This is a genomic window from Croceitalea sp. W27 (assembly GCF_055693185.1).
The window spans coordinates 172625-230295 of sequence record NZ_CM146327.1 but is presented as its reverse complement, the minus strand read 5'-3'; the positions used below and the strand labels follow the sequence as shown (position 1 = coordinate 230295).

Here is a 57671-nt window from a genome sequence, read left to right as displayed (position 1 = left end):
AGAATCCAAATCCTTAGATAAGTACCTACAAGACATTAGTAAAATTGATTTAATAACTGCCCAAGAAGAAGTAGAATTAGCACAAAGAATACGCACTGGCGATCAAGTTGCCCTCGAAAAGTTAACCAATGCGAATTTACGATTTGTTGTTTCTGTTGCAAAGCAATACCAAAACCAAGGTTTAAAACTGCCTGATTTAATCAATGAAGGAAACGTTGGTTTGGTTAAAGCGGCAAAACGATTTGATGAGACCCGCGGGTTCAAATTTATATCTTATGCCGTTTGGTGGATACGCCAATCCATACTTCAAGCTTTGGCCGAACAATCAAGAGTTGTTCGTTTGCCATTGAATAAAATTGGTTCAATAAATAAAATCAAGAAGACATTTTCATATTTAGAGCAGGCCCATGAGCGACCACCTTCTGCGGAAGAAATCGCAAAAGAACTTGACATGACCGTTACCGAGGTTAAGCAGTCGCTTAAAAATTCTGGGCGTCACGTTTCTATGGACGCTCCTTTAAAGGAAGGTGAAACTTCTAATCTCTATGACGTCATGCGTGCAGGAGAGTCTCCAAAACCTGACCGGGAATTAATGCATCAGTCTTTGAACACAGAAATTAATAGAGCTTTAGATACGCTTTCACCGCGTGAAGCAGATGTGGTTCGTTTATACTATGGAATAGGACAACAACCTTCTATGACCCTAGAAGAAATTGGTAGTACGTTTGATTTAACAAGGGAACGTGTTAGGCAGATACGGGAAAAGGCAATTCGAAAATTGCGGCATAACTCAAAAAGCAAAATCCTAAAAACATATTTAGGGTAATAAAAAAAGCCGTCAAGATAGTTATCGAGACGGCTTTGTTATTGTAACACTAAGCGCTAAGAACAATTCATTTGGGAAATATTGTAATCTGTTAGAATTTCATTTAACTTATTGATGAAATTCATGTAGGCTGTATTTTCGTTATTTTGGTTTTCCATAGTTTAGGTTTTTGTGGGGCAAAAAAGGCTATAGGTAATCCAATTCAGCTAATTCGTTCAAACTTAAAATTTCGTTTAGTTCTTGTAAAAATGCAAGGTATTCCTCACCGTAGGTATCGTATAACATTTTAGATTAGGTTTTAAATTTGGGTCATTTTATTAACACTGTAAACTTATCTCAAAGTTCATAAGGTGACAATAAAATGTGGTGAACTATCGTGAAAATGTTGTGAATTGATCGATTTACTAAAAACTTGTTAAAACAATGGTTTTTGTGTAGTCTGTATCTTACAGAAAAATGATTTTCTAAGGTTTATCATTTCTATATCAAGAAATAAGATGCTAAAATCATCACCTAGATAGGCTCTTATATACTGCGGCATTTACGTATGTTGTGAAATCGCAATAAGGAGCATTTATCAACGTTTATCCTATACTATAGTTGCTTTTAACATATTATTTTCCACCATGAAAACGTCCATTATATCTTCAATAAAAATATTACTATTACTCATCTTGTTAATTTCAGTCCCAACTCTTAGGGCCAACAATTCGAATACTATAATTGAGCAATCCGAGGAAAAGGGATTGCTTAAAGTGCAGAGCCACAGTTTTACTACTAAGAAAAAGAGTGCATTTTCATTGAATGGATTAACGGAACAAGTAGAAAGAGGTTTGACTATTGTTCATTTTCAAACAAATGAAAAATTGGAGTACCGTACTTATGATACACATGGCAGTGAAGACGAAGCCTTGGCAATGACTGAAGTTTTAAAAGAATTGTTTACCAATAAAGCCTCTTTTCTAATGCTAGCACATGATTCTGCAGCAAAGGGTTTAGCGGGAAATACTTCAGAACTAAATAAACTTGGGCTCTCGAAATTAAGCATGATAAAAAGTAGACAAGCTTATATTATGCACAATCTTAACGGGAAAATTGTTGAAGAAATAAATGACAGCTCCATTGACTTAAGAATCCAATTATCAAATACGATAAAGGATAGTAAAATCTACTTTCCTAGAGAGGTATATATCTTTGAGCCTAAGATTGACAGATACATTGCGCATGCCGGTGGTGAAGTGAACGGTATTAAATCTACAAACACCAAAGACGCCCTTGATGAGAGTTATGCCAAAGGCTTTCGCCTTTTTGAACTTGATATTATTGAAACTTCAGATGGTAAACTTGTAGCTGCCCATGATTGGGGCATGTGGTCTAGATTTACCGATTTTACCGGAGAACTACCTCCAACACATGAAGAGTTCATGAAACATAAGATCTATGGAGATTACACTACCCTGGATTTACAAGGGATCAATGATTGGTTTTCAGCGCACCCAGATGCTACATTGGTAACAGATAAATTGAACGACCCTATAGCTTTTGCAGAATCTTTTGTAGATAAGGATAGGCTAATTATGGAATTGTTTAGTGTGATGGCCACAGAAGAAGCGGCAGGCCATGGACTGAATGCCATGATTTCACAAATACCTTTTATGAGTATTAAAGGAGATAAACTAGATTTTCTAAAGATTAATAATGTCAAGTACATTGCCCTATCTAGAAGAATGATAAAGAGAGAGAAGAAATTACTATTACAGCTGCGTGATGCAGGTATAAAAGTATATGTCTACCATGTAAATTTTGACGCTGGCAAAGATGAAAAGTATGTATATGATAACGAGATAGGTCTCGTTTATGGAATGTATGCCGATAAATGGGCATTCGGCAAAGAATAAATACAATTGAAATTTATCTCGGTTAGACTTTTAAATCTTAATATTATAGGTAAGTCCTGCGGTAATGCCCCAAAAGAAATTACCAGAATCAAATGCAAGTTCTTGCCTTCGTACCTCAAGTCTAGTTCTGTATATATTTTGATTGTTCTTACTGGTAAATTGATACTCAAGCCCTAATCTTTGTGATTCAATAAATAACAGGGTTTCAGCAAGTAATACATCACCTGCAATAGTTTGTCTAAGTTCCGGTGAATACCCCACTCCAAAACTAAATCCGTAATAGTTCTCTGCATCCTTAAGATATTTTCGTGTTAATATATTCGCAGATATGCGGGTAAGGTTATTTGGTCTTGGTGTTATAAACGAGCGTAAAGAAAAATAATAGTTACCACGATAATGACCAATAGAATTGGTAATCGCGGTTACATTTCTTGTTTGTGTTACAATATATCTACCACCTGCCGAAAACTCAATGGCACCAGGTAAGTTTACATAAATATCTCCACCAGCCTTATGTGATGGGTAAATTTCGTCGTTTGAATACCCATAATTTAAATAGGCATAAAAGCGCTTTAAAAATTTTGGGTAGAGGTCGATTTCATATTGAAGACCGTTTCTACCAGATCTGCTTATATAGTTTATTCTTGGAATTATACTTCCGATTTCTGTTCTGTGGTTATATGATATATTAGAAAAAAATATTGGTTCGTAGCGTTCATTGAACATGGTGTAGGCATTATCAACCCCTAACCTACTCTCAGTTACCCATTCTCTTTTAATCTCAGATGTGGCTATTCCCTCTTTACTATCTTCTTGTTTGTGGATTTTTGACTTTTTATACCTGTTGTGGATTTTTTGATCGGTGTTATGCCAACCTAAATCTGGATAATCTCTATTTTGAATACGATTGCTGGCCAGTTGCTTTAAACGGAGGATTTCATTATTGTCGATTCCTTGGAAAATGGCTTTGTTCGCAAGGCCTAAGGCAATCATGTTTTCACCTGCGTATAGTTCATTTTTTATCGCAGAAATCCAATACTGGGAGTTATTTCGTTCTTGAACCAGTAATCCATTAAATATTTTTCTAGCTTCTTTATATTCTCTGCTCCAAGTATAGGTTTTGGCCAGTAATGCTTTCGCTTGAATGTTCTTAGGTTCCTTATTGGCTATTTTAACAAGAATAACCTTAGCCGATTCATGTTTTCCATCATAAGCCAATTGATAGGCTTTTGGATAAGATATATCTGTTTCACTGCTAGAAACATCTTGACACCATCCGACAAATGATATCATCACAAAGCCTAGGTACAATATGTTTCGTAAACTAATCATTATCTAAGGCAGCAACTATTTTATCGTTTTCGGGTTTTTTGAATATTTTTACGCCCGCTTTTCTGGCTTCTCGTTTTGCTCTCGCTATTTTATCGGAAATCATATGGGCACTAGAACTGTTCTGATTTACTATGTTGATTAATTCTAATGCATCCCTGTGTCTTCCTTCCCAAAAATAAACATCAAAAAGTGCTGCATAAGAATCTATATAATTTGGGTTAACCTTGATACAGGATTTAAAAATTTCTATAGCTTTCTCCCGATCTCGCTTCCATGCGTGTACTCGTCCGCTTAGTATTTTAGTATCTATATGACTTGGCGATTCAGACAGTACATAACGGCAAAGTAGAAGTGATTTTTGATAGTCTTTTTCAAAGGCTAAATCTCTAGCTATCATATAATATCTATCATAATTTTGTCCATTATACAGACTATTGATCCAAACCATTTCACTCTCTGTGAATTTTTCCTTTTTAATACTAAAAATGGCCAGACTGTCAGGAATTATTTTATTGTTCGTGGTCACATAGGCATTCATTGACTTGAAAGCCTTTAGTTTGGCTTTTATATCTCCGCCCCCAAAAGAAGAACTAAGATCCATATTGGTATCTATTTTATATACAGCGCCATCGGAATATAGTTTGTCACCGCTTACATATTCTTTAAGCTCATTTTTGTTTCGCATTAAAGGAATATTCTTTTTTGATCTAAACTTTTCGTTTGTATCTAAAGCACTACCCATCCAAGCAACTTTTTTCGGCATTTTTAACTCATAATGTCCTTCAAGTAAACTCAACAAACTTGGGGTTACATCAAAATGTGAAGAGATGGCACTTATCTTTCTGGTCTTTTTCAAAAGAGGACTGTACATAATCAAAGGCACATGAAACCTACTTAAGTTATTCCGCTGCGGTATCGGTATCAATCTGTGGTCACCGGTAACAATGAATATGGTGTTGTTATAACCCGGCTGTTTTTTATATGATTCTAAGACAAATTTTAAAGCATCATCGGTATAAAGTAATGTTGCAAAAACATTGTCATTTTTTCTGATGACCTTCATCTTTTTGGCATCATGCTTAAGACCTGGCATTATTTTAGCCACTTCTTTCTCGTAATGTTCTTGATTCGGGGGTATAAAGGGCTCATGATTACTTATGGTCATATAGGCTTCAACTCTCGGACTATTGCCATCTCGCTTTAAACTCATACTCTTCTTGAACAGTTCCTCATCAGGATATCCCCAAGAAGAACCCGCGGCATCTTCTTCTTGCATGGTATAGTTAGCACCAAAACCTGACTTATCCAATACAAAGTCTACATTCTCACTTAGCAAAAACTTATCCACACCATCAAATGAGCTATTGGTGCCTTGATAAAAGGCCGTTTGATAGCCGTTATTTTTTAAAATACTGAATAGGGTAAGCTTATTAGGGTATTTTTCAAGCTCCATAAAACCGCTCTTGCCAAAAGGCAATGACCCTAGTAGTGAGGGTAACACTCCAAAAGTTCTACCAGTATTGCTAAGACAGTTCTCCCAATACAGTGATTTTTGGCTTAAAGAATCTAAAAACGGAGTAAACCCACCATATTCTGCACCTTCACCGACAAAATCTCTTCCTAGCCCTTCTACGATAATAAAAACAATATTTGGCTTTTCTTCTTTAAGGTTAAAGAATTCACCCAATGGGTTTTCTGCTGGTTGCGGCTTAATTAAAGGATACTCAATGTCTGCGTTATATGAGGTGTCCTCTGTTGAACTATTGTAGATATTAAGTGCAAGGTATTGACTTTTATTTTGATTTATTGGCTTTCCATCTAAGTACAGGGTCGAAATGAAAAAACTGAATAGGATAATTGTAAAAGGATACATTCTACCAATGTAATGGTAGTATTTTGAGGTTACTTTATATAATCCGAAGTATATAGCGATGATAACGATAACACCGATAAATGGCAGGATAGAGACCCCACCAGAGTTAGAAATCGTCATTTTGATATCTGAAAAACTGTATCCTAATATATCGGAACCTAAAGGAACCAAAACTGTACAGTAATAACTTATTAATCCAGCTTCGATTATCAGTAAAAAAGCAATAATCACAAAAACTAGATTGAACCCATATCTCGGCCGAAAGCTCTCCCAAAAGTTAAAAGGAAATACGAGTATCAAACCTATTATGGATGCATAACCCAATTGGTGTGCAACTGCAATAAAAAAACTACCACTAAATATGGTGTCTACGACCCCCTTAAAATAAAGCGTTGCATATTGATATATGGATAGTAGCAATAAGGTACCAAAGAAAGAGATGATCAATCTTGTGTATTGCTTTAAGGTATATCTATCTATCGTACTTGTATTCATAACTTAAATTATGCAGCTTTAGCAAAACCTTTACGCACCTGTGAACCCCAGCCAGAATTTACTCTAAACAGCTTTTTGTAATTACCCCGAACTGCCGAAAAAACCAATATTGGGTGAAATGTTACGGGCTCTACTATTGCGCAGAACAGTAATATTAAAATATCTTTCGTCTTTTTATACTCGTTATAGGTAAAGACATCCCATAGTACAGCATAAAAAGAAAAGGTTATCGAAAAAACATAAATAGCAGCGGTCAAGGCAATGAAGAAATCCCAATTTATAATACCCAAATACCAGAAATAAATAATGGTAAAAAAACCAAAGAATTCTAATAACGGAGCTAACCACTCATAAAAAAACCAGTAGGGATAACTTATTAAACCTAATCTACCAAACCTTGAATTAAAAAGCATATCTTTATGCTTATACAGGGTTTCCAGATTACCTCTTGCCCAACGGTCGCGTTGGTTAACCAAAATCTTCAAGTCTTCAGGCACTTCGGTCCAACAGAGTGAATCGGGAATATATTCTATGGTATAAGGTTCTTTACGCTCATGCATATATCTTCGCATTCTAAAAACCATTTCCATATCCTCTCCAACGGTACCCGTATCATACCCACCAATAGCCAGGGCGATTTCACGATCAAAAAAACCAAAAGCGCCAGATATTATTAATAGGCTGTCTATGCGGCCCCAGGCCATACGACCTATTAAAAATGAGCGTGTATATTCCAAAAGCTGAAAGCGTGCCAACCAACTTTTTGGGAGTCTTATTTCTTCTAAAGTACCACCTGATATTTTACATGAGTTTGCAACACGAATTACACCGCCAACAGCAATCACGCGCTTTTTAGTACGTTGCGAAAAAGCTTTTACTACATGTAATAGTGCATCTGGGCGCAGTAGACAATCTACATCGATACAGCCCACATACCTGCTTTCCGAAAGAAAAACACCCGTGTTTATAGCATCTGATTTCCCCCCATTTTCTTTATCTATTATTGTAAGCTTAGAAAAGGAAAGTTGTGTGGATTTATATATTCCTCGTATTGGTTTTGACTTCCAATTGGGATCAATCTCTTTTTCTATCTTCACCAGATCATAGGCCTCTATCATTTTTTGAAGCGTATCGTCTTTACTACCGTCATTAACGACCATAACTTCATAATTAACGTATTTAAGCGATAGTAAAGACCTTATATTTTCAACAATTGTTAGACTTTCATTGTAGGCAGGAGCAATAATGGTTATACTCGGGGCAATTGGGGACGCCATTACTTTTGACAAGTCACCAAAGCTATTTTTATTCTTATAATGAATAGAACTTCTAGTCGAGAAATAACCCATGAATACAAAAAGGCAGAACAGTATCGAACTGAACAGCAAGAAAATGAGGTCGATGTACTCTAGTACGATGTCAAATAAACTAGTGCTCATTTTCCTCTTTCTTATCTAGGTTTAAAAAGAATTCTTCGGAAAGTTCAAAATCGAACAGGCTTTCTTCTTCTTTTTCTTCATTCTTTGGGGCATTTATACCAAACTCATCATACAAAAAACACAACTCTAGCGGTAGTTTATTATCGTCATTTAGAATAGTTTGTTGCTCTTCAATAATTGCGCTAGCTTCATCATTTAATTGGGTTGTAGGTTCAATTAAAGTTGATTCTTTATTATCCGATGTCATGGGGACTTCTTCATTTTTTAGAACCGGAATAACATCTACATACTCAGAATTATCAGAAATCCTGTTTTCAATAACAACAATCGCTTTTTTAGCAGATTTACTAATCTTTAATTCATTGGAATCTATTAAAGTTCTTAAAAAGAAGACCTCTTTTTCATCTCCAAGTGATTCCATTTCTTTAATAAGGATAAGCTTAGAGTTTAAATCCCAAGCTTTTTGGTAGAGCGGTAAAAAAACACTGGGTAACTCTATATCTTTTTCTAAAACTTTTGACTCAAGAACATTTTCTTCCAAGACAGTTACATCTTCTTCGGTATCGTTACTTTCTGAATATTCGTTCTCAAGTATTTTAACAACTGGGAAGTTTGTTTTTAAAAGTTGGAGCTTTTTAAATGCTTTAAAGCGGAGTTCAGATTCGTCTTCCTTCTCCATAATCTCCTCCAATAACCCTATTTGCTTGACATCTGTAAGAGACTCAATGGTATCGATAAAAGTGTTTTTTTGTTCGAAAGTCATCAAGGCATACTCCTCTTCAAGCTCATCTGAATTAGAGGTGATATTTGCCAAATCATCGTCCTTTGATGATAAAAGACCTAGTTCGTTGTTCAATGATGCGTCCGTTTCTTGGTCCATAGAACCGAATTCGAAGGCGTCTTCTAGTTCTCCAGTATTTAGTTCATCGTTTTCTTCTGACTGAACAATTACTTCGTTTTCAGGTAAAATATCTTTATTCTCGTTTGCTTGTTCAACCTTCAAATCATGTACAATAGTTTCAGCAATTTCAATGTTCTCTATTGATTTTTCATGTTTAGGCGAATCATCAACTTCATAAACATCGGTTTCCTCTTCGGTTTCTATTTCCAAATAATCTTCAGAAAGTGAAACGGTAGTTGTTTCATCTGAATGAATAATAGTAGGTTGTACTTTTTCTAAATCTACTTCAAGTTCTAAATCAGAAGGTTTGGTATTCTTAATATCTTTTGTAGGTAGAACAGTATCGGGTGAAATAGTATTGATGGCACTTCTTGCCTTGCTGCAAACCAAAAAGTTGGTCTCTTTAATGCTGACTCCGTTTAAAAAAGGAATGTCCGATGCATCACCGAACAATGCAACAGCACTAAGTATTTGAATTTTAACTTCATCGGTACAGTCAAGAAAAACAGCCCTTAGAGTACTTTTAGCTTCCTTAAAATTAAAGTCTTTTATACACTGAATTGCTGCAAGCTTTATATGGTTGTTTTTGTGTTTAACCAATTCTATAATAGACGCAGCAGCGTCATTTTGATTGTAGTGTTTTATTAGCCTTAATGCAAATAGAACAACATCGGTATTCTCTGATATCAACCAAGATTTGAATCTAGGGGGTGAATAGTCTTTAAGGCCAGATAAGGCTTCTATCATCTTAAGCTGTTGCCATTCACTTATGGTATAGGTAGTAGAATCTAGAATAAATTCGATACCCTCATCACGAAGTTTTATGGTGGCAATCTCAGCTTGTTTTCTGATAGGGCCTCTCCTATCGTTAATAAACTTGGTTATTAGCTGATACGATTCACCTACCTGCATCTGGGTGAGCTCTAAAATGCCTTGTGAAATTACTTGCCATCGCCAGCTTTTGAGCTTTGCGAAAGCATCATGGTGCAAGCCAAGTTCCCGATATAATTTAAACAGTCTTTCCTCTGTAGTACCCGCAACATCTTTTTGAAGATCAAAAAGTATTTCCGCCAATATCTTTCTAAAAGTTTTATTACGAAGGTATTCTCTAATCTCGATTTTTAGATTGATATATTCCTTTTGATCGTCTTTTGAGTCTTGAGCAGAATGGAATAGAAAATTACTGATAATTGGTGCCAATTCAGCTCTTGTACTAGCTGTTTTCAAGGCTATTTTAGATAGTTTCGACTTGAAGAAAAAGATGAAACCAAAGTAAAGCACACCAAGGCCTATAAATAGAAAGGTGAAATTCCAAAGTATGCTTGTATCGACCGTGGGGGAACTAACAAGAAAAAGATTGTAATATGTAGATAATTCTATATTCAATTCACTCTACTTATTTCTCTAGATACCCTTACTAACAATTCCGAAGGGCTAACGGGTTTTGAAATAAAATCATTTGCGCCCATTTCAAAGGCACTCAATACGTTCTCTTCGTTGGAAGCTGATGATATCAGGATTATTGGAATTGTAGATTTTAAATCATTTCTGATATAATCTACCAATTCGATACCTGAAAAATAGGGCATCATGATATCGCTGACTATAATATCGGGCAAAGACTGGTTCAACCAATCTTTTACTTCTTTACCATCATTCTTAAGTACTACCTCATATCCGCCCTTTTCGAGGCGATAGTTCAATAGTGATGCAAGCATAGCATCATCTTCTGCTAGTAGGATTTGTTTTTTCAATGGGACCGGGGGATTTATTTATTATTTTGATTTTATTCGTTCTATTTCCAACTCAATTAAGGGTTCTATATGTTCGTATTCTTTTAAAAATTCTTCGTACAAAAAATTTAAATGCTTAATATCTCTATTCGATTTACAGACCAAGCTCATCTGCTCGCATATTTCAATGAGACCATTCAGCTTTAACATACGTAAACCACTTTTGATTTTATGGGAAGTAAAGCCCACACCATCGAAATCATCATTTAATAGATGGATTTTGGTTTTACCGATAAATTCTATAATATTTCTTTTGAAAAGAACTACCAACTCATCCAACAACGCTATTTGACCCATACAATCTTCTAAAACAGCATCTAAGTTGAGTTCTTGGGTCAGTAGATCGGTCTTGTTAATTGGCTCCATGATTTCGATTTTAGTTTCTCGTTCCGTCATCTTTTTGTTTTTGCTGTTAATAATTTTTTCGAGTAAGTTATCGGGTCTGAATGGTTTCAGAATGAAATCGTTTATTCCTAATAGTTCAAATTGTTCTTTATCCGATTTGCTGAAATCTGCAGATAAAGCAATTATGGGTATATTCTTTACGTCCTTTTTGTTAGTATTTCGAATAGCCTTCGTAATATCGAAACCGCTCATTCCCGGCATTCTTAGATCCATAAGTACAACATCTACTTTATGATTGTTTAGAATTTTTAATCCATAAAGGCCATTGTCGGTAACCACAGTTTTGCAACCCCAGTTTTCTAAACGGCTGGCAATAAGTTTTTGGTTCAGTAGATTGTCTTCAAAAACCAAAATTGTCATTCCGTCTAAAGTCTTATTTTTTTCTAGTTTCGACTTTTTAGTTACAGAAGGCTTAAGTTGTTTTTTTCGTGCTACTTGATAGGGAATTTCCAACTTAAATGTCGTACCTGCCCCAACCGTACTAGAAACAGCAATCGTACCTTTGAGTTGCTCTACAATCTCTTTTACGATGCTCAAGCCGAGTCCTGAGCCACCATATTTGATATGGGTATCTTGTTCGGCCTGTTGGTATGAATCGAAAATCTTTTCAAGTTTTTCTTTTGCAATACCGATACCAGTATCAGAAATTTCAAAACCTAAACGAACCTCATTTTCCTTAGCAGATTTTAAACTTATATTGAAATCTATTGCTCCTTTTTCAACAAATTTTATGGCGTTGCCCAGTAAATTCAATAGTACCTGAGAAAGTTTTGACGGATCACCAATTATAACTTCAGGCACATTTTTATCAATATCAAGATTGAATTTTATCTTTTTGTTTACAATCAGGGTTTGAGAAAGATAGCTCAGCTCATTGAGCAGATTTTTTAAATTAAATTCAATGGAAGCAAAATTCTCTTTACCGGCCGAGAGTTTAGAATATTCGAGCAACTCGTTGATAATGGTCAATAAATTATTAGAGGCCAAGCCAAGGGCATTAACCAGTTCCTGTTGCTTTTTGGTCAGCTTGGTCTCTTGTAAAAGGTCAACAAAACCAACGATGCCATTTAATGGGGTTCTTATCTCATGGCTAACATTTGCAATGAGGGAGCTTTCGGTTACAGCCTTTACTTTTTTTGGTAGTTTATTTGTGTCAACTATAACTGTTTCGGTTTTACTCTCACCAAAAACCTTGTTCTCTAAGCCATTTTTGAAAGTCTCAAAAGATTTTTTAAGGTCCGAGGCCTCCGAAGCACTCAGTTCAGCGAAGGAAAACTGATTAAGGCCGTCTTCAATTTCAGAAAGTTGGGTTAGTAATTTTCTTGTTTTCACAATGGTTTTTTTGGTCAACTCTAAGCGAGGTTACCCGAAAAAATGGGTAATACTCTGGTTTTTATAATTTTAAAGCTCCCCATTTCATGCACCCTAAGCAATTAATTGTTATCTAGGCTAGATATTCTGTTGTCAAAATGCTTTATTTGTAGGTATAAATTTTTGGAAATGAAAAAACTTGGAATTTTATTGGGCGTATTCTTACTATTTGCTTGTGCTGAAGGAGAAAAAACCAAAGCGGAAACTATGACTGAAAAAGCTCAAAGAATACATGAAAAAGTAATCACAATTGACACTCATGATGACATCAACGTAAAGAACTTTACAGATTCAATAAACTACGCACAACGCCTTGATAATCAGGTGAATTTACCCAAGATGAAAGAAGGTGGTCTTGATGTAGCTTGGTTTATTGTTTATACCGGACAAGATTCTCTAAATGCCGAAGGGTATGCAAAGGCCTCAGCAAATGCAATCTCAAAATTTGATGCAATTCACAGACTTTGTACCGATTACGCCCCAAATGATATTGAGCTTGCCCTAACATCTGCTGATGTTCGCCGTATTCAAAAATCAGGTAAAAAAGTAGCAATGATTGGCGTTGAGAATGCCTACCCAATAGGTGAAGACTTATCAAAATTTGAAGAATATCATAAACGTGGTGCCAGATATATTTCATTATCGCACAATGGACACAGCCAATTTTGTGATTCCAATACGGGTGAAAAGGACAGTATTTGGCTACATAATGGTTTAAGTGAATTAGGGCAAAGTGCTGTAAAAGAAATGAATAGACTTGGAATAATGATAGATATTTCCCATCCCTCAAAAGAGTCTATGGAGCAAATGGTTGCACTTTCAAAAGCACCTATAATCGCTTCGCATTCATCGGCAAGAGCGCTTTGTGATCACAGTAGAAACCTCGATGATGAACAGCTAAAATTATTGAAAGAAAACGGAGGGGTGGTGCAAACGGTCGCCTTCAGCTCCTACCTAAATGCGGAAAAGCATGAAGCACGTGCTGCTTACATGAAAGAAGTCTATCAATCGGTAGCGGATTCTTTAAGATTGAATTGGTATGATAGATCTCAGTTTGCTTCGCTTTCCGATGCTGAAAAAGGAGAATTCATGGAAAACTACCCGAAAATCATGAAAATTGGTAAAGACCTGGTCAAAACGAAAACCGATGCTCCAGCCGCAGTAAACGTTGAAGATTTTGTAAACCATATTGATTACATGGTAGATTTGATAGGTATCGACCATGTAGGTATAAGTTCTGATTTTGATGGCGGCGGTGGCATTGATGGTTGGTCAGATGCCTCAGAGACGCTTAATGTCACAACCGAACTGGTAAAACGTGGTTATTCTGAGGAAGAAATAGATAAGCTTTGGGGAAGGAATTTATTGCGTGTACTTGATGAAGTGCAGGCCATAGCTAAAGAAATACAAGCCAACTAGGCGGCTTCTTTTTTTTAGCCAAACGGTCTTTTACAAATTCGATTTTGGTTTTACCATGTGGCTTTGGTTTGCCATCATCATCTAAATTGACCATGATAATGTTGTCGACGGTGACAATCGTTTCTTGTGTCATTTTATTGCGTACCTCACAGTTTAGGTTTAAGGAGCTTTTGCCAAATTTTACGGCCTCTACCCCTATTTCAATAATATCTCCCTTAACTGCCGTGCTCATAAAATTGATTTCTGACATGTATTTGGTGACCACCTTTTTGTTTTCAAGCTGAATGATACTATAAAGGGCAGCTTCCTCATCAATCCAAGCCAATACCCTTCCACCGAACAAGGTGCCATTGGCATTTAAGTCTTCGGGTTTTACCCATTTTCGTGAATGAAATCGCATATCATGATAGTTAGAATTCACTCACAAAATTAAGTAAGAAGTTGTGACTATAGTAGATTGATTTGCTCTCCACCTAAAGTTTTGGGGATAATCAAATTTGTTCCCAATTTTTTGTTCAAATTGTCAATAAAGTATGCAGATAAAAGTGGAGATTCCAATTCCATATTTTGGTGTACAAAGAAATGGACATTATTCAGGCCCATTTTTTTCCACTCCTCCAATTTACTTACCCAATCTATCAATCTTGGATAGTCACTCTCATGATTTGCGCCTACATAACGTATAAAGGCTTCGTTTGTAGTCAAGCGCATATGCATAATATCTCTTCTGCCGGCTGTGTCTACCAGAACATTGGCAATATTATTCTCTTGAAGCAAGTGAAACAGTTCATTGGCAACTTTTTCGTCATTGAACCAATCTGTATGCCTAAACTCCATGGCCAAGGGAAACTCTTTTGGCCAGTATTCTACAAAGCGTACTACCCTATCCCAGTTCTTGGGCCCAAAGTTGTTGTGCATTTGTAGAAAAATGGTACCCAGTTTTTCCTTTAACAAAGACGTAACTTCTAAATATCGATCGGCAATGGCATATACCTTATCGTTCATTCTTCGTAAATGACTCACTTCATTGGTCATTTTTGGAAAAAATTTGAATCCCGCTGGGGTTTTATCGTACCATTTTTGATAAGTTTCCGCTGGAAAAATTCTATAGAAAGTAGCATTCAATTCAATGGAATTGAATTGTGTAGAATAGTAGCTTAATTCATCTTTTGTGCCCCGAGGGTAGAAATTCTTCAAATCTTGTTTATTCCATTTGGCACAGCCAACAAAAACTTTAACCGGGTCATCGGTTCTTGATTTACCCAATAACACCTCGGTATCGGGGTGTGTTTTAGGCATTGAAAAGTCTATCAATTCAGGGGTTTCCGTTTTACCGAACTTCATAAGTGTAAGATATTTAAAGGACTCTAAAAATACATATTTTCATAGCTTATGGCCATATGCATCATGTTTATAAGAAAGTTAACAACTAAACAAATTGCTATACGGCTTTCAAAAGGCATATACTACCTTTATAAAAACTATCAATATGAGCGATAGGTCTAATGATTTACTGCATATCCGTCCCGATATTAAATCTACCCAAATACATCCAAACATGAGTCTCGGCGAACGTTTTCAAAACGAAACCCTGCGACCGATCTTAAAGTTTCAAAACAGCTTACTCATAGCATTATTCAAGAATTATATCAGAAAGCATAAGAATACGTTTTACGAACTATCTCTTGAGAAAAGACTGCAATACATTGAAAATGCCATCCAAAAAGATGTAAAGTTTAGAAACTCTTTAAAAGGCCTAATCATAGGGTTATTTACAGTCGATGAGTATAATACTTATATTCAAGATTCTTCCGCACTTAACAAACGGATGATGAATATGGTGGTAGAGCGTCTTAAAGACCAAGTACAATTATTAGATGACCCTGTGCTAAGCTATTAACGATTCCCCATTTAAATTTGTGGTCAAAATTGAACTCATCAAGTCAAAATACGGTCGAATCGCTTGAAAAGAATGGTCTACTTGATCTATAAAATCTTTAGAAAGTACTTCTTTATTCGTAAAAGTTTTGGTGAATATAAACTGCTTGTGACGAATCAGGTCAATATCCTTATGTTCTTTATCAAAGCCTTTGGGCGCTGTTTTTAGGGCATCGCCCTGAAGCATTCCCCAAACCTTTTTAAACTCGGAATCTTCCAGAATTGCCCTAAATTCTGACGCATCGAGTTCCAGTTCTTTTCTAATACGCATCAAATCTTCCTTATTCGGATCCCAAAACCCTACAGCCATAAAAGTTTCTCCTGGTTTTATCCGCAGATAATAACCACCTCTTCGTTCTAGTCCCATTCTCGAAAAAGAGCCTGCAAAGTGGGCCTTGTACGGGGTTTTGTCTTTAGAAAACCGGACATCCCTATAAATACGGAATATTTTTAATTTTTCTATCTGGTCATGCTGGTTCAATCGCTGCATAACCGCATTATAAAAAGCTTTCACATCAGCTTCATGAGCCTTAAAGGTTTCCTTATTGGCGGTAAACCACTCTCGATTATTATTCTTGGCCAATTTTTTTAAAAAGTCTAGTGAAGTTTTGTTAATTATTTCAACCGACATATCACAAACTGCTGTTATTTTATGCTAAAGTTAACCATTTCTAAGCTTGTCATTTTTTTAGAATGGCTAATTTTGACTGCTGTAGTACCTAATAAATTAAAATGGACAAACAACTAATTATTGATCAACTTAAGGCACATAAAAAACTACCCTACTTAGACTATAGATTAAAAAGAAACACAGAGACTTTTACCGATACACTTTTCTATACCCTATTTGATATCAATACCCATGTAGAAACGCATTTAGAAAAACTGGAAGAACAGTTCGATGCATTGGTAAACCTGGCCTGCTGGGAAACCGCGAAGCCTTGCCATAAAATTTGGGAAAACTATGTGGCTGAGCTACCAATCATTCTAAAAAAATTGAATTTGGACGCGGAAGCCATACTTAGCTGCGACCCAGCTTCACTTTCCATTCAAGAAGTGTATATGGCCTACCCAGGTTTTTATGCCATAGCAATCTACAGATTGGCGAATGTTTTGTACAATCAAGGTTTTCCATTGGTTCCGCGTTTAATGACCGAATATGCCCATAGGCAGACCGGAGTGGATATCAACCCAGGAGCTACGATTGGCGAATCATTTTTTATCGACCATGCCACAGGAGTTGTCATTGGTGAGACCGCGGTCATCAAGAATCACGTGAAAATTTACCAAGGGGTTACTTTGGGTGCTTTATTTGTGAACAAGTCACTGCAAAAAACAAAGCGCCACCCAACAATAGAATCTAATGTGACCATATATGCCAATGCTACTATACTTGGTGGAGAAACTGTGATAGGAGAAAATTCCATTATTGGCGGAAATGCATGGCTTACGGAATCCATACCGGCAAATTCTACTGTTTTTCATACCCCTGTGATTAAAATAAAGACCAAATAAAATGGCTAAAAACATTTTAGATTTAATAGGAAATACCCCTTTGGTAAAGTCAAGGGTTTTAAATACCAACCCGAATGTGGACCTCTACTTTAAGTTGGAAGGCCACAACCCAGGCGGAAGTGTAAAAGACCGCCCCGCCCTAAATATGATTAAAAACGGATTGGAACGGGGCGATTTCACCACGACATCTAAACTCATTGAAGCCACAAGCGGTAATACAGGTATCGGATTGGCCATGGTGGCCGGTGTTTACCGTTTAAACATTGAATTGGTGATGCCCGAAAACTCCACTGTTGAGCGTATACAAACCATGCGGGCCTATGGCGCCAAGGTTACCTTGACCCCCGCCGATATTGGTATTGAAGGCGCACGCGATTATGCTGAAAATAAAGTAGCAAATGAAGGGTATATCATGCTTAATCAATTTGGGAATTCGGACAATTGGAAAGCACATTATACTACCACAGGTCCAGAAATTTGGAGGGATACCGATAAAAAAATCACCCATTTTGTCTCCAGTATGGGTACGACGGGGACGATTACGGGCACCTCTACCTTTTTGAAAGCGCAAAATGCCGATGTTAAAATTATAGGTGTACAGCCTGAAGAAGGTTCTCGCATACCTGGCATACGAAAGTGGTCGCCTGATTATGTACCAAGTATATACGACCCTACAAAAGTGGATGATATTCTATACGTGAATCAAGAAGAAGCTGCCGCAATGGCAAAGCGATTGGCCAAAGAAGAAGGTATTTTTTCGGGTATGAGCAGTGGTGGCGCGGCTACAGTGGCGTTGCGAATGGCAAAACAAATAAAAGAAGGTACTATTGTTTCTATTGTCTGTGATCGTGGTGATCGGTACTTATCTTCTGACCTGTTTGATTAAGATACTGTTAAAAACTTCTCTAAAATACGGTTTACAAAGACTTGAAATAGCTTCTAAAAAAAACCGAACTTCGTTATCCATCACTAAATGGAATTGAAACTCCACTTAGTTAAACGTTGTGCTTCATTATCTGAAACCGCTAACCAATGATAAAATTCTTTAGAAAAATTAGGCAAAATCTACTCTCTGAAAATAAATTCAGTAAATATTTGATTTACGCACTTGGAGAAATTATACTTGTGGTTATCGGAATTTTGATAGCATTATCGATTAATAATTGGAATGAATCCAAGAAATCATCACGAATAGAGCTGGAGTTTTTGAAGAATTTAAACAGAGATTTAGAAATAGATTTAGTGAATTTTGAAAATAAGATAAGCATAGATTCCTCAATTATGTCGTCAAATAAAAAAATAATGCTGGCGATTCAGAACCATGATGAAGAGGCGTTGAATAAAAGTTATTTAGGAAACAGAAATGGGTTATCAGCGATTAACAGAGCTAGTATATTTTATCCTCAAAAATCTGCTTATGAAAGTTTAAAATCACAAGGTATTCACCTAATATCAAACGATTCCTTAAGGCAGAAAATAATAAATCTTTACGACTACAGATATCAAACTATATCAGACTTTTTAAAATTTCAATGGGACATGTTGAGTCAAACTAATCCTTACTTATTCGAAAATTTGGAAACTAATATTGATGGAGAAACTAAAAGACCGAATGATATAAATCAGCTATTTAAGGACAAACAATTCTATAATTTCGTATCGCACATGTATTCTGAAAATCTAATTGCCTTGGATTTTTACAGACCTTGCTTGGAGGATTTAAAATCTGTTAGTTCTGCACTCAAACAAGAAATACGAACTATCGAAAAATAACGAAAGCACAACAAAGAACTGAGGTAAAAAACAAGTCTTTCCTTCTTTAATTTAAGACATTATTATTCTAGGCTCATAGATTCCCTAACTGATTTTCCGTAACTAACCATACACCAACCGATAACGAAACCTCTATTCCAAAGCCCCATCAATATTGCCAGTATAGGCTTTAAAATTTATCAAATCATTATGCCCACCACCTTCGATGGTTATAAATTCTTTTTTACTAGTAGCAAGGCTAAATAATTTTTTACCAGATTCATATGGTACCACAGCGTCTTCTGTACCATGAAAGATGCTTATTGGGCAGTTTACCTTGGTAATGTATTTGTTTGATTCAAATTTGTATTTCAACAACCACGTTACCGGTAACACCGGAAAACGTTTTTTAGCTACCTCCAATAAATTATAAAACGGGGTTTCTAAAACCAACTTTGCAGGCTTGTTTTTAGATGCCGTATAGGTCGCTATAGAACAGCCGAGGGAACGCCCATAAACAATAAGCTTGTTTTCATTATAATTTTCCGAGGCATAATCATAAAAAAGTTGCGCGTCTTTGAATAAGGCCGCTTCACTTAGTTTGCCAGTGCTTTTGCCATAAGTTCTATAATCCATTACAATAACATCATACTCTTTTTGGGCAAAAAAGGTCGCTATTTCACCCCAACGCGATAAATCGCCTGCATTACCATGAAAATAAAGAATAACGCCTTTTGGGTTTTCACGTTTAAAATGGAGTCCGTTCAGTTTTGCGCCGTCATCCGCCGTTAAAAAGAACTCTTCGAAAGGTTCCGAAAAGCTATAGGCATAATCTTGGGGTAATTCTGAAGGTAGAAAAATAATTTTCTCTTGTAAAAAATAGAGCATAGCGGTCAATAAGAGATATAAGACTAGAAGAACGCACCCAACGCGTTTAAACTTTGGCATTTGTTGGTTTTGATGAGTGCTGAACGTGAATACTAGAACCCTCTAAATCTACTTTTTTAGGTCTTGAATTCACGATTTCCGTTAGCATTTGATGGTACGATTCAAATGTATTTAAATTCTTATGCCCGCCGCCGATAACCGTATGTAAGGTTGTGCTTTTAGGTTTGATTCGTGATAGTTTTACACTAGTCTTGTAAGGAATTAATTTGTCGTCCGTACCATGTATAATGTGAATAGGACAATTTACATATTTTAACCACTTGTACGTCGGCATGGGGAATTTAATCAATAAGGACAAGGGCATAAAAGGAATAAACTTTTTCGCCACCTTGCTCAAACTATAGTATGGAGCATCTAAAATGAGCATTCTAGGATTGTTCATAGAAGCCAGTTTGGTCGCAAAACCCGAACCTAAAGACCTGCCATATAAAATGATGTATTTTTCCGATACGTTATCCTTTAGTTTATTGTAAACGACCTGCATATCGCGTTTTACGGCCTTTTGGGTTCTACGGCCTGTACTTTTTCCGAAGCCTCGATAGTCGACCATGATAACATCATAACCATGCCGTGTAAAATCTACCGCAAACTTGCCCCAACCTTTGATACTTTTTGAATTTCCTTTTAAATAGAACACAACACCTTTTGGGTCCTTAGCCTTGAAACGAAGTCCATTGATGGTTGCACCATCCCTGGTTTCGATATTATATTCCTCTGTTTCTTGATTCTCGTAATAGAATTGAAAGTCTTTCGAAAGTTTCTCTGGTTTAAACAAAAAATAGTCCTGCAAAAAATATAACAGTATGCTGATAAGCACATAGACTATCAAAACAATACCTAGAATATAAGTTATCTGTTGCACGACTATAATTTTCTTGAAAATACAAAAAACTAGAGTATCGGTATTAACCATAAAAAAAGAGCGCAAATTGCGCTCTTTTTTTCTTATATCAAATGCCTTATTATTTGTCTGTGGCATCATCTATTTCATCTTCAACTTCTTCAACACCTTCTTCGATGTCGTCGCCTACCTCTTCAATAGCATCTTTTGCTTTTTCTTCAGTAGTCTGTTCTCTACAATTTATCAGTGTAAGTACTATAACAAATACCGATAAAATTTTTATTGCTGTATTTTTCATTTTTCTATTTTTTTAAATGAGTTCTTAATCAAGGTTAACATAAATAAAACTGTAAATATGATCGACAATATCTTGGCCCATGTCGCAGCTTTCCCTAAGATTTCTCCATACCCGAGTACACCTGCTAATATGGCGATTACTATAAACCGTATAGACCATCTAAACATATCATTAAATTTCAATTATTATTTCGAATCTTTTTGATTCATTTTTTCAAATGATTCTACCCTTAATTGAACCTTATTGCCATCATTTGTAGTAAAGACATAAGCCTTTTTTGAATTTATGGCTTCGTCCATACTAATGGTCATATTTTCTAAGATGGTGATGTTCTCGCCATCTTCTACGGCCAGCATTAAATCGTTTTTACTTGATACCAATGTGAAATCTGTCTTTTCATCTGTTGTATAGCTGAATTTTATGATTTCATCATAATATTCATCGGCATCATTATCGATTTTTACCGTCTTTACTACCGCGGTTGGTGGCAAAATTCTATCTTGATTTACCTTGTTCCTATCTTTTTTATCTAGCATTACGGCTTGATTTCTTGTAGTTTCTATCAACACTGAATTTTTAATCAATTCTCCGTTTTGATAAAGCTTATAGGTTTTTTTCGTGGTTTCCTTTGCGACCCCTGCCTGATTGTTCTCTTGGGCAATAATCGTTGTACCAGTTAATAATGCGATTGATAATATTGTTGTTTTAAAAATTTTCATTTCTTTTTGTGTTTTTAGGTTAATACTCTTTTCTCTTGTAGTTCTTATGAACTTACGGATGCTTTCAATTTTTCATTTTTATTTTTGCTCCAAGCATTTAGCATCCAACTACTTTTCTCCAATTCTCTAATATAGGCTCCTATCAAATCAATGGTGCCTTCGTCGGCAATATCGTTTGCTTTTTTAAGTACTTTACTCATTTGTTTCAGCAGTATACCATGTGCAAACAAGGTTTCTTCTACCATCTTTTGGTCATTAAGGTCTGTACTACTTTCGTTGATAGCAGACTTTTCAATATAATCGGTCAAATTACTCATTGGATGAAAACGTAAGGTTAATATACGTTCCGCTATTTCATCAATTTTTATTCTTGCATCGGAATATAAGGTTTCAAACTTTTCATGTAAATCAAAAAAGTTTTCTCCTGTTATATTCCAATGGAAATTTCTCAGTTTTTGATAATACATATGATAATCGGCTAATAGTGTATTTAACTCGCTTACTACGGGTAATACCTTTTCTTCTTCTAAATTCAAATAATTCATTCTTAGGTGTTTTGTAATTCTAGGATAATCCTAAAATCTGATTCATAAATGTGTTAATGTTGGTAGTGAAGAAAATTTAACGTCGCTATTGAACGACCACTTTTGGCGAATGCCTGTTTACCAAAACAGTAAACCAACACTCTTAATATAAGCGTATATCCAGATTTGTCAAGTGATTTAACAGGGTTTAACCCTTACACTTGTGTATTAACATAATACTATGTTAAAGCCAGTCTTTTTTCTTAAAGTAAATTAACAGACCAAGAAAGATGAGAATAAAAACGCCCCATAAATAGTAATATCCGTTTGCGGTATGCAGCTCGGGCATGTTGTCGAAATTCATTCCATAAATACCCGCAATAAAAGTTAGGGGAATAAAGATAGAAGCGATAACCGTCAACACTTTCATTACTTCGTTCATCTTATTGCTCATATTGGTCATGTACATTTCCATTAAACTGGTAGACATTTCTCGGTAGAGTACGATATCTTCATTAATTTCTAAACAATGGTCAAAGGTATCTTGTAAGAATAATTTGGTTTCTTTTGAAATCAATTCATGTTCTGTGTTCAGTAAGCGGTTTACGAGTTCCTTTACTGGAAAAATCCACTTTCGTATGCGAAGTATTTCTTTTTTCATGTACTGTATTTTTCGTGCTGATTCTTTTTGCGGATTGTTATATACTTCATCTTCAAGAATTTCTAGTTTATTCTTGATATCATCTAAAACGATAAAATAATTATCAACTATCGCATCTAAAAGGGCAAAAAACAGATAGTCTGCACCCCTACTCCGAATTCTTCCAAACTTATTTTCAATACGTTTGATTACTTCCCCAAATACATCATCGTCAGTTTCTTGAAAGACCACGACCGTATCTTTAAACAAGGTAAGTGCTACATGTTCAATGACCAACTCGGCATTTTCATTGATATAAAGCATTTTAAAAACACTAAAAACATAATCTTCGTACTCATCTATTTTTGGGCGTTGCAGGGTGTCGACCAAATCTTCCAGTAGCAGGTTGTTCAGGTTCAGCTTCGCACCAATTTGAGCTATGGTCGTCTCATCGGTCAGGCCTACAACATCGACAAAAGATGTTTGGTTGTTTTTTAGGGCCGATTCAATTTCAGCAATACTAATATTCTCTAAAACATAATCCTTCTCATCATAACTGATTTTACTAATGGTAGTTACCTGTTTTTTACGATTACCGATATAGGTAATTGCACCGGGTGCCTTACCTAATTTAGATTTTGAGCGGTTCGATTTTTTAAGTTTTACTACGGGTTTACTCTTTCGCATACGATGAACAACAATTATTCTTACCTTAGTTTAAAGATACATTTTAAAATCTTCAGTTTGCTAACACCAAGGTTTAGAGGATTTTAAGGTTATTAATCATCAATCAATCCAATTAATCATGACCGAAACCACAAACCAAACCCAGCCTGGCAGAATTGCCATTATTGACGCCTTAAGAGGTTTTGCCCTTGCAGGAATAGTAATTTGCCATGTTGTAGAGAACTACATTGGCGCACAGCCTCCAGGGCCATTTAACGAAGCTGTTCACCAAGGCCTTGCCGATGATATCGTAGATGGTTTTATAGGAATTTTTTTAAGAGGAAAGTTTATTGCCTTATTCTCATTTTTATTCGGACTTAGTTTCTTTATTCAAATGGATAATGCCAATAAAAAGGGGAGCTATTTCGGTGGTCGATTTTTGTGGCGTTTATTGCTATTACTGGCAATTGGCTTTGCACACAGTCTTTTTTACAGAGGGGATATTTTAACCGTTTATGCCGTTCTTGGTATATTTCTGATTCCTTTTTACAAAGTCCCCAATAAATGGGTATTAGGTATTTCTGCCATATTATTTTTTGGAGCAGCACGGTTTTTGATTTTTTATCTTACAGGAGGTGACCCACTTTTTAGCGAAATGGATATAAATCCTGATAATCCTAAAATCCTGAATTACTATGACACCTTAAAAAATGGCTCTCTATGGGAAGTTTTTGCTACTAATGCCACGGAAGGCCATATAGATAAAGCTGAATTTCAATATGGTCTTTTCGGAAGGGGTTATTTTACCTTTGCCTTTTTTCTAGTAGGCCTATTTGTTGGTCGTTCAGGATTTTTTAAAAGAATTCACGAAGAAAAAAAGCTTAACAAAAATATTCTGATTTATGCTTCCATCACATTAGTCTTATCGTTAATTGCAATGAGCGCTGCTTTTATGAGCATGGGACAAAATTTCAATATGAAAAGTTGGAATGCCATGTTAGGATTTACCGCGATGGATATCAGCAATGCTGCAATGACATTGATTTATATCGCCCTGTTTGTAATTATTTACCGAAAAACTAAAGGACAGAAATGGTTGAATAAATTTGTCCCCTACGGTAAAACGGCACTTACCAATTATGTAGCCCAGAGCATTGTCTTTACATTTATCCTGTTTGGTTGGGGTTTAGGCCTAATAGGAGAATTAAGACAGCTGTATACCTTTTTACTTGCCTTAGTTTTTATAGCCCTGCAGATGTGGCTAAGTAAAATATGGCTAAGGTATTTTTACTATGGGCCTTTAGAATGGTTATGGCGAAGCTTAACCTTCTTCAAAATTATGCCACTCAAAAGAAAAGATTAGCTATTATAAATCACTTATATAACTGCCATATAAATCTTTAAAACGTACACCATCGGAAAAGCGATACTTACTCAATTTTTTATGGGCCACTAGCCCCCACAACACGAGCTCCTTTATAAAATAAGTTTCGTTTTTATCTAAATCTGGGTGATATTCTTTTAGCAGGCTATCCAATGGTGCGATAGAATCTAACTTTTCATGGTAGACTTTATCATCATCCTCATCTAATAGTTCGAAGCCTCCTTGGTCAAAAAACCAAGCTGCGATTCCATCATATGGTGTCTCTGCATCTTTACGTTCCAATTTATTTATTTTTGGGAATAAAGTCGGAAACATAGTTTTAATGGCTTCTTCGATTAAAGTTTCTGCTACAAAGCCGGCACCTTCTTGTTCACCCTCATAAACCAATTCTATCTTACCGGTAATTGCCGGAACAACACCCATAAAATCACTTAAACGAACGGTCGTCTTTTTCTCACCTGACAACAATATTCTACGTTCGGCCGTACTCAATAGGTTTTCGAATGCCGTTATACTCATACGGGCACTTACCCCACTTTTGGCATCTACGTATTCGCTATCCCTTGCTTCAAAACTAATTTGTTCCAATAAATCCATGGCTAATTCTGGCACATGAACCAAATCGGACTGTCTAGCATCAAGTTTAGCCTCTTGCTTAGTGATTCTTTTTGCGATATCGATATCCTCAGGATAATGGGTCAATATCTGTGAACCAATCCTATCCTTCAAAGGCGTAACGATACTACCTCTATTGGTATAGTCTTCTGGGTTTGCCGTAAATATAAATTGCAAGTCTAAAGGCAGACGTAGTTTAAAACCTCTGATCTGGATGTCTCCTTCTTGTAGAATATTAAATAAAGAAACCTGTATTCTCGCCTGTAAATCGGGTAGCTCGTTAATGACAAAGATGCAGCGGTTAGCCCGCGGTATCATACCAAAATGTATAACGCGATCATCGGCATAGCTTAATTTTAAATTGGCAGCTTTTATGGGGTCGACATCACCGATTAAATCAGCAACTGTAACATCGGGCGTAGCCAGTTTCTCATAAAAACGTTCATCTCGATGTAACCATGAAATAGGGGTTTTATCCCCTTTTTCTTTTATCAGCTCAATGGCATATCTCGATAAAGGATTTGTGGGGTCATCATGAATTTCAGAACCTTCTACAATGGGAATATATTCATCTAAAAGGTTCACCATTAGTCTTGCAAGTCTTGTTTTTGCCTGACCACGCAACCCCAATAGATTGATGTTGTGACGCGAAAGTATAGCCCTTTCCAATTCAGGTATTACCGAGTTTTCATAACCCCAAACCCCTTTAAAAACATTTTCTTTTTTCTTTATTTTTTCAATGAGATTGTCACGCAACTCATCTTTAATACTTTTTGATTCGTAACCTGATTTCTTTAGTTCACCTAATGTCTTAATGTTTCCTGTTTTCAACGTCATATATTTTACACCCCTAAAGTCCCCTAAAGGGGACAATAATTTGATTAAACTTTTCTCGATAGATTCCTACTTGCGCAGGAATGAGAACTATACTATTTTATTCTTTTTCTTCTATTGTTTTCGTAATCTTCAAAAATCATCTCTCCCAAACCTTTTAGGCCAGTATAGAATGCTTTGCCCTTATTCGCTTGCGTAAATTCACGAATAAATTGCATGAGATACGGGTCTTCCGCAATCATAAAAGTGGTAATGGGAATATGTAATTTTCTGGCCTGAGAGGCCATTGCATAACATTTCTCTACAATATACTCATCAAGCCCAACGCTGTTCTTATAATACGTTCCATCAGGCATGCGAAGACAACTTGGCTTACCATCGGTAATCATAAAAATTTGTTTGTTGGTGTTACGTTTTCTTCTTAGCATATCCATCGCTAACTGCAGGCCTGCAACGGTATTGGTATGATAAGGCCCCACTTTTAAGTAGGGTAAATCTTTTATCGGAATGGGCCATGCATCGTTGCCAAAAACCAATATATCCAAGGTATCTTTAGGGTATCGGGTCGTAATTAATTCCGCCAAGGCCATGGCCACTTTTTTGGCCGGTGTTATCCGGTCTTCACCATATAAAATCATGCTGTGGCTGATGTCTATCATCAGCACCGTACTCATTTGGGCTTTGTACTGTGTATCTTCAACGATTAAATCTCCTTCATCGAGCATGAAATTTCCGATGCCATGATTTATTTGGGCATTTTTAAGACTTTCCGTCATTGAAATGTGGTCTAAACCGTCTCCATAGCGATACTCCCTAAACTCACCAGTATGCTCATCTCCTTTCCCTGATTTCCCTGTTTTATGATTTCCTGAACCGCTGCGTTTTATCTTCCCGAAAATTTGGTCCAATGCCCGCTGGCGAATCATTCGTTCCAATTTTGCCGTTATTGATATAGTACCTTTCCCAGCGCCTTCATCTCCTTCCTCACCTTCTTGGCCCATTTTTCCCCCTCCATCTTCGAATTCCTCACGTATATACCCTTTAGCTTTTAAGTCTTCAATAAAATCTTCAATGGTATACTCATCGGTAGTCAGGTCATATTCTTTATCCAATTCGCGCAACCAATCGATAGCCTCATCAAAATCCCCAGAAGTATGTGTGATGAGTTCTTGAAAAATCTCAAAAAGTTTTTCAAAGGGAGATATGTTTGGAGCCTCGTAAGGTGTAAAACGAAAGCCTTTTCTCATTTTCATAGCCATCATATAAAATTAAGACATTCTACATTCATGGCTTAGGCTTTAAAGAAAACTTAACGCTTCTGTTTATGTTTGTATGATGGAAAGAGAACTATGCTTTGGGTTTTATAACACTTCGCCCCTTTGGATCAAAGAACAATTTGGTGTTACACAGTTTGAATTTCCTGATATCACGATAAACAAACATTTAGCGCGGCCCATTCCAGAACGTTTACGCATAGGCCATAAAATGGAATATGTTTTTGAGCAATTACTATCCGGATCAAAAGATTGGCAAATTCTGGCAAAGAACCTATTGGTAGATAGAAATAAAGAACGCTTGGGAGAGTTAGATTTTATTGTACACAACAAGGTTGGTCAGAAGAATTACCATATAGAACTGGCATATAAATTCTATATTATCAATCCTGAAATCACAGAGCCTATTCACCGTTTAATGGGCCCTAATAAAAAAGATATGTTCTTTACTAAGTTGGATAAGCTAAAAAACAAACAATTTCCATTACTTTTTTCAAAAGAACTAACATCACAACTAAACGAACTACAGTTAATACCTGAAGAAGTAAAACAGGAAGTTTGTTTTAAGACCCAACTGTTCGCCCCTTATGAAAACAATACAACCTCAATACGTCCTTTAAACAAAGATTGTATTGTTGGAAATTGGATTCATTTTGATGATTTCAATACCGCAGCGTTTAAGCAATACGAATATTACATACCCTATAAACAAGAATGGGTTGTTAAGCCTACTTTGGAAAGGCAATATAGTTCTCATTATGAAACGCTATTGGAAATCAACTTGAGAATGCTTAAACAAAATGCACCAATGCTCTGGCTAAAAAAGGCGGATGAATCTATTGAGAAATTATTTGTCGTTTGGTGGTGAGGAGTTATAAATTACTTTTTTGATTTTTAAACCAGTGTTTTCATATTCAAATAGGAATAAATTTTTTGTTCTGAATTCAACAACAGGGGTTTTATTTTTAGGATGATAGCTTCCTACCACCTCACCTTGCATTATGACAATGTCATCATACTCCTCAAAGTCTACAATTTTATGTTGCATTTTCGATATGCCAAATTGGCGTTGTTTTTTTAAATAATCCCCTAGCCTAGCCTTTCCTCGAATAGTTTCTTGTCCAGGTGCCATATGTACAATATTTTCTGAGTATACTTGAAGCTGCTCTTCAACTGAAATTACATTATTATCCAATATGCCCATAATTTCTTTTATCCGGTTTTTCAACACTTCATTTACTTCTTTTTGCTTCCGAACAAAAGTACCCTGATAGAAAAGTCCTGTTGGCACATTCTCAGAATTGTATTGAACTGATTTCATGAAATACGCATCTTTTGACATCCATTTATACTTGTATATCCTATAAGTATTTTGGGGCTCACCTTCAAAAGTTATTTTCAGGGTGACATCGCCATTTTTGGAAACACTGCCCTCGCCAAAGCCAGCTCTTACCACACCGAAACTTGATAAGTGACCCACCTTTTTGGTTACAGGATTATAAGACCAAAAAATATGTCCGTTAGGTTCAGGGCCATCAATGATAGAAAGTATGCTGTTAGATGTATTGATTTGTTTTGAAATTGTATGATGATTAGGAATGGTAATAATTTCAGTTTTATCTCCCCAATTTTGAGTCCATTTATCGTTCTTTAAAGTCCATTCGCCAATAAATTTTTGAAACGGGTTTTTTGATGTGAGTACTTCTGTTTTTCCTTGGGACTCAAATTTGATTGAAGTCTTTTGCGCAAAACTTTTAGTAATTAAAAGTAAAAATATAAGTATTCTAATAGCTAGCATTGTTTTATTCTTTTGGTGTAGCGGGCATACTATGATTAATCATTTGCCTGTAGATTTTAATGCTATCATCTTCCATTCTTTTATATAAGGTCAAACCCTTTCCTTCAATATACGAAGGCTGACTTTCCCAGGTCCAGCCCACATAATATTCGCCAAACTTCAAGGCATAATCACCCATGTCAATAACCCTAACACTTTTGGTCATTAAAGAATCTCTAGAAACATCTGGATTGTAATGTGAGGTGAAATAATCCCTTATTTTTTCTTTTCCAATAAAGGGGTAATCGTAATAAGTCATATATGTTGCATCATCAGCATAAGATTTTAATTGTTCTTCCGCGTTACCATCCAGTACCGCTTGGTAAACCATTTTTCGTCGCTCCTCAATTCTCTTTTCCCATTTGGTTTTGGGTACTAGTGCAGAAATAGCTGTAGTTGGTATTTCTATAAAGTCTAGGTTCTGAGGCTCAAAATAATGTGATGCACCCCAAATATGAGCAATAATTATGGGCGTTATATTATTTTGAAACCTCCAATAGGTGGTATATTTTCCATTGTAATCAAAATTCTTACCAGAAGGCGTTTTGTATTGATGTTCAAATGTGCCCAATTCAATAAAATATTCCCCTAAGTCGATAATTTCAAAAGATTCTTTAGCAAATTTTGTGGTTTCGGTCTTTTCAAAAAACTGGCCATAGTACTCTTTAATTTTGGACTTATCCCGAAGGGATTTATGATACTCAGGTAATAAAGTTGCTTCATCACTGAATAGAGAAATTGTTTTTGATAAAGACTCCGCTTTTATGTAGCTCATTAATTGTTGACTTTGTCTTTTTATTAATTCAATTTTATCAGGCTTTTGAAATGAAAAAGTTTGTAATGACAGTAAGAGTAAGATAAGGGTACTTGTTATTTTTTTCATGACGCTATTTATGGGTTTAAATCATTATGTGAGCCTATTTTTCTGTACACCTTCAAGGAGTGGTCTGGTTGTCGTTTCCATAAGGTGATGCCCTTTCCTTTATTGGTCCCTGATGTTTCATTAAAACGCCAGTCTACTTCAAAAGTGGAGAACTGTAGTACATAGCAATCAAAATATTGGTAGGCAAAGGGCTGGCTTTTAATCAAATCAATTTGAATGTCATTTTGATGATACCCTATCAAGTAGGGTGCCAGCACATCAATACCTACTTTAGCAGTATCAGCAAAAGGATAAAAAATAGCATCGTCAGTGTACATTGGAATACGCAACTCTGGGTTCCACTCACGAATAGCTTTCTCTCCAAGAGCTGCATAGGCTTTCAACTCAATAGTACCCTTGTTTTCTGGTTCAATTCCTGTATCAATTACGACATATTCATTGCGAGAAAGCTCTTTATGATAGCCCTCTACATAGGAAAACAACAAGAATTCATCCTTCACTTTTTTCCAGATATACCAATACTTTCCTTCATGAGTAATTTCCATCTTGTCCGATTTTCGAATAAAATTCTTGTTGAAAGTTCCCATTTCAATAACATGATTCCCAAGTTCAATAGTTTCTAAAGTATTCCTTTCAAGTGATTTTATTTCTTGTTCTTTAAAAAGAGCTGTGTAATATTGTTGCAAATGCTCAGGGCCGCTTAAGGTGCGTTGGCCCTCTAGCAAAAAAAATGCGTCGGGAGTTGTTATTTTTTGAATGGGTTCTATTTGCCCTGCGATAAGGGCTTTATCAAATTTTTTACCTTTGCTCTTAAATTGTCCATAAGCTTTAAAAAGGAACAGAAAAAAAAGTACAGTAGTCGTGAGATGTCTCATTGGATTAGTTAAAAGGTTTTTCATAAGGTTGAATGATTTCATGAATGGTAGCCCAACCCGAAGGACTTTCATCATACCGTTGTAAAATCACCAAAGTTCTACCACGGAAAATGAATGATTTATCACCGTTTTTAGGAATAAGTCTGAGTCCAAAAAGCATTTGTTTTATCACCAAATCTCCTTTTTGTAGAAATAGCTCTTCATCACGCTCACCTATAAACTCTAAATCGAAGTTTGCCATGGTTTCCCTAAGTCCATCTAAAACAGCTTCACGGCCAATTCTAAGGTTGTTATATCCCAGTGCCTTTACAACATCTGGATGATGGTACAGCTTTATAGTTTCTATATCCCCTTTTTTAAAGGCCTCTCGAACGGCTAGCCCATTAACTTCAATTTGTTTTAGCACTTCATCATTTGGTATTTTATCTTGGGAATGGCAGAAGAAAAGACTCAAACCGAATAAAATAGTTTGGACCGTGATAATCGTAGAATTCATTTTCATAATAACTAGCATTAGTTTGCATCAAAGAAAACAGAAGAAAAAACGTTTTTAAAATGATATTGTCAATTGACCATAAATTATTGACGAGAAGATATTACCAGTCTACGAAGTACCTATTTGCAGTATTAAATTTGAAGATCGTATTTCATCATTTATTTCATACCTGCTGTCAATTCAAGTTGTTATGGAAATCATTAATGACACTATTTTGAGTATTTTTAATTGTAACGAAATACACTATGGTAAAGCCAATGGTATCATATATAGTCAAATACAAATTGTACCATTTAATATTCTGGTTTTTATATCATTATTTCTGGTGGTCTTTAACCAGTGGTAGTATTATTGAAGCGGCCCAAAATATTCTATTTTCTAATTACTCGATAAAGTTTCTTTTTTATGTGCTAATGCAGGCCTTTGGAGTATATTTTAATCTCTATTATTTAATTCCAAAATTTTTACAAAAGGGGAACTATTGGATCTATATACCGGCTTTATTGCTTACCGTATTATTAACTTCTGCCGGTATCATTGGTGGGTATTTTGTAAATTCAGCTGTAGTCGGTTTACCATTTGAAGAACTTTTTAAAATAGCTCCTACAGAATTTTTCCAACTTTTTAAAACCAACGCGCTACCTTCTACTCTAGCCAGTATGACTTTGGCAATGAGTATCAAATTAACCAAAAACTGGATTTCTTCAGAAAAGAGACGTAATGCCGCTGAAAAAGAAAATTTGACAACCGAGTTGAAATTTTTACGATCTCAATATAATCCACACTTCTTGTTCAATACTATTAATTCCATCTTCGTTTTGATTCATAAAAATCAAGATATGGCATCCGAATCATTGGCCAAATTTTCTGAATTATTGCGTTACCAATTGTATCAATGCAATGAACCTGAAATCGATTTGACCCAAGAAGTGAATTACCTCAAAAATTATATTGAATTGGAAACCTTGCGATTAGATTTATCGCATCTTGATTTGCAGGTAACCATTGATAATTCAAACACAAATGGATATAGAATAGCACCTTTCTTATTAATGCCATTCGTTGAAAACGCCTTTAAACATGTATCACATTCTACCGATTCACGAAATTGGATTAGCATTGAATTAAAGATTAGGGATAACAGATTAGTCTTAAATGTTTCCAATAGCAAACCAGGGCTTAGTATTTCTAATACGGCAGAATCTTCAGGAATTGGACTTGCGAATGTAAAACGTAGATTAGAGCTGTTGTATCCAAATCATCATAAACTTGAGGTTTTAAAATCTAATAAAGAGTTTGTTATTTCATTGGAAATATCAATGAAAGAAGGAACGCAAGAGCATATTAAAATAGTCTAATCGAAATGATAAATTGTGTTGTAATCGATGATGAACCTTTAGCCCGCGAGGGTATTAAAGCCTATCTTCAAAAAGTTGATTTTTTGAACTTTATCGGTGAAGGAGCGAACCCTACAGAAATTCATAAGATATCGGAAAAACAAACTATAGATCTTATTTTCTTAGATATTCAAATGCCATTAATGACAGGGCTTGATTATCTAAAAAACACTGCTAATAGACCCATGGTAATTTTAACAACCGCCTATCCGAGCTATGCTTTAGAAAGCTTTGAATTGGATGTGCTAGATTATTTGGTTAAGCCTATTACTTTTAGTAGATTCCACAAATCAGCCGTAAAAGCAAAAGACTATTTTCAACTTACCACCAAAGGAGATTTAACTTCACATAAGCAAATTGATAACACTTATTTCTTTATTAAATGCGATTATGTTTACGAAAAGATTAAAATAGAAGATTTGGAATATATTCAAGCACAGCAAAACTATGTTGTTTTTCACACTAGGGAACAAAAATATATGACATTGATGCCTTTGAAGCATATTTGGGTTATGCTACCAACTTCAAAGTTCATACAAGTCCATAAATCCTTCGTGGTCGCCATTGATAAAATCATGACACTAGAAAAAACAAGAATCAAGCTTACTTTGGCAACTATTCCTTTAAGTCGTAACTACAAAGAAAATGTTCATGAAGTAGTACTTAAAAGGTCGATATTTAAAAAATAATGATTTTAAATGTTACTATTCCATAGCTGTCTATCAGCTTCTGGACTCCAAAACCTTGACAATATCATAAAGTGTAAATCCTTTGGCTTGAAGTAAAATCAAATAATGAAACAACAAGTCAGCACTTTCATTTAAGAAAAGTTCGTCGTTATTATCTTTAGCTTCAATAACGGTTTCTACAGCTTCTTCGCCTACTTTTTGGGCAATTTTATTGATCCCTTTTCTGAAGAGTGAAGCGACATAACTTTTTTCGTCATCCTTATTTGCTTTTCGATTCGCAATGGTTTCTTCTAAAACAGATAAAAAACCAAAAGAGGCTGAATTTTTTTCTCCCCAACACGTATCCGTTCCAGTATGACAGGTAGGGCCAGAAGGATTCACCATAATTAACAAGGTGTCATTATCACAATCATTTTTGATATTGACTAGGTTCAAAAAATTTCCACTCTCCTCCCCTTTGGTCCATAAACGTTTTTTAGAGCGACTATAAAAGGTCACTTTTTGAGTTTCTTGTGTTTTATCAAAAGCCTCTTGGTTCATATAGCCAAGCATTAAAACTTTTCTTGTTTGAGCGTCTTGTATTATTGCTGGCACCAACCCATCACTATTTTTTGTGAAATCTATTTTCATAATTTATTTCTTATGTCAGTCTGAGCGTAGTCGAAAACCATTCGTGTTTCTAAAGATATCGACTGGGCTCAATGTGACACTCAGTTATATTCTTACTGGAATACCTTCCTTTTTTAATTCTTTCTTTAAATCTAAAATTTTAATTTCTTTAAAGTGAAAAACACTTGCTGCTAAAGCTGCGTCTGCTTTTCCATCTATAAAAGTATCCACAAAATGTTTAATACTACCTGCGCCCCCTGAAGCAATAATGGGAATATTCAATTCTTCAGACAAGCGAGCTAGAGCTTTATTGGCAAATCCATCTTTAGTACCGTCATTATCCATTGAAGTAAATAATATTTCCCCTGCGCCCCTTTGTGCCACTTCTTTTGCCCAAGCAAAAAGATTTAGCTCTGTGGGCACTTTACCCCCTACTAAATGGACTTTCCAGTCGCCGTCTATTTGTTTGGCATCGATAGCAACTACAATGCATTGCGAACCAAATTTGGCCACCAATTCATTTATTAAGTTTGGATTTTTAACCGCCGAAGAATTTATAGACACCTTATCCGCACCATTTTTTAGTAATATATCCACATCTTCTACCGAAGAAATTCCTCCGCCAACAGTAAAGGGAATATTTAGTTTCTCAGCTACCTTATATACCAATTCCGCCAAAGTTTTTCTTTTTTGCTCCGTTGCAGATATGTCTAGAAACACCAATTCATCTGCTCCCTCTTCTGCATAACGCTGTGCCAGTTCAATTGGGTCACCAGCATCTCTTAAGTCCACAAAGTTGACTCCTTTTACGGTACGCCCATCTTTAATATCTAGACAGGGTATGATTCTTTTTGTTAACATCACTCTTGGTTTTTGATATTTAAATCCATACCGTCATAAAAACCTAATTGTTTATTGTTAAGCTGTTTTACCCAAAAAGCTATTTGACCTGTATGGTATGAAAAATGCTCGACAGTATGAATTATATTACCAATACCACTGAATTCAAAGCCTTGTACATGTTGCTTGTCCAATAGTCTTATTGTTTCGATATTGTATATGGTTGATTTTACGGTATTCACGGTCTCAGAAAGTTGGGTAAGTAATTCTTGTTTGCTAAACCCTTCTGTAGTTGAAAATTCAAGCTCCCTATTTCTATTATCTTTTGTTTCTGCTAAAGACGTAATGCCGTATTGAGTTAAATTACCACATAAATGTAAAATCAAGTTCCCAATGCTATTTAGAGAACTATTTGGTTTTTTCCATAGTTCTTCCTCCGAAATATTCTTTAAAGCTATTCTAACCATTCGCATGCTTTCATCCAATCTAAAGCAAGTATTAGCCTTGAATTCTATTTGAAACTGCTCCAATTTATCCATAACTCAGAATAAAATTTTCCAATTGTTTTAAGTTAATTCGATTTTCATAGATAGCTTTCCCTATTATAGTGCCTTCACAACCAATAGCTTTTAGTCTTGGCAGTTCTTCAAAAGTGGATATGCCACCGGAGGCAATTAATTTGATATCTGGGATTTCTTTTAGAATCTTTTCATATAGGCTAAAAGAAGGACCTTCTAACATACCATCTTTTGAAATATCGGTGCAAATTACATACTGTATTCCTTTCTTTTGATAGTCATCAATGAAAGGGAGCAGTTCTTCTTTAGATTCCTCTTGCCAGCCAGAAATAGCCACTTTTTCGTCAAGGGCATCTGCCCCTAAAATAATTCTATCAGAACTATATTGAGTTATCCATCCGGTAAATAATTCTTTATCCTTCACCGCAATACTACCGCCAGTGATTTGCCCTGCACCACTGTCAAAGGCAATACGCAAATCATCATCAGATTTTAAACCACCTCCAAAATCAATTTTTAGATTGGTTTTACTCGCAATTTGTTCTAGAACCTTATAGTTTACAATGTGTTTGGCCTTCGCCCCATCCAAATCAACTAAGTGTAAATACTGGATTCCATGGTCTTGAAACTCCTTCGCTACTTCTACGGGGTTTTCATTATAAACTTTTTTGGTGTTGTAGTCTCCTTTCGATAGGCGAACACATTTACCTTCTATAATGTCAATGGCCGGTATAATTCTCATAACTTAAATATTCAAGAAATTCTGAAGAATTTTAGCCCCATATTCACCAGACTTTTCAGGGTGAAATTGGGTTCCATAAAAATTTTTATTTTGTAACGCAGCACTGTAATCAATCCCGTAATTACAAGTAGCTATTGTTGCTTTTGTGATTGGAGCATAGTAACTGTGTACCTGATAAATAAAATCATTGTCCAACTCTTCAAATAGTGCTGATTTGAGTTTCTCAACTTTATTCCATCCAATTTGTGGGACTTTCAAATTAGAGTTAAACTTTATCACATCTACATCAAAAATTCCTAATCCTTTAGTAGTGCCTTCTTCAGAGGAATTACACATCAATTGCATACCCAAGCAAATACCTAAAACCGGTTGCTCTAAATTTGGAATCAATTTATTTAACCCACTTTCATTCAGCTTTTTCATAGCACTACTTGCTTCTCCAACTCCTGGAAAAATAACTTTATCGGCTTCTTTAATCAGCGTTGAATTATTAGTCAAAACAGCATCAACACCAAGTCGTTGAAAGGCAAATTTGATACTTTGAATGTTACCAGCACCGTAATCTATAATTACTAAATTCATAAAACTCCTTTTGTAGATGGTAAAACCATTTTATCAACATCCCTTTTTACGGCGACCTTTATCGCCTTGGCAAAGGCTTTGAATATTGCCTCTATTTTATGGTGTTCATTGGTGCCTTCAGCTTTTATATTCAGATTTGCCTTAGCACCATCGGTAAATGATTTAAAAAAATGAAAGAACATTTCTGTTGGCATATCGCCCATCATTTCCCGTTTAAACTCAGCATCCCAAACAAGCCAGTTTCTACCTCCAAAGTCTATAGCTACTTGAGCTAAGCAGTCGTCCATAGGCAAACAAAAACCATATCTTTCAATACCCAGTTTATCACCCAAAGCATCATGAAAAACTTCACCCAGAGCTATTGCCGTGTCTTCTATGGTATGATGCTCATCAACCTCCAGATCACCGTCTACATGAATTTTTAAATCCATTTGACCGTGTCTTGCCAATTGATCTAACATATGATCAAAAAATGCCAATCCAGTTTTAATGGTTCCTTCTCCTGTTCCATCTAAATTGAGTTCAATCTTGATATCAGTTTCTTTCGTTTTTCTGTGGATTTTTCTGATGCGAGTTGAAAGTTTTAAAAAATCATAAATCTTGCCCCAATCATTGGTTTCCAGAGCAATATAGTCAGAAAGGTCAGTCTCAGAAATACTTAATTCGTCAGTTCCTAAATGTGCTTTATCGTTAATAAAGATACCTTTTGCGCCTAAATTTTTGGCAAGCTCCATATCTGTTAACCGATCCCCAATAACAAAAGAATTTGCCATATCATAATAGGCTGTCAAATAATGTGATAGTAATCCTATTTTTGGCTTTCTAGTATCAGCATTCTCATGAGGAAAAGTCTTATCGATAAGTACTTCATTAAAAACCACTCCCTCATTTTCAAAAGACTTTATAATTAAATTGTGAACTGGCCAAAAAGTGTTTTCAGGAAATGAAGCCGTACCCAAGCCATCTTGATTGGTAACCATTACCAATTCATAATCCATCTCTCTGGCGATTTTGCCTAAATAACCAAAGACTTTAGGGTAAAACTCTAGTTTTTCAAAACTATCCAATTGATAATCAATTGGCGGTTCTAGAGCCAAGGTTCCATCTCTATCTATAAATAATACTTTTTTACTCATAAATCCAGTTCTTTAAGTGCTTCCAATAGCTTTTTATTCTCTTCTCTCGTCCCTATGGTAAAACGCAAGGTGTTTTCACACATTGGCTGTGAACTTCTGTTTCTAACTACAATACCTTTATCTAACAATTGACTGTAGCGCATTTTGGCATCGTCAACTCTTACTAAAACAAAATTAGCATCACTCTTAAATACCTTTTGAACAAGGTTGAATTCTTTTAAAGTCTCTTTAAACTTGTTCCTCTCATTCAAAATTGCGCTTATCTGATCTGATACTTTTTTTTCATTGGCAATCCCGATTAAAGCACGCTCTTGTGTTAATTCGTTAACATTGTATGGAGGTTTTATTTTCTTAAGTATTGCTATGATTTCTTCAGAAGCAAAGCACATGCCCAATCGTATAGCCGCCATACCATAGGCCTTTGAAAGTGTTTGGGTAACTACTAAGTTCGGAAACTCATTTAATCTGCAAATCCAAGATTCAGTATTGGCAAAATCTACATATGCCTCATCAATGACAACCAAGCCTTGAAATTCATTAAGAATAGTTTCTATTTTTTCTGATTGAATAAGATTACCAGTAGGATTGTTCGGCGAGCATAAAAATAACAATTTGGTATGCGCATCAACTTTAGATAAAATGGCTTTCACATCAGGTTGAAAATCTTCATTAAGCAAAACTTCACGATTCTCAATCACATTTATATCTGACAATACTTTATACATGCCATATGTGGGCGGCAATGAAATTATATTGTCTTTACTTGGCTCGCATAAAGCCCTGAACAATAAATCTAAAATTTCATCACTTCCATTGCCTAGTACTATTTGCGATTCTTTTATGCCCTTTTGATTGGCCAATACCACTTTAAGACTTCTTTGATGCGGGTCGGGATACCGATTAACACCGTTAGCATTAGGATTCTCATTGGCATCTAAAAAAATCATATCCGCACCCAAGGCAACGAACTCATCACGTGCAGAAGAGTAAGGCTTTAAACCTCTGATATTTTCTCTTATTAATCTCTCTAATTTAAAATCCATCTTAATCTTTTAAGCTTTCTAATCTTAAGGTCACTGCATTTTTATGTGCTTGTAGCCCTTCTGCTTCTGCCATTAGTTCAATAGTCTTACCTAAATTTTGAATGCCTTGTTTGGTAATCTTTTGAAAGGTCATGCTCTTTAAAAAACTATCTAAATTGACTCCACTATACTGCTTTGCATAGCCATTGGTCGGTAAGGTGTGATTAGTTCCCGAAGCGTAATCTCCAGCACTTTCAGGGGTGTAATTACCAATAAATACAGAACCGGCGTTCATTGTGTTCTTAATATAGAAGTCTTCATTTTCCACACAAACGATATAATGTTCTGGACCATATGCATTAATAAGTTGCAAAGCTGTTTCATCGTCTTCGACATAAATCAATTTGCTATTTTCTATCGCTTTTTCAGCGATATCTTTTCGTTGAAGTGCTTTCAATTGTTTGATAACTTCATCCTCTACATTTGTAATCATCTCCTTTGAAGTAGAAACCAAGATTACTTGACTATCCACCCCATGTTCTGCTTGACTCAATAAATCAGATGCAACAAAAGCTGCATTGGCAGAATCATCTGCAACCACTAATAATTCACTGGGCCCAGCAGGCATATCTATAGCGACTCCGTATCTGGTAGCCCATTGTTTGGCAACCGTCACATATTGATTGCCAGGTCCGAATATTTTATACACTTGAGGAATACTCTTCGTACCAAAAGTCATTGCCGCAATAGCCTGAATACCACCGACCTTGAAAACTTTATCTACACCACATAATTTGGCAGCATATAAAATGGCAGGATTGAGATTGCCGTTATTATCTGGAGGACTACACAGAATTATTTCTTTACATCCTGCAATTTTAGCAGGAATAGCGAGCATCAATATTGTAGAAAATAAAGGTGCTGTGCCACCTGGAATGTATAAACCAACCTTTTCTATTGGTCGTTTTTCTTGCCAACAGGTCACTCCCGGCATAGTATCCAATTGTATTCTCTCTGACACCTGCGCCTTATGAAACACTTCGATATTTGATTTGGCCAAATTTATGGCATCTTTGAGTTCTTTAGCGAGCTGGTCTTCGGCATTACTGAACTCCATAGTAGCGACCAACATGTCTTTCAACTTTATACCATCGAATTTTTGAGTATATCTTTCGACAGCCGTATCGCCATTTTCATTTATCTCATTAAAAATACTGCTAACAATACCCTCAATATCCTCAAAAGATTGTGTTGGCCTTTTTAAAAGTGTTGACCACTCTTTTCTATTTGGATTGTAAATCTTATTCATTACAATACCATTTTTTCGATTGGACAAACCAAGATACCCTCTGCACCTGCCGCTTTTAACTCGTCTATGACTTCCCAAAAAGTATCTTTATCAATTACTGTATGTACTGAGCTCCAACCTTCTTCGGCAAGTGGCAGAACCGTTGGGCTACGCATACCGGGTAATAACGCCAAGATTTCATCAAGTTTGGGATTAGGCGCATTAAGTAATACATATTTCGATTGTCTTGCCCGTAAAACGGACTGTAATCGGAAACGTAATTTATTGAGAAATAACTCTCGTTCTTCGTTTATTTTAGGCGATACCGCAAGAACAGCCTCGCTTTTTAGAATTACCTCTACTTCCTTTAGATTATTCTTGAAAAGTGTACTTCCACTAGAAACTATATCACAAATACCATCGGCCAAACCAATATTTGGAGCAATTTCAACAGAACCATTAATAATATGCAAGTCAGCATTCACTCCCTTCTCTTTAAGATATTTTTTAACTGTATTTGGGTATGAAGTGGCTATTCGCTTTCCTTCAAAATCATTGACCGAATTGTAAGCCACCGTTTTAGGTATTGCCAAGGAGACTTTGCATTTTGAAAATTTTAAACGTTCAGAAATGGTAATACCTTCTCCCTTTTCAATTAAGACATTTTCTCCAATAATAGCTATGTCTACTACCCCATCCCTCAAATATTGAGGTATATCACCATTTCTTAAATAAAATACTTCTAATGGGAAATTACGGGCCGTAGCTTTTAATTGATCTTTACCGTTATCAATGGAAATGCCGGCTTCCTTTAAAATTTTAAGGGAATCTTCATTAAGCCTTCCACTTTTTTGAATAGCAATTCTAATCTTAGTCATTTCTAAATTTTAATATCCGAACAACCAAAAAGGTCAAAAAATAAAACCCGTTTGATTGCTCAAACGGGTTTTTACTATTTTGAAATACACAAAATATCGTTACCTCGCCTGAGCGTGTAATACGATATGATGATGTATATTGCTTGTCTTCATTATGCGGTAAAATTAAAACTTAATTTTAAGACAAAAAAGCAAATTTTAGTTATTTCCTAAAATTAGCGGTAAACCAGAATCTCCAGACCCTACAATGACCACTTTTGAATTTGGTGATTTTGAAAGTTCTAAAGTAGCATCTATACCTTTGTCTTGAAGAATTTTATCGGTTAATGAAGCACTTAAGATACGGTTAGCATCAGCTTTACCTTGGGCCTCAATCGTAACTTTTTCTGCCTCTTTTTTTGCGGTCACCAAGCGGAACTCATATTCTAAAGATTCTTGTTCTTGCCTTAATTTACGTTCAATAGCCTCTTTTATTGTATTCGGTAAGGTCACATCTCTAACTAAAACCTCATTCAGCTGAACATTTTGCTTATCTAAAATTTTCTTTGTTTCGGCAAAAATCTCATCTTGTATGGCATCTCGCTTACTTGAATACAATTGTTCTGGAGTGTAACGCCCCACAACGCTTCGTGCAGCACTTCGTATCGCAGGCTTAATTACTCGATCCAAATAATTTTCTCCTAAATTTTGATGTAAAAACCCTAACTCCTTATCAACCGGTTGATACCAGGCTGAGGCATCAATTTGAATTTCTAATCCGTTTGAAGAAAGCACCTTCATTTTCTCAAATAACTCTTGTTGTCTTACTTCGTAAACATACACCTTGTTCCAAGGTGCTACAATGTGAAATCCTTCTCCTAAAGGTGGTTTGTCAGTAACTACACCACCGCCAAAAGTTTTGTATAGTACTCCAGCTTCACCAGAGCCTATGGTGACCGCCGATTTAGAAATTAGAATAATTAATAAAATAATAATGAAAACCGCGGGTAAGGCAATTTTTGGTAATCTATCCATGTGTTCTTGTTTTTATAATAATCCGTTATACTTTCTTATCATCCATTCCGCTGCTAAGGCCAATACCATTAGTGCCAACAAGTAGCGAAAATCGATTAAAGATACTACATTTCGATTGCTTTTTTGGACAGGTTTAAATCTATTGTCTCTAGCTAAATCTTCTATAAGCGAACCAATTTGATCAGGGAAATACAATCGACCACCGGTTCGTTCAGCTAAGCGATCAAGTTTTTGATAATCAGCGGCTAAAAATTGATCTTCTAGATTAAAATCAAGAATTGTAAACTGTCCGGATTTTGATAAATTTTCTTCGGCGACGGAAACAGAGAATTGATAATTGCCCGATGTTAGACCATCTAAACTTACCTCATACTTATTGCCATTGAGCAACATTGGAAACTCCCTAGAAAAACCGGAATCTTTTTGGGTCAGTTTCAAATTGAGACTGGCGTTAGGGTCAAAAGTATAGGAGTTGTCGAAATAAGAGGCAGATATCTTTGCATTGGTACTACCATCATACAGATTTTCATAGCTGATAGACAATCTGCTTTTTTGTTTTACATCGGACAAGTAAAATATTAACTTCCCCATAAAATCGTCAAAGGTTTTAAAACTCCTATCATCTCTATAGGTCTGTACACGCCATTTCCAAATATTCTCTCCGAAAAGAACCGCTTCCCTAGCCTGATCTTCGCTGGTCACTAATAATAATGGGGAATTCAAATCAACTCCCTTAATACGTTGATTGGCTATGGCTTCGTAAGGCTTTGTAATAATTAAGTCGCCCAATTCACTGTCTAAAGGTGGATACGTATCAAATGCCAATTCAGAAATATCAAAAATGGAGAATGCAGCATTTTTTACAGGAAGTATTTCTTCTTTTTGATTATAACTATCTTTTGAAAAACTAGTTTGAATTTTGTTTAAAAAATTCCAATCGGTTTTACTACCTGTAATGGTAAATAAACCCGCCCCACGCTTTTCAATAAAATCATATACGGGCTTAAAACTTGAATTTGGTTGATATAGTACAAACACATCATTATTCTCGAGTAAATCGATACTGCTATTAGGTTTTATAACTTTTACTTCGCGTTGTTCATTGGCTTCAATAGCTTTTTTTAATGCCCCGATATCTGGATGTAAAATAGAACTTACCAAGGCAATTTTGGTTTTTTCATCGATAACTTCCAATGCAATTTCTTTGCTATTATTGATGGTGTTTTTTTCATTCTCCAATGCATCTACCCGTATATTTAAATTTTTCACACCAACACTGTTGGCCTCTAATAAGGTCTCTATTCTAGCACTAGTCTTGTTCTTATTAAAATTAAGTGGCTGTTTAAAAACTAGTTGTCCATTTAGATAAATTTTAGCATTGGAACTTACCGAACGACTACCTGAATATGAAATACTTGTTTCAATTGGGAATTTATTTTTTAGGAAAGCGTATTTATTGGCATTCACACGATCCACCTTCAAATCTTCATAGTTGGTTGTATCACCTACGACAATAGGAAAAACATGAATTCCCTCATCCAATTGAAGAAACTCATAGTCTAAACCTAAAGTCTGATTACCATCTGTCAATAACACTAGAGCACTGCTAGCGTCTCCATAAATCTCATTTAAACTGTTTAAAGTTTCTGAAATGTTAGTTGTTTTATCTTCAAAAGTCAGAGAGTCGCCTTCAATGGTCCGATTCCCTAATAAGTAAGAACTACTATTGAAATTGTTCAACGGAGCATCATTCGCCTTTAATTCGGTAATACTATTAAAAATAAGCTCAGTGCCTTCAAGAGTTTTTATTGAAGAAGAGTTATCTGCAACAACTATTAGGTTTGCTTTTTCAATACTGTACTCCTCTTTTATGAATTTAGGGTTAATTAGCAATAGAAAACCAGAGAATACAACCACAAAGCGCAATAAGCCAAGTACAATTTGAAGTTTTCCCTTTTTGTCTCGGTAGAAATATTGAAATAATACCAGACATAACGAGGCTATCGCGGCAAGTAAAATCAATAATACCGTAACAGTCTTCATTATTCAATCTTAAATTTGAAAAGTACCTTAGGTAAGCATACCGCCATCTACATTTAGAACTTGGCCTGTCACGTATGCCGACAAATCAGAAGCTAAAAATAGGCAGGCATTGGCCACGTCTTCTGGAGAACCGCCTCGTTTAAGTGGAATAGCATCGCGCCAACCTTGAACTGTTTTTTCATCTAGCTTATCGGTCATCTCCGTTTCGATAAACCCTGGAGCGATGGCATTGCAACGAATATTTCTTGAGCCAAGTTCTAAGGCCACTGATTTCGTGAAACCGATCATACCGGCTTTAGAAGCGGCATAGTTGGTCTGGCCAGCGTTGCCCTTTACCCCAACCACACTACTCATATTTATAATAGAACCTTTACGCTGTTTTAAAAGGGTACGTTGTACAGCCTTAGTCATGTTAAATACAGATTTTAAGTTGATTTCGATTACGGCATCAAAATCGTCTTCACCCATCCGCATCAGTAAATTATCTTTTGTAATTCCTGCATTATTGATCAGTACATCTATTCCGCCAAAATCTTCCAAAACATCAGCAACTAGCTTCTCTGAATCTTCAAAACTTGCCGCGTTACTTTTATATGCCTTGGCTTTAACCCCAGCACCGGAAAGCTCTTTTTCCAAGGCTAAAGCTGGGGCTTCACTTGAACTGTAGGTAAAGGCAACATTGGCTCCATGTTCTGCAAAGACTTTTGCAATTCCCATCCCAATTCCTCGGCTCGCACCAGTAATAATAACATTTTTGTCTTGTAAGAGTTTCATATACTAAGCTATTAGATAACAAATATAAAAATATAAGAACCCTGCGAAAAGCAGGGTTCTATTTATTTTAAACGATATTACAAATTAATCTTTAATGGGCATTGGAGTTTCATAGTTGAATAAATAATCTACATCCAATTCTTGTACCTCACCCAATTTGGCCAATGCTTTGACATCTACATCATTTTTATTGCCTACAACCATTACATCGTAAGTTCCATTCTTGATATTTTCATTAAAAAAGGTAGACAAATCTGCAAGTGTCATATTTTTAATACTGTTATATATCTCTTCCTTATTATTCTTGGTAATTCCTCTTTTCTTCATTCTTTCATAACTCCAAAAGATATTTGCTTTGTCCGTTCTTTCTGCAGCCAATTTCTTCAATGTAGCTTCTTTAGCCGAATTAAAATTATCTTCTGCTTCTGGCATATTGTTCATTAATTCCAACATTGATTCAACCGCTTGATTCAATTTATTGGCCTGTGTGCCAATATAGGCGTAAGTATAATTAGGGTCACCTGCTTTTGACGCATTACTATAACTGGCAAACGCAGAATAAGCCAAAGATTTTGATTCTCTCAACTCTTGAAAAACAATTGAAGAAAGACCACTGCCAAAATACGTATTAAACAAACGTGAGACAGCCATATGCTTGGGGTCAAAAGTATCTCCTTTGGATAAAAATAATAACTCGGCCTGTACCATATCGTAATTCACGAAATAGACGTTGTCACCTGTCTCTTTATGGACATATTCTTTTATTTTTGGATATGGTTTTATTTCGCCTACTTTATGATTATTGGCTATTGCAGATTTTGCCTGCGCCAAATCTTTACCGTAATAGAAAAAGCGATGTTTATAATTCTTTAAGTCTTTTACAATATTAACAAGCTCTTCAGGATTCATTGATTTTAACTCGGCGATAGTAAAAATATCTCTCAGACGAGAATTTTCTCCATAAACGCCATAACTATACAATCCATTCCAAAGTATTTGACCCTTATCCGCCTTTGTGTCCTCACGAGATTTTGCTATTGATAAGACATATTTATCATATGTTTCTTGATTAGACTTAGCATTGTCCCACAGGCCTTCAAGTAAAGATAAACCCTTGTCTAAATTTTCTCTAAGCCCTCTCAAATAAAGTATAGTCTGGTCATTTCTGGCAGTGACACCGTAATCAACCCCAAGCTTATAGAACTCTTGGCTAACTTCATCTGGAGTCATGGTATCTGTACCCAAATATTTTAGGTAGTTAACGGCTAAGCTTAATTTTTTATCATGATCACTGCCCATATCAAATATGATGTTCATCTCCATCAAATCGTTAAGCTTATTAGGAACATAGGCAAGCTCTTGCCCACCATCTAAATCAACGGTTTCAATAGCTTCTTGATAGTTTATAAAACTAGGCTTGAGCTCAGGAGTTTCCATTTTTTCAAAATTGGCAACAAAGGCTGATTTTTTATCCCTATTTAATTCAATAGGGGTAATACCAGGGTTTTCAACTTTAACCAAATCTTTCACCTCCCCTTGTCTTTTATAAACTGCAACGTAATTATCGGCGTAATATGAATTTGCGAAATCAACAAGCTCTTGCTTAGAAACTTTTTTCATCTTATCAAACATGCTAATTCTATCTTTCCAATCTTGAAAGTGAACAAAGGCATTAACATAATCATAGGCAACATTAGATGCATTTTCGTAATTACGCATTTGACTTAGCTTTAAATCATTTATCACCGCATCAATAAGCCATTCTTCAAAGTTTCCTTTTTTAATTTCATCTATTTGACCCAAGATTAGGTCTTTGACTTCTTCTAAGGTCTGGCCAGATTTTGGATTGCCATAAAAAATATGCATCCCATAGTCGTTCAAAAACTGTGTGTACGAGCCCGCGCCCTGAACTAATTGTTTTTTATTCAAGTTTAAATCGATAAGACCTGCCGTAGAATTATTGAGGATCATATCAATAAGATTTACTTTTATTTCATCCTCGCTTCCCATTGCTTTCCCTCTAAAAGCAATATTTACTCTTTCATTCTCAGGACCAAAAACTTCGCGTTCAACTACACCTTGCAGTGGGTCTTCCGTTGGGCGCTCTGGGTGGTTGACTTCTTTATATTCAAACTTGCCAAAAGTGTCATTTACCTTTTTTATAGTATCGTCAAAATCAATATCACCCACTAAAATAATAGCCATATTGTTAGGTACATAATACTTGTTGAAATAGTCATGAATGGCCACCATTGAAGGATTTTTTAGATGCTCTGAAACACCAATAGTTGTTTGCTGACCATAGGGGTGCTTTGGAAACAATGCGTCATTCATCGCATAAGCAGCTCTTCTAAAATCGCTGTCTTGACCTCTATTAAATTCCTCATATACCGCTTCTAGCTCGGTATGGAATATTCTTAAAACTAATTGACTAAAACGTTCACTTTCAACATGTAACCATTTGTCTAGGCCATTACTTGGAATTTTATTCACATACACGGTCTCTTCATGCCATGTCCAGGCATTAGTGCCTTCTGCCCCAAGAGAACTTACCATTTTATCATATTCATTGGCAATCGATAGTTTTGAGGCTGCATTAGAAACTTCATCGATTTGTTTGTATATAGCTTTCTTTTTATCAGAATCACTCTCTGCTTTATGCATTTCATACAAATTGGATATAGAATCTAATAACACCTTTTCTGATTCCCAATCTTGGGTACCTATCTCATCGGTACCTTTAAAGACCATGTGCTCCAAATAATGCGCAAGACCTGTGTTGTCAGCCGGATCATAAACAGACCCTGCCCTAACGGGAATAAAGGTTTGAATTTTTGGCTCCGCTTTATTTTGACTTAAATAAACCTTTAAACCATTTTCTAAAGTATAAAGTCGTAAGCCCGTTGGGTCATTTGAAACAGATTCATAGGTAAAGCCATTTTCATCTGTATTTGTAGTTACTTCAAATGTGTCTTCTGCAGTCGGTTTTTTGCAACCTGCTAACACTAACAGTAATAATGTAGTAAATAAGAATGTTTTTTTCATTTTCCGTTTTTTGATCAGTCATAAAAAAACCATCAATTGAAAACAACTAATGGTTCACTGTAACAAAATATGTAGACTTAGCGAATACTACAACTACATTACCACTTCTTTAACTTTTTTACCTATTTCAGCGGGCGAATCGACAACGTGAATACCGCATTCTGACATAATTTTTTTCTTGGCCTGAGCCGTATCATCACTGCCTCCGACTATAGCACCGGCATGACCCATAGTACGGCCCGCGGGAGCTGTTTCACCTGCAATAAAACCAACAACGGGTTTTTTACTGCCACTCTCTTTATACCAATGTGCGGCATCGGCCTCTAATTGACCTCCAATTTCACCAATCATAACAACACAGTCCGTTTCGGGATCATTGATTAGCATTTCAACAGCTTCTTTGGTCGTTGTACCTATTATTGGGTCTCCACCAATACCTATAGCCGTAGTAATTCCTAATCCCTGACGCACTACTTGATCGGCAGCTTCATACGTTAATGTACCCGATTTTGAAACGATACCGATATTTCCTTTTTTGAAAACAAAACCTGGCATGATACCTACTTTAGCCTCACCAGGAGTAATAACACCAGGACAGTTAGGACCTACCAAAGTACAATCCATATTTTTTATATAGTTATTTGCTTTCACCATATCAGCTACAGGAATACCTTCTGTGATGGTGATGATAACCTTAATTCCCGCATTAGCAGCTTCCATTATTGCATCAGCGGCGAATGCCGGAGGAACAAAAATAATAGAAGTATCTGCTCCAACTTTTTGCACAGCCTCTTCTACCGTATTGAATACAGGTTTATCTAAATGTGTTTGACCACCTTTGCCTGGCGTTACACCACCAACGATATTGGTACCATACTCTATCATTTGTTCAGCATGAAAAGTACCTTCGCTGCCTGTAAAACCTTGTACGATTATTTTTGAATCCTTATTTACTAAAACACTCATAGTTTTTTCTTTGTTAACGTTGACAAAAATAGTGGTTTGAAAAGCAAATGAAAAGTAATCATCAGCTATTTATTTTCTAATTTTTTAAGAATCGACGGCATATTTTTAATGGTGGCCAGTTCTTTCATTTTGGCTCTTGCCTCTACCGCAGGGCTCCCAAAATAGGTTTTGCCACCTTCAAGTGAGTTAGCAACACCAGATTGTGCATAAACTACGGCACCTTTACCAATGGTAATTCCGCTTATAACCCCTACTTGACCCCACAAGGTAACTTCATCTTCTACTACAACACAACCAGCAATACCGGTATGTGAAGCGATTAGGCATTTTTTGCCTATCACCGTATCGTGCCCGATTTGTATTTGATTGTCAAGTTTACTGCCTTCACCTATTGTTGTATCACCTGTGACTCCCCTGTCTATAGTACAACTAGAACCAATATCTACATTGTTTTCTACGACAACCTTACCTCCGGATACCAATTTATCAAAACCTTCTGGCCGCTTTTTGTAGTAAAAAGCATCAGCCCCTAAAATAGTTCCAGCATGAATGGTTACATTGTCACCAATAATACAGTCATCATAAATAGCCACATTGGAATGTATGAGACAATTATTGCCAATTTTTACATTGTTTCCAACGAAAGAATTTGGTTGAATTACAGTATTCTCACCAATTGTTGCCGTCTCGGAAATTGATGCATTAGAGGCTACAAATGGCTTAAAATGTTTAGTAAGTTTATTGAAATCCCTAAACGGATCATCAGAAATTAAAAGGGCTTTCCCTTTCGGACAATCAACCACCTTATTTATTAAAACAATCGTAGCAGGCGAATTTAGGGCTTTGTCGTAGTATTTGGGGTGGTCAACAAAAACAATGTCGCCTGGTTCGACCACATGAATCTCATTCATCCCTAAAACCTCAAAATCTGAAGCCCCAATAAACTCAGTATCTATTAAACTTGCAATTTCTTCTAAGGTATACGGTTTTGGAAACTTCATTCAGATTTATTCTTTTACCCGCTCTAAATAAGCTCCTTTTTCGGTGTCAATCTTAATTTTATCACCTTCGTTGATGAAAAGTGGTACATTAATTCGTGCTCCTGTTTCTACTACAGCTGGTTTGGTAGCATTTGTAGCTGTATTACCTTTTACACCAGGTTCTGATTGGGTTACCTCTAAAATAACACTTGCAGGCATTTCTACAGAAAGTGGCATGCTGTCTTCGGTATTGAACAAAACCTTGACCACTTCCCCTTCTTTCAATAAATCAGGTGCATCTAAAGTTTCTCTTTGAAGCGTTATTTGATTATAATCATCTGTATTCATGAAATGATAGGTATCACCCTCTGGATACAAATATTGGTAAGATCGCGTTTCAACGCGAACATCGTCGATTTTATGCCCTGCGGAAAAGGTGTTGTCAATAACCTTTCCAGTTGTAACACTTTTGAGCTTTGTTCGTACAAAAGCAGGTCCTTTACCAGGCTTCACATGTAAAAACTCAATAATTTTAAAAATATCATGATTGTATTTGATACACAACCCTTTTCTAATATCTGATGTACTTGCCATAATTAATTTGTGCTAAAATATCCTTTCATGATTCCACGTTGAGAATCTCTTATAAATTGTAGTATTTCGTCCCGTTCTGGAGTCGCTTCCATTTCGGCCTCGATAATTTCAGCCGCTTGGGAATTATTGTAATTTTTTTGATAGAGTATTCTATAAATATTCTGAATTTCCCTAATCTTGTCTGATTCAAATCCTCTTCTTCGTAATCCAACTGAGTTTATACCAACATACGAGAGCGGTTCACGTGCGGCCTTAACAAAGGGAGGAACATCTTTTCTAACCAAAGAACCTCCTGTGACAAAAGCATGCTTACCTATCGATACAAACTGATGCACAGCAACCATACCTGCCAAAACTACGTTCTGACCAATGGTTACATGCCCGGCCAATGTAGAATCGTTACTGAAAATGCAACCATCACCAACAAAGCAATCATGAGCGACATGGCAATACGCCATAATCAAACAGTTCTTGCCAATTACGGTTTTCATGCGGTCTGCGGTACCTTTATTTATTGTAGCACACTCTCGAATTGTAGTATTATTGCCAATTTCTACTGTTGTTTCTTCTCCTTGATATTTAAGATCCTGTGGCGGTGCGGAAATTACGGCTCCTGGAAAAATATTGCAATTCTTACCAATTCTAGCACCTTCCATGATGGTCACATTTGAACCGATCCAGGTTCCTTCGCCAATAGTGACATTATTATGAATGGTAGTAAAGGGCTCTATCACTACATTCTTTGCAATTTTTGCCCCAGGATGCACATAAGCAAGTGGCTGATTCATATTATTCGCCTTTTGTTTTAACTATTTGGGCCATAAGCTCGGCTTCTGATACCAATTTTCCATTTGCATATGCATATGCCTGCATATGGCAGATACCCCTTCTAATTGGGGAAATCAGGTCGCATTTAAAAATCAAGGTATCGCCAGGTACTACTTGCTGCTTAAATTTTACATTATCAATTTTCATGAAGAAGGTAAGATAATTTTCTGGGTCGGGTACTGTACTCAGCACTAAAATACCTCCCGTTTGCGCCATAGCTTCGACTTGTAATACACCCGGCATTACAGGAGCTCCAGGAAAATGACCTACAAAGAATGGTTCGTTCATTGTCACATTCTTTACACCTACCACGTGGGTATCGGACAACTCCAATATTTTATCTACGAGTAAAAATGGAGGGCGATGTGGAAGCATATCCATAATTTGATTGACATCCATTAAGGGTGTCTGATTCAAATCATAACTGGGGACCTTATTTCTTCTTTCTATCTTAATGATCTTGGCCAGTTTTTTTGCAAACTGCGTGTTTACATAATGCCCAGGTTTATTGGCTATTACCTTACCGCGAATACGGGTTCCGGTCAATGCCAAATCTCCTATTACATCCAATAGTTTATGACGAGCGGCCTCATTGGGTTGATGTAAGGTAAGGTTGTCTAAAATTCCATTGGGCTTAACGGAAAGCTTCTTTTTATTGAAAGCCTTTTCTAGCTTTTTCATGGTGGACTCAGAAATTTCTTTATCCACATAAACAATAGCATTGTTTAAATCACCACCTTTTATAAGTCCGTGTTCTAACAACATTTCAAGTTCATGTAAAAAACTAAAGGTCCTAGCATTGGATATTTCATCCTTAAAATCCGACATTTTCTCTAAAGTTGCATTTTGGGTACCTAACACTTTAGTCCCAAAATCAACCATTGTGGTCACCTGATATTCTTCGGATGGAATGATAGTAATTTCGCTACCCGTTGCTTCATCTTTATAGGAGATTACATCTTTTACAATGTACTCATCGCGCTCTTGTTCTTGATCAACGATTCCAGCCTCTTCGATAGCTTCCACAAAAAATTTGGAAGAACCATCCATAATCGGGGGTTCAGGCGCATCAAGCTCAATCAGCACATTGTCCACATCAAGACCTACCAGCGCCGCGAGAACATGCTCTGAAGTCTGTATTTTTACGCCATTCTTTTCCAAATTGGTTCCGCGCTGGGTATTGATTACATAGTTCGCGTCCGCTTCAATTATAGGCTCCCCTTCTAAATCAACACGCTTAAAGGCATAACCGTGATTTTCTTGCGCAGGAACAAACTTCATGGTGACGTTTTCACCCGTATGTAGCCCAACACCTTTTAATATAACTTCTTTGGCAATTGTACGTTGCTTCACATCAATCGTTTTTATTGTCAATTTTCTTTTCTAAATTATGTATTTGATTAACCAGTTTTGGAAGGTTCTTAAAATGCACGTAGGACTTATTATAATCCCCATAATTCAAAGCAGGTGAACCTTGCAATACTTCATCATCTTTTACATTTCTTCCAATTCCGGATTGGGCCTGAATTCGAACCCTATCCCCTATTGTTATATGGCCAACAATTCCCACTTGACCGCCAATAAGGCAGTGTTTTCCAATCTTAGTTGAACCGGCCACTCCTGTTTGAGCTGCTATAGCCGTGTGTTCTCCAATTTCTACATTATGTGCAATCTGTATTTGATTGTCAAGTTTTACACCTTTTCTGAGAATCGTTGAGCCTAAAGTTGCGCGGTCTATAGTAGTACCAGCACCAACATCAACATTATCTTCTAAAATTACGTTGCCAGTTTGCGGCACTTTACTGTATTCCCCTTTTTCATTTGGGGTAAATCCAAAACCATCAGCGCCAATTATGGCACCACTATGAATTACACAACCATTACCAATAATAGATTCTGAATATACTTTTGAACCGGCAAAAAGTTGAACATTATCACCTATGGTTACATTATCACCAATGTATACATTTGGATAGACTTTTACATCATCACCAATCTTAACATTCTCACCTAGATATGAAAAGGCCCCTAAATAAAATCCTTTACCGTAACTCGCACTTTCAGAAACAAAAGACGGACTTTCAATGCCTACCTTATTATTCTTTACTTGATTGTAATACTCTAAGAGTTTTGAAAAAGACTTGTAGGCATCTTCAACCTTTATCAACGTTGTAAAAAGAGCCTGCTCAGGTATAAAGTCTCTATTTACAATGGTTATTGAAGCCTTTGTGGAATAGATATAGGGGGTATATTTTGGATTCGCCAAAAAGGTCAGAGAACCTGATTCTCCCTCCTCAATTTTAGAAAGTTTATGAACGGCGGTCTCTGGATTACCTTCAACTTCTCCTTCTAAAATTCCGGCAATTTGGGTGGCAGTAAATTTCAAACGTTTAAAATTTTATACTTTGTAAAAACAAAATTCTCATAAAATTTAAGGACGTGTGTAACTACTTGCTTCACGCGTTCTCTCATTTAAAATAAATCCAGAATTAACGAAATGTTCTGGTTTTACTTTTTGAGTATCGTTTCATTTTGGCAAAAGTAAGAAAATTTGTCAAACGCTTTCCTTCGGATAGCAAACATAGTACTTCGTAACCGTATTTGACAATGCCTTTAAATTGAGATGGTCAGATGCTTTGGCCACATCTGTAAGCTTACCATTTTTTCTTAGAATGTTGATATTCTGATACTTCTCGTTATAAGCCCTATTACTAATTACTCCTGAAAAAACGAAATAAGACAATTCTTCTTCCTTGACCTTATAATTGGCCATCACCCACTCCTTTTTTGTAGAAATTCTATAATCTTCAATAGGCTTGTTTTTGATTTTTATGTGTAACAGATTCCTGTTTAACAACATTGAGGCTAATTTAGATAGCACAAAATCTGGATGCGACTGCCAAGATTTTAAGGCAGCTAAAACATCAACATCGTCAAGCAAAGCGAATATTTTTAATGCCTCATTATCAAAATCAAGAGAAGTATTTTGCTCTAAAAAAAATAACAAGGCCTTAGAAGCGGCTACTTCCTGCCCTTCTAAAATAAGTTGTCTCGCTCTTTTGATAACTTTTATTACCAATTGCTCGGCTACTAAACTGGTCTTATGTAAATAGACCTGCCAATACATAAATCTACGGGCCATTAAAAATTTTTCGACCGAATAGATGCCCTTTTCTTCAACTACAAGTTCATTATCATAGACATTAAGCATGGTTATCAACCGATCAGAACTGATATTTCCTTCTGCTACCCCAGTATAGAAGCTATCTCTTTTTAAATAATCCAAACGGTCCATATCCAATTGACTGGAAACCAATTGGTTTAAGAATTTCTTGGGATGTTCTCCTTTAAAAATAGAAATCGCGGTACTTAAAGCGCCATTGAACTCATTGTTCAAAGATTTCATAAAATATAAGGAGATCGCTTCATGATCCGTATCTAAAACCAAAGTATGCTCAAGCGCATGGGAAAAAGGACCATGACCTATATCATGCAATAAAATTGCTGCCAACAAACCAGTTTCTTCTTCTTCGGTAATTTCCACTTTTTTAAAACGTAGCACTCGAATCGCCTGGCGCATAAGGTGCATGCTACCTAATGCATGATGAAAACGCGTATGATGGGCACCCGGGTAGACCATAAAAGACAAGCCCATTTGCGAAATTCTACGAAGTCGTTGAAAAAAAGGATGCGCAATCAAGTTGAAAATAAGTTCACTGGGAGTGCCAATAAAACCGTAGATTGGATCGTTAAATATTTTAAGCTTATTGGTCTGTGCCAAGTTTAATGATTTTTGAACATTTGTTTTTCAAATTTATGCATTACTAGTGAGACCCTATAGTAAAGTTCAGGGTCGGTTCAACTATCATTTCTAAAAGCTTACTTTTAAAAACGAGTTTCACTGATATGAAGAAGATTTCCATTCTGTGGGTCGATGACGAGATAGACCTACTAAAACCACATATTATATTTCTTGAAAAGAAAAATTACCTAGTCACCACATGCCAAAGTGGGCAAGAAGCCATTGAAGAAATCGAAAAAACAACTTTTGATATTGTTTTTCTTGATGAAAACATGCCCGGAATTTCTGGGTTGGAAACGCTTACGGAAATCAAACAAATGGATGTCTCACTACCTGTGGTAATGATTACCAAAAGTGAAGAAGAATACCTTATGGATGAGGCTATCGGCAGTAAAATTGCCGACTATTTGATCAAACCCGTAAACCCAAATCAGATATTATTGAGTCTAAAGAAAAGCCTTGACAATTCTAGACTGGTATCTGAACGCACCACGGCCAATTACCAACAAGAATTTCGGAAAATTGCGATGGACCTTTCTATGGTCAACAGTTATGAAGAATGGGCCGAGTTATATAAAAAATTGATTTTTTGGGAGTTACAGTTGGAAGAAATAGAAGATTCTAGCATGTTCGAAATTCTAGAATCGCAAAAGGTTGAAGCAAACTCGCAGTTCAGCAAGTTTATAGACAAACGCTACACCGATTGGTTTGAAGATGAGGATGGCCCCATAATGTCTCACACCCTTTTTAGAAAGCTTATCAAACCCGAATTGAAAGATGAGAAAACGCTATTGGTGGTAGTTGATAATCTACGATACGATCAGTGGTTGGCTTTTGAAGAAACCCTCTCTACATTTTATAAAAAGAAAAAAGAAGTACCCTATTTCAGTATTTTACCTACTGCCACACAGTATGCCCGAAACGCCATATTCTCTGGGCTTACCCCTTTAGATATGGAAAAGAAGCACCCAAATTGGTGGAAGAACGATACCGATGAAGGCGGAAAAAATCTTTATGAAAAAGAATTTTTAGGAGCGCAATTAAAACGATTGGGGCTGGACCTGAAATGGGAATACCACAAAATAAGCAACCTTAAGCAAGGGAAGCAGCTGGCCCATAATTATAAAGCACAGAAAGATAATGATTTGACCGTTTTGGTGTACAATTTTGTGGATATGCTATCCCACTCCAAAACTGAGATGGAAGTGATTAAAGAGTTGGCAAGTAATGATAAGGCCTATCGCTCTTTGACGGTAAGCTGGTTTAAAAACTCTCCGCTTTTAGATATTATCCAACAAGCGCAAAGTTTAGGACAAAAGCTGATCATTACCACGGACCATGGCACTATAAATGTTAAGCATCCTTCTAAAGTCATCGGTGACCGGGAAACCAGTTTAAACCTACGCTATAAAACTGGGCGTAGCTTAACTTATGAAGATAAAGACGTTTTGGCGGCAACGGACCCTAAAAAAATCTACCTACCTAATATAAATGTGAGTAGCTCTTACATTTTTGCCAAGAACGATTTGTTCTTTGCCTACCCCAACAACTACAACCATTATGTAAGTTATTATAGAAACACCTATCAGCACGGAGGCGTAAGTTTAGAGGAAATGATTATTCCTTTTGTAGTTTTGGAGGCAAAATAATTCTAAATGGAGTTACGATTTACTATTGAGGAACTTAGCAAAGTTTCCAAAGAACTACTTTCCAAATTTGATCAAAACATTATCTGTCTCTATGGCCCAATGGGTGTTGGTAAAACCACACTTATTAAAACAATCATTAAAGAATTGGGGGTTGTAGATTCGGGTAACAGCCCAACCTTTGGTTTGGTAAATGAATACCACAATGCAAATGGAGAACTTGTAGCTTACCATTTTGACTTCTATCGCATAGAGAATGAAGAAGAAGCCTTAGATATGGGTATTGAAGACTATTTTAATTCTGATGCTTATATTTTTATTGAGTGGCCAGAAAAGATAGCCGGACTACTCCCAGAGGATAGTACAAAAATTCACCTACACCTAATCGATGAAAAGACCCGCCTAATCGAATATTAAATTTCTTAACGTATTGTTAATTGAAGTTTTTTTACTTTAAAACCACGAGAACGATTCATCTGCCCAAAAA

55 protein-coding genes (1 of these 55 cut by a window edge) are annotated in these 57671 nt (G+C 36.1%); 13 read left to right on the top strand and 42 right to left on the bottom strand.

What is annotated here, in order from left to right:
• On the top strand, nucleotides 1-826 hold the 3' portion of the coding sequence (locus ACZ1GR_RS01105; RefSeq protein ID WP_339334431.1) for a sigma-70 family RNA polymerase sigma factor. The gene continues 38 nt to the left of window position 1, outside the view; the window shows 826 of its 864 coding nt (coding positions 39-864); its start codon lies off the left edge, out of view; the stop codon is at nucleotides 824-826.
• Nucleotides 827-1452: 626 nt separating this feature from the next.
• On the top strand, nucleotides 1453-2724 hold the full coding sequence (locus ACZ1GR_RS01100; RefSeq protein ID WP_472610428.1) for a hypothetical protein: 1272 nt from the start codon (nucleotides 1453-1455) through the stop codon (nucleotides 2722-2724).
• Nucleotides 2725-2754: 30 nt separating this feature from the next.
• Here ACZ1GR_RS01100 and ACZ1GR_RS01095 read toward each other — a convergent pair whose 3' ends face one another.
• From ACZ1GR_RS01095 to ACZ1GR_RS01070, 6 genes are all read right to left on the bottom strand, one after another.
• The gene (locus ACZ1GR_RS01095) at nucleotides 2755-4017 is read right to left on the bottom strand and encodes a YaiO family outer membrane beta-barrel protein (RefSeq protein ID WP_472610427.1); all 1263 of its coding nucleotides are present in this window, start codon (nucleotides 4015-4017) and stop codon (nucleotides 2755-2757) included.
• Nucleotides 4018-4048: 31 nt separating this feature from the next.
• Nucleotides 4049-6424, bottom strand: coding sequence for a sulfatase-like hydrolase/transferase (locus ACZ1GR_RS01090; RefSeq protein ID WP_472610426.1), 2376 nt, complete (start codon nucleotides 6422-6424; stop codon nucleotides 4049-4051).
• Nucleotides 6425-6432: 8 nt separating this feature from the next.
• A complete protein-coding gene (locus ACZ1GR_RS01085) occupies nucleotides 6433-7863 on the bottom strand; it encodes a glycosyltransferase family 2 protein (RefSeq protein ID WP_472610425.1) in 1431 nt (476 codons plus the stop codon).
• Nucleotides 7853-9991, bottom strand: a complete 2139-nt coding sequence (locus ACZ1GR_RS01080) for a HEAT repeat domain-containing protein (protein ID WP_472610424.1) — start codon at nucleotides 9989-9991, stop codon at nucleotides 7853-7855. Before ACZ1GR_RS01080 ends, ACZ1GR_RS01085 begins: the two co-directional genes overlap by 11 nt.
• Before the next feature lie 155 nt (nucleotides 9992-10146).
• A complete protein-coding gene (locus tag ACZ1GR_RS01075; protein ID WP_472610423.1) occupies nucleotides 10147-10518 on the bottom strand; it encodes a response regulator transcription factor in 372 nt (123 codons plus the stop codon).
• A gap of 21 nt (nucleotides 10519-10539) precedes the next feature.
• Nucleotides 10540-12294 (bottom strand): ATP-binding protein, encoded by a 1755-nt coding sequence (locus ACZ1GR_RS01070; RefSeq protein WP_472610422.1) that lies wholly within the window; start codon nucleotides 12292-12294, stop codon nucleotides 10540-10542.
• Nucleotides 12295-12462: 168 nt separating this feature from the next.
• Here ACZ1GR_RS01070 and ACZ1GR_RS01065 point away from each other — a divergent pair, with 168 nt between their 5' ends.
• Nucleotides 12463-13752 (top strand): dipeptidase, encoded by a 1290-nt coding sequence (locus ACZ1GR_RS01065; RefSeq protein ID WP_472610421.1) that lies wholly within the window; start codon nucleotides 12463-12465, stop codon nucleotides 13750-13752.
• On the opposite strand, the gene ACZ1GR_RS01060 is transcribed toward ACZ1GR_RS01065, so the two are convergent.
• Nucleotides 13730-14152, bottom strand: coding sequence for an acyl-CoA thioesterase (locus ACZ1GR_RS01060; RefSeq protein ID WP_472610420.1), 423 nt, complete (start codon nucleotides 14150-14152; stop codon nucleotides 13730-13732). The genes ACZ1GR_RS01065 and ACZ1GR_RS01060 overlap by 23 nt on opposite strands.
• A gap of 47 nt (nucleotides 14153-14199) precedes the next feature.
• Nucleotides 14200-15096: a DUF72 domain-containing protein gene (locus ACZ1GR_RS01055; RefSeq protein ID WP_472610419.1), complete on the bottom strand. Its 897-nt coding sequence runs from the start codon at nucleotides 15094-15096 to the stop codon at nucleotides 14200-14202.
• Nucleotides 15097-15241: 145 nt separating this feature from the next.
• On the opposite strand from ACZ1GR_RS01055, the gene ACZ1GR_RS01050 reads away from it, so the two are divergent.
• On the top strand, nucleotides 15242-15652 hold the full coding sequence (locus ACZ1GR_RS01050) for a glyoxalase (RefSeq protein WP_472610418.1): 411 nt from the start codon (nucleotides 15242-15244) through the stop codon (nucleotides 15650-15652).
• Here ACZ1GR_RS01050 and ACZ1GR_RS01045 read toward each other — a convergent pair.
• Nucleotides 15641-16321: a DUF2461 domain-containing protein gene (locus tag ACZ1GR_RS01045; protein ID WP_472610417.1), complete on the bottom strand. Its 681-nt coding sequence runs from the start codon at nucleotides 16319-16321 to the stop codon at nucleotides 15641-15643. The two genes, ACZ1GR_RS01050 and ACZ1GR_RS01045, sit on opposite strands and share 12 nt — an antisense overlap.
• Nucleotides 16322-16422: 101 nt before the next feature.
• Here ACZ1GR_RS01045 and epsC point away from each other — a divergent pair, with 101 nt between their 5' ends.
• The 3 genes from epsC (at nucleotide 16423) to ACZ1GR_RS01030 (ending at nucleotide 18978) form a co-directional block, all read left to right on the top strand.
• Complete coding sequence (gene epsC, locus ACZ1GR_RS01040; protein WP_472610416.1) at nucleotides 16423-17205, top strand: serine O-acetyltransferase EpsC; 783 nt, start codon at nucleotides 16423-16425, stop codon at nucleotides 17203-17205.
• A 1-nt stretch (nucleotide 17206) separates the two neighbouring features.
• Entirely contained in the window at nucleotides 17207-18091 is an 885-nt protein-coding gene (cysM, locus tag ACZ1GR_RS01035; protein ID WP_472610415.1) for a cysteine synthase CysM, read from the top strand.
• Nucleotides 18092-18237: 146 nt separating this feature from the next.
• The gene (locus tag ACZ1GR_RS01030; protein WP_472610414.1) at nucleotides 18238-18978 is read left to right on the top strand and encodes a DUF6090 family protein; all 741 of its coding nucleotides are present in this window, start codon (nucleotides 18238-18240) and stop codon (nucleotides 18976-18978) included.
• A gap of 132 nt (nucleotides 18979-19110) precedes the next feature.
• On the opposite strand, the gene ACZ1GR_RS01025 is transcribed toward ACZ1GR_RS01030, so the two are convergent.
• From ACZ1GR_RS01025 to corA, 7 genes are all read right to left on the bottom strand, one after another.
• Nucleotides 19111-19905: an alpha/beta hydrolase gene (locus tag ACZ1GR_RS01025; RefSeq protein ID WP_472610413.1), complete on the bottom strand. Its 795-nt coding sequence runs from the start codon at nucleotides 19903-19905 to the stop codon at nucleotides 19111-19113.
• Complete coding sequence (locus ACZ1GR_RS01020; protein ID WP_472610412.1) at nucleotides 19892-20767, bottom strand: alpha/beta hydrolase; 876 nt, start codon at nucleotides 20765-20767, stop codon at nucleotides 19892-19894. The genes ACZ1GR_RS01025 and ACZ1GR_RS01020 overlap by 14 nt, the downstream gene beginning before the upstream one ends.
• Before the next feature lie 100 nt (nucleotides 20768-20867).
• Nucleotides 20868-21044, bottom strand: a complete 177-nt coding sequence (locus ACZ1GR_RS01015) for a hypothetical protein (RefSeq protein WP_472610411.1) — start codon at nucleotides 21042-21044, stop codon at nucleotides 20868-20870.
• Nucleotides 21041-21211, bottom strand: coding sequence for a DUF1328 domain-containing protein (locus ACZ1GR_RS01010; protein ID WP_472610410.1), 171 nt, complete (start codon nucleotides 21209-21211; stop codon nucleotides 21041-21043). The genes ACZ1GR_RS01015 and ACZ1GR_RS01010 overlap by 4 nt, the downstream gene beginning before the upstream one ends.
• Nucleotides 21212-21229: 18 nt before the next feature.
• Nucleotides 21230-21763 (bottom strand): hypothetical protein, encoded by a 534-nt coding sequence (locus ACZ1GR_RS01005; protein WP_472610409.1) that lies wholly within the window; start codon nucleotides 21761-21763, stop codon nucleotides 21230-21232.
• Nucleotides 21764-21807: 44 nt separating this feature from the next.
• Entirely contained in the window at nucleotides 21808-22308 is a 501-nt protein-coding gene (locus ACZ1GR_RS01000; RefSeq protein WP_472610408.1) for a Dps family protein, read from the bottom strand.
• Between the two features lie 223 nt (nucleotides 22309-22531).
• Nucleotides 22532-23614: a magnesium/cobalt transporter CorA gene (gene corA / locus ACZ1GR_RS00995; protein ID WP_472610407.1), complete on the bottom strand. Its 1083-nt coding sequence runs from the start codon at nucleotides 23612-23614 to the stop codon at nucleotides 22532-22534.
• Between the two features lie 118 nt (nucleotides 23615-23732).
• On the opposite strand from corA, the gene ACZ1GR_RS00990 reads away from it, so the two are divergent.
• Complete coding sequence (locus ACZ1GR_RS00990) at nucleotides 23733-24956, top strand: DUF418 domain-containing protein (protein WP_472610406.1); 1224 nt, start codon at nucleotides 23733-23735, stop codon at nucleotides 24954-24956.
• A 3-nt stretch (nucleotides 24957-24959) separates the two neighbouring features.
• On the opposite strand, the gene ACZ1GR_RS00985 is transcribed toward ACZ1GR_RS00990, so the two are convergent.
• The gene (locus tag ACZ1GR_RS00985; RefSeq protein WP_472610405.1) at nucleotides 24960-26429 is read right to left on the bottom strand and encodes a magnesium chelatase; all 1470 of its coding nucleotides are present in this window, start codon (nucleotides 26427-26429) and stop codon (nucleotides 24960-24962) included.
• Nucleotides 26430-26521: 92 nt separating this feature from the next.
• The gene (locus tag ACZ1GR_RS00980; protein WP_472611841.1) at nucleotides 26522-27685 is read right to left on the bottom strand and encodes a vWA domain-containing protein; all 1164 of its coding nucleotides are present in this window, start codon (nucleotides 27683-27685) and stop codon (nucleotides 26522-26524) included.
• Nucleotides 27686-27758: 73 nt separating this feature from the next.
• Here ACZ1GR_RS00980 and ACZ1GR_RS00975 point away from each other — a divergent pair, with 73 nt between their 5' ends.
• Nucleotides 27759-28568 (top strand): DUF1853 family protein, encoded by an 810-nt coding sequence (locus ACZ1GR_RS00975; RefSeq protein ID WP_472610404.1) that lies wholly within the window; start codon nucleotides 27759-27761, stop codon nucleotides 28566-28568.
• On the opposite strand, the gene ACZ1GR_RS00970 is transcribed toward ACZ1GR_RS00975, so the two are convergent.
• From ACZ1GR_RS00970 to ACZ1GR_RS00955, 4 genes are all read right to left on the bottom strand, one after another.
• Entirely contained in the window at nucleotides 28548-29498 is a 951-nt protein-coding gene (locus tag ACZ1GR_RS00970) for a hypothetical protein (protein ID WP_472610403.1), read from the bottom strand. The genes ACZ1GR_RS00975 and ACZ1GR_RS00970 overlap by 21 nt on opposite strands.
• A 4-nt stretch (nucleotides 29499-29502) precedes the next feature.
• Nucleotides 29503-30312: a YybH family protein gene (locus ACZ1GR_RS00965; RefSeq protein ID WP_472610402.1), complete on the bottom strand. Its 810-nt coding sequence runs from the start codon at nucleotides 30310-30312 to the stop codon at nucleotides 29503-29505.
• Nucleotides 30313-30428: 116 nt separating this feature from the next.
• A complete protein-coding gene (locus ACZ1GR_RS00960; protein WP_472610401.1) occupies nucleotides 30429-31295 on the bottom strand; it encodes a DUF4440 domain-containing protein in 867 nt (288 codons plus the stop codon).
• Nucleotides 31296-31299: 4 nt separating this feature from the next.
• The gene (locus ACZ1GR_RS00955; RefSeq protein WP_472610400.1) at nucleotides 31300-31797 is read right to left on the bottom strand and encodes a Cif family virulence factor; all 498 of its coding nucleotides are present in this window, start codon (nucleotides 31795-31797) and stop codon (nucleotides 31300-31302) included.
• Between the two features lie 251 nt (nucleotides 31798-32048).
• On the opposite strand from ACZ1GR_RS00955, the gene ACZ1GR_RS00950 reads away from it, so the two are divergent.
• Complete coding sequence (locus ACZ1GR_RS00950; protein WP_472610399.1) at nucleotides 32049-33149, top strand: sensor histidine kinase; 1101 nt, start codon at nucleotides 32049-32051, stop codon at nucleotides 33147-33149.
• Between the two features lie 5 nt (nucleotides 33150-33154).
• Nucleotides 33155-33877 (top strand): LytR/AlgR family response regulator transcription factor, encoded by a 723-nt coding sequence (locus ACZ1GR_RS00945; RefSeq protein WP_472610398.1) that lies wholly within the window; start codon nucleotides 33155-33157, stop codon nucleotides 33875-33877.
• A gap of 33 nt (nucleotides 33878-33910) precedes the next feature.
• Here ACZ1GR_RS00945 and hisIE read toward each other — a convergent pair whose 3' ends face one another.
• The 20 genes from hisIE to ACZ1GR_RS00845 all read right to left on the bottom strand — a co-directional run bounded on the left by hisIE (nucleotide 33911) and on the right by ACZ1GR_RS00845 (nucleotide 55517).
• Nucleotides 33911-34507 (bottom strand): bifunctional phosphoribosyl-AMP cyclohydrolase/phosphoribosyl-ATP diphosphatase HisIE, encoded by a 597-nt coding sequence (gene hisIE, locus ACZ1GR_RS00940; protein WP_472610397.1) that lies wholly within the window; start codon nucleotides 34505-34507, stop codon nucleotides 33911-33913.
• An 84-nt stretch (nucleotides 34508-34591) separates the two neighbouring features.
• Nucleotides 34592-35347 carry an imidazole glycerol phosphate synthase subunit HisF gene (hisF, locus tag ACZ1GR_RS00935; RefSeq protein ID WP_472610396.1) on the bottom strand — a complete coding sequence of 252 codons (756 nt, stop codon included), beginning with the start codon at nucleotides 35345-35347 and terminating at the stop codon, nucleotides 34592-34594.
• Nucleotides 35347-35865 (bottom strand): DinB family protein, encoded by a 519-nt coding sequence (locus ACZ1GR_RS00930; protein WP_472610395.1) that lies wholly within the window; start codon nucleotides 35863-35865, stop codon nucleotides 35347-35349. Before ACZ1GR_RS00930 ends, hisF begins: the two co-directional genes overlap by 1 nt.
• Entirely contained in the window at nucleotides 35858-36586 is a 729-nt protein-coding gene (hisA, locus tag ACZ1GR_RS00925; protein WP_472610394.1) for a 1-(5-phosphoribosyl)-5-[(5-phosphoribosylamino)methylideneamino]imidazole-4-carboxamide isomerase, read from the bottom strand. The genes ACZ1GR_RS00930 and hisA overlap by 8 nt, the downstream gene beginning before the upstream one ends.
• Nucleotides 36587-36589: 3 nt before the next feature.
• Nucleotides 36590-37168: an imidazole glycerol phosphate synthase subunit HisH gene (gene hisH / locus ACZ1GR_RS00920; protein ID WP_472610393.1), complete on the bottom strand. Its 579-nt coding sequence runs from the start codon at nucleotides 37166-37168 to the stop codon at nucleotides 36590-36592.
• Nucleotides 37165-38304 carry a bifunctional histidinol-phosphatase/imidazoleglycerol-phosphate dehydratase HisB gene (gene hisB / locus ACZ1GR_RS00915; RefSeq protein WP_472610392.1) on the bottom strand — a complete coding sequence of 380 codons (1140 nt, stop codon included), beginning with the start codon at nucleotides 38302-38304 and terminating at the stop codon, nucleotides 37165-37167. The genes hisH and hisB overlap by 4 nt, the downstream gene beginning before the upstream one ends.
• On the bottom strand, nucleotides 38301-39347 hold the full coding sequence (gene hisC / locus ACZ1GR_RS00910) for a histidinol-phosphate transaminase (RefSeq protein ID WP_472610391.1): 1047 nt from the start codon (nucleotides 39345-39347) through the stop codon (nucleotides 38301-38303). Before hisC ends, hisB begins: the two co-directional genes overlap by 4 nt.
• A 1-nt stretch (nucleotide 39348) precedes the next feature.
• Nucleotides 39349-40635, bottom strand: coding sequence for a histidinol dehydrogenase (hisD, locus tag ACZ1GR_RS00905; RefSeq protein WP_472610390.1), 1287 nt, complete (start codon nucleotides 40633-40635; stop codon nucleotides 39349-39351).
• Nucleotides 40635-41492, bottom strand: coding sequence for an ATP phosphoribosyltransferase (gene hisG / locus ACZ1GR_RS00900; RefSeq protein WP_472610389.1), 858 nt, complete (start codon nucleotides 41490-41492; stop codon nucleotides 40635-40637). Before hisG ends, hisD begins: the two co-directional genes overlap by 1 nt.
• 198 nt (nucleotides 41493-41690) lie before the next feature.
• A complete protein-coding gene (locus ACZ1GR_RS00895; protein WP_472610388.1) occupies nucleotides 41691-42506 on the bottom strand; it encodes a prohibitin family protein in 816 nt (271 codons plus the stop codon).
• A gap of 12 nt (nucleotides 42507-42518) precedes the next feature.
• Entirely contained in the window at nucleotides 42519-44549 is a 2031-nt protein-coding gene (locus tag ACZ1GR_RS00890) for a VWA domain-containing protein (protein ID WP_472610387.1), read from the bottom strand.
• A gap of 27 nt (nucleotides 44550-44576) precedes the next feature.
• Nucleotides 44577-45323 carry a 3-oxoacyl-[acyl-carrier-protein] reductase gene (gene fabG, locus ACZ1GR_RS00885; RefSeq protein WP_472610386.1) on the bottom strand — a complete coding sequence of 249 codons (747 nt, stop codon included), beginning with the start codon at nucleotides 45321-45323 and terminating at the stop codon, nucleotides 44577-44579.
• Nucleotides 45324-45407: 84 nt separating this feature from the next.
• A complete protein-coding gene (locus ACZ1GR_RS00880; protein WP_472610385.1) occupies nucleotides 45408-48368 on the bottom strand; it encodes a M16 family metallopeptidase in 2961 nt (986 codons plus the stop codon).
• 93 nt (nucleotides 48369-48461) lie between these two features.
• Nucleotides 48462-49334 carry a succinate--CoA ligase subunit alpha gene (gene sucD, locus ACZ1GR_RS00875; RefSeq protein WP_377765103.1) on the bottom strand — a complete coding sequence of 291 codons (873 nt, stop codon included), beginning with the start codon at nucleotides 49332-49334 and terminating at the stop codon, nucleotides 48462-48464.
• Nucleotides 49335-49399: 65 nt separating this feature from the next.
• Entirely contained in the window at nucleotides 49400-50335 is a 936-nt protein-coding gene (locus ACZ1GR_RS00870) for a UDP-3-O-(3-hydroxymyristoyl)glucosamine N-acyltransferase (RefSeq protein WP_472610384.1), read from the bottom strand.
• Between the two features lie 6 nt (nucleotides 50336-50341).
• Complete coding sequence (gene efp, locus ACZ1GR_RS00865; RefSeq protein ID WP_377765106.1) at nucleotides 50342-50908, bottom strand: elongation factor P; 567 nt, start codon at nucleotides 50906-50908, stop codon at nucleotides 50342-50344.
• 2 nt (nucleotides 50909-50910) lie between these two features.
• Complete coding sequence (lpxA, locus tag ACZ1GR_RS00860) at nucleotides 50911-51696, bottom strand: acyl-ACP--UDP-N-acetylglucosamine O-acyltransferase (RefSeq protein ID WP_377765108.1); 786 nt, start codon at nucleotides 51694-51696, stop codon at nucleotides 50911-50913.
• A gap of 1 nt (nucleotide 51697) precedes the next feature.
• Nucleotides 51698-53095: a bifunctional UDP-3-O-[3-hydroxymyristoyl] N-acetylglucosamine deacetylase/3-hydroxyacyl-ACP dehydratase gene (locus ACZ1GR_RS00855; protein WP_472611840.1), complete on the bottom strand. Its 1398-nt coding sequence runs from the start codon at nucleotides 53093-53095 to the stop codon at nucleotides 51698-51700.
• Nucleotides 53091-54122 carry a UDP-3-O-(3-hydroxymyristoyl)glucosamine N-acyltransferase gene (gene lpxD, locus ACZ1GR_RS00850; protein WP_472610383.1) on the bottom strand — a complete coding sequence of 344 codons (1032 nt, stop codon included), beginning with the start codon at nucleotides 54120-54122 and terminating at the stop codon, nucleotides 53091-53093. Before lpxD ends, ACZ1GR_RS00855 begins: the two co-directional genes overlap by 5 nt.
• A 168-nt stretch (nucleotides 54123-54290) precedes the next feature.
• Nucleotides 54291-55517 (bottom strand): HD domain-containing protein, encoded by a 1227-nt coding sequence (locus tag ACZ1GR_RS00845; RefSeq protein WP_472610382.1) that lies wholly within the window; start codon nucleotides 55515-55517, stop codon nucleotides 54291-54293.
• A gap of 125 nt (nucleotides 55518-55642) precedes the next feature.
• Here ACZ1GR_RS00845 and porX point away from each other — a divergent pair, with 125 nt between their 5' ends.
• The gene (gene porX / locus ACZ1GR_RS00840) at nucleotides 55643-57187 is read left to right on the top strand and encodes a T9SS response regulator signal transducer PorX (protein ID WP_472610381.1); all 1545 of its coding nucleotides are present in this window, start codon (nucleotides 55643-55645) and stop codon (nucleotides 57185-57187) included.
• A gap of 6 nt (nucleotides 57188-57193) precedes the next feature.
• Nucleotides 57194-57601 (top strand): tRNA (adenosine(37)-N6)-threonylcarbamoyltransferase complex ATPase subunit type 1 TsaE, encoded by a 408-nt coding sequence (gene tsaE / locus ACZ1GR_RS00835; protein ID WP_472610380.1) that lies wholly within the window; start codon nucleotides 57194-57196, stop codon nucleotides 57599-57601.
• Nucleotides 57602-57671: the final 70 nt, after the last annotated feature.

Coding starts and splice junctions, on each gene's coding strand:
- ACZ1GR_RS01100 (WP_472610428.1), top strand. CDS start 1,453: ATGAAAACGTCCATTATATCTTCAATAAAAATATTACTATTACTCATC.
- ACZ1GR_RS01095 (WP_472610427.1), bottom strand. CDS start 4,017: ATGATATCATTTGTCGGATGGTGTCAAGATGTTTCTAGCAGTGAAACA.
- ACZ1GR_RS01090 (WP_472610426.1), bottom strand. CDS start 6,424: ATGAATACAAGTACGATAGATAGATATACCTTAAAGCAATACACAAGA.
- ACZ1GR_RS01085 (WP_472610425.1), bottom strand. CDS start 7,863: ATGAGCACTAGTTTATTTGACATCGTACTAGAGTACATCGACCTCATT.
- ACZ1GR_RS01065 (WP_472610421.1), top strand. CDS start 12,463: ATGAAAAAACTTGGAATTTTATTGGGCGTATTCTTACTATTTGCTTGT.
- ACZ1GR_RS01060 (WP_472610420.1), bottom strand. CDS start 14,152: ATGCGATTTCATTCACGAAAATGGGTAAAACCCGAAGACTTAAATGCC.
- ACZ1GR_RS01055 (WP_472610419.1), bottom strand. CDS start 15,096: ATGAAGTTCGGTAAAACGGAAACCCCTGAATTGATAGACTTTTCAATG.
- ACZ1GR_RS01050 (WP_472610418.1), top strand. CDS start 15,242: ATGAGCGATAGGTCTAATGATTTACTGCATATCCGTCCCGATATTAAA.
- ACZ1GR_RS01045 (WP_472610417.1), bottom strand. CDS start 16,321: ATGTCGGTTGAAATAATTAACAAAACTTCACTAGACTTTTTAAAAAAA.
- epsC (WP_472610416.1), top strand. CDS start 16,423: ATGGACAAACAACTAATTATTGATCAACTTAAGGCACATAAAAAACTA.
- cysM (WP_472610415.1), top strand. CDS start 17,207: ATGGCTAAAAACATTTTAGATTTAATAGGAAATACCCCTTTGGTAAAG.
- ACZ1GR_RS01030 (WP_472610414.1), top strand. CDS start 18,238: ATGATAAAATTCTTTAGAAAAATTAGGCAAAATCTACTCTCTGAAAAT.
- ACZ1GR_RS01025 (WP_472610413.1), bottom strand. CDS start 19,905: ATGCCAAAGTTTAAACGCGTTGGGTGCGTTCTTCTAGTCTTATATCTC.
- ACZ1GR_RS01015 (WP_472610411.1), bottom strand. CDS start 21,044: ATGAAAAATACAGCAATAAAAATTTTATCGGTATTTGTTATAGTACTT.
- ACZ1GR_RS01010 (WP_472610410.1), bottom strand. CDS start 21,211: ATGTTTAGATGGTCTATACGGTTTATAGTAATCGCCATATTAGCAGGT.
- ACZ1GR_RS01005 (WP_472610409.1), bottom strand. CDS start 21,763: ATGAAAATTTTTAAAACAACAATATTATCAATCGCATTATTAACTGGT.
- ACZ1GR_RS01000 (WP_472610408.1), bottom strand. CDS start 22,308: ATGAATTATTTGAATTTAGAAGAAGAAAAGGTATTACCCGTAGTAAGC.
- corA (WP_472610407.1), bottom strand. CDS start 23,614: ATGCGAAAGAGTAAACCCGTAGTAAAACTTAAAAAATCGAACCGCTCA.
- ACZ1GR_RS00990 (WP_472610406.1), top strand. CDS start 23,733: ATGACCGAAACCACAAACCAAACCCAGCCTGGCAGAATTGCCATTATT.
- ACZ1GR_RS00985 (WP_472610405.1), bottom strand. CDS start 26,429: ATGACGTTGAAAACAGGAAACATTAAGACATTAGGTGAACTAAAGAAA.
- ACZ1GR_RS00980 (WP_472611841.1), bottom strand. CDS start 27,685: ATGGCTATGAAAATGAGAAAAGGCTTTCGTTTTACACCTTACGAGGCT.
- ACZ1GR_RS00975 (WP_472610404.1), top strand. CDS start 27,759: ATGATGGAAAGAGAACTATGCTTTGGGTTTTATAACACTTCGCCCCTT.
- ACZ1GR_RS00970 (WP_472610403.1), bottom strand. CDS start 29,498: ATGCTAGCTATTAGAATACTTATATTTTTACTTTTAATTACTAAAAGT.
- ACZ1GR_RS00965 (WP_472610402.1), bottom strand. CDS start 30,312: ATGAGCTACATAAAAGCGGAGTCTTTATCAAAAACAATTTCTCTATTC.
- ACZ1GR_RS00960 (WP_472610401.1), bottom strand. CDS start 31,295: ATGAGACATCTCACGACTACTGTACTTTTTTTTCTGTTCCTTTTTAAA.
- ACZ1GR_RS00955 (WP_472610400.1), bottom strand. CDS start 31,797: ATGAAAATGAATTCTACGATTATCACGGTCCAAACTATTTTATTCGGT.
- ACZ1GR_RS00950 (WP_472610399.1), top strand. CDS start 32,049: ATGGTATCATATATAGTCAAATACAAATTGTACCATTTAATATTCTGG.
- ACZ1GR_RS00945 (WP_472610398.1), top strand. CDS start 33,155: ATGATAAATTGTGTTGTAATCGATGATGAACCTTTAGCCCGCGAGGGT.
- hisIE (WP_472610397.1), bottom strand. CDS start 34,507: ATGAAAATAGATTTCACAAAAAATAGTGATGGGTTGGTGCCAGCAATA.
- hisF (WP_472610396.1), bottom strand. CDS start 35,347: ATGTTAACAAAAAGAATCATACCCTGTCTAGATATTAAAGATGGGCGT.
- ACZ1GR_RS00930 (WP_472610395.1), bottom strand. CDS start 35,865: ATGGATAAATTGGAGCAGTTTCAAATAGAATTCAAGGCTAATACTTGC.
- hisA (WP_472610394.1), bottom strand. CDS start 36,586: ATGAGAATTATACCGGCCATTGACATTATAGAAGGTAAATGTGTTCGC.
- hisH (WP_472610393.1), bottom strand. CDS start 37,168: ATGAATTTAGTAATTATAGATTACGGTGCTGGTAACATTCAAAGTATC.
- hisB (WP_472610392.1), bottom strand. CDS start 38,304: ATGAGTAAAAAAGTATTATTTATAGATAGAGATGGAACCTTGGCTCTA.
- hisC (WP_472610391.1), bottom strand. CDS start 39,347: ATGGATTTTAAATTAGAGAGATTAATAAGAGAAAATATCAGAGGTTTA.
- hisD (WP_472610390.1), bottom strand. CDS start 40,635: ATGAATAAGATTTACAATCCAAATAGAAAAGAGTGGTCAACACTTTTA.
- hisG (WP_472610389.1), bottom strand. CDS start 41,492: ATGACTAAGATTAGAATTGCTATTCAAAAAAGTGGAAGGCTTAATGAA.
- ACZ1GR_RS00895 (WP_472610388.1), bottom strand. CDS start 42,506: ATGGATAGATTACCAAAAATTGCCTTACCCGCGGTTTTCATTATTATT.
- ACZ1GR_RS00890 (WP_472610387.1), bottom strand. CDS start 44,549: ATGAAGACTGTTACGGTATTATTGATTTTACTTGCCGCGATAGCCTCG.
- fabG (WP_472610386.1), bottom strand. CDS start 45,323: ATGAAACTCTTACAAGACAAAAATGTTATTATTACTGGTGCGAGCCGA.
- ACZ1GR_RS00880 (WP_472610385.1), bottom strand. CDS start 48,368: ATGAAAAAAACATTCTTATTTACTACATTATTACTGTTAGTGTTAGCA.
- sucD (WP_377765103.1), bottom strand. CDS start 49,334: ATGAGTGTTTTAGTAAATAAGGATTCAAAAATAATCGTACAAGGTTTT.
- ACZ1GR_RS00870 (WP_472610384.1), bottom strand. CDS start 50,335: ATGAAGTTTCCAAAACCGTATACCTTAGAAGAAATTGCAAGTTTAATA.
- efp (WP_377765106.1), bottom strand. CDS start 50,908: ATGGCAAGTACATCAGATATTAGAAAAGGGTTGTGTATCAAATACAAT.
- lpxA (WP_377765108.1), bottom strand. CDS start 51,696: ATGAATCAGCCACTTGCTTATGTGCATCCTGGGGCAAAAATTGCAAAG.
- porX (WP_472610381.1), top strand. CDS start 55,643: ATGAAGAAGATTTCCATTCTGTGGGTCGATGACGAGATAGACCTACTA.
- tsaE (WP_472610380.1), top strand. CDS start 57,194: ATGGAGTTACGATTTACTATTGAGGAACTTAGCAAAGTTTCCAAAGAA.